This window comes from Bradyrhizobium zhengyangense, from assembly GCF_022012555.1.
Classification (GTDB): Bacteria; Pseudomonadota; Alphaproteobacteria; order Rhizobiales; family Xanthobacteraceae; genus Bradyrhizobium; species Bradyrhizobium zhengyangense.
This window is the reverse complement of sequence record NZ_JAKLTZ010000004.1, coordinates 908,198-965,868: the sequence shown is the minus strand read 5'-3', so window position 1 is coordinate 965,868 and position 57,671 is coordinate 908,198. Positions and strand designations below refer to the sequence as shown.

General features: G+C 61.4%; 47 protein-coding genes and 3 pseudogenes (1 of these 50 cut by a window edge). 40 read left to right on the top strand and 10 right to left on the bottom strand.

Annotated elements, in window-relative coordinates; translation table 11 throughout:
- Positions 1 to 392: 392 nt before the first annotated feature.
- Positions 393 to 728: a GYD domain-containing protein gene (locus tag L6639_RS20040; RefSeq protein WP_237863315.1), complete on the bottom strand. Its 336-nt coding sequence runs from the start codon at positions 726 to 728 to the stop codon at positions 393 to 395.
- A 498-nt stretch (positions 729 to 1,226) separates the two neighbouring features.
- Between L6639_RS20040 and L6639_RS20035 the strand changes: the two genes are divergently transcribed.
- Positions 1,227 to 1,577 (top strand): hypothetical protein, encoded by a 351-nt coding sequence (locus L6639_RS20035; RefSeq protein WP_237863314.1) that lies wholly within the window; start codon positions 1,227 to 1,229, stop codon positions 1,575 to 1,577.
- A gap of 74 nt (positions 1,578 to 1,651) precedes the next feature.
- Here L6639_RS20035 and L6639_RS20030 read toward each other — a convergent pair whose 3' ends face one another.
- Positions 1,652 to 2,038 (bottom strand): c-type cytochrome, encoded by a 387-nt coding sequence (locus L6639_RS20030; protein WP_237863313.1) that lies wholly within the window; start codon positions 2,036 to 2,038, stop codon positions 1,652 to 1,654.
- Between the two features lie 664 nt (positions 2,039 to 2,702).
- On the opposite strand from L6639_RS20030, the gene L6639_RS20025 reads away from it, so the two are divergent.
- The 6 genes and pseudogenes from L6639_RS20025 (at position 2,703) to L6639_RS20000 (ending at position 7,274) form a co-directional block, all read left to right on the top strand.
- A complete protein-coding gene (locus tag L6639_RS20025) occupies positions 2,703 to 3,008 on the top strand; it encodes a hypothetical protein (RefSeq protein WP_237863312.1) in 306 nt (101 codons plus the stop codon).
- Between the two features lie 114 nt (positions 3,009 to 3,122).
- Complete coding sequence (locus tag L6639_RS20020) at positions 3,123 to 3,287, top strand: hypothetical protein (RefSeq protein ID WP_237863311.1); 165 nt, start codon at positions 3,123 to 3,125, stop codon at positions 3,285 to 3,287.
- A 226-nt stretch (positions 3,288 to 3,513) separates the two neighbouring features.
- Positions 3,514 to 4,763 (top strand): annotated as a pseudogene (locus tag L6639_RS20015) (IS91 family transposase).
- Between the two features lie 212 nt (positions 4,764 to 4,975).
- Positions 4,976 to 5,785: an alpha/beta fold hydrolase gene (locus L6639_RS20010; RefSeq protein ID WP_237863310.1), complete on the top strand. Its 810-nt coding sequence runs from the start codon at positions 4,976 to 4,978 to the stop codon at positions 5,783 to 5,785.
- 703 nt (positions 5,786 to 6,488) lie between these two features.
- A complete protein-coding gene (locus L6639_RS20005) occupies positions 6,489 to 6,887 on the top strand; it encodes a response regulator (protein ID WP_237863309.1) in 399 nt (132 codons plus the stop codon).
- A 12-nt stretch (positions 6,888 to 6,899) separates the two neighbouring features.
- Complete coding sequence (locus L6639_RS20000) at positions 6,900 to 7,274, top strand: response regulator (RefSeq protein WP_237863308.1); 375 nt, start codon at positions 6,900 to 6,902, stop codon at positions 7,272 to 7,274.
- A gap of 272 nt (positions 7,275 to 7,546) precedes the next feature.
- On the opposite strand, the pseudogene L6639_RS43480 reads toward L6639_RS20000, so the two are convergent.
- Positions 7,547 to 7,906: pseudogene (locus L6639_RS43480) on the bottom strand (IS5/IS1182 family transposase); the annotation flags it as partial.
- Positions 7,907 to 8,044: 138 nt separating this feature from the next.
- Here L6639_RS43480 and L6639_RS19990 point away from each other — a divergent pair.
- Positions 8,045 to 8,587, top strand: coding sequence for an ABC transporter substrate binding protein (locus tag L6639_RS19990; protein ID WP_276576242.1), 543 nt, complete (start codon positions 8,045 to 8,047; stop codon positions 8,585 to 8,587).
- 880 nt (positions 8,588 to 9,467) lie between these two features.
- Here L6639_RS19990 and L6639_RS19985 read toward each other — a convergent pair.
- From L6639_RS19985 to L6639_RS19975, 3 genes are read right to left on the bottom strand one after another with little or no spacing between them, the layout of a single operon-like run.
- Entirely contained in the window at positions 9,468 to 10,370 is a 903-nt protein-coding gene (locus tag L6639_RS19985) for an efflux RND transporter periplasmic adaptor subunit (protein ID WP_237863306.1), read from the bottom strand.
- On the bottom strand, positions 10,367 to 10,585 hold the full coding sequence (locus L6639_RS19980; RefSeq protein WP_237863305.1) for a DUF1656 domain-containing protein: 219 nt from the start codon (positions 10,583 to 10,585) through the stop codon (positions 10,367 to 10,369). Before L6639_RS19980 ends, L6639_RS19985 begins: the two co-directional genes overlap by 4 nt.
- On the bottom strand, positions 10,582 to 12,651 hold the full coding sequence (locus L6639_RS19975) for an FUSC family protein (RefSeq protein WP_237863304.1): 2,070 nt from the start codon (positions 12,649 to 12,651) through the stop codon (positions 10,582 to 10,584). The genes L6639_RS19980 and L6639_RS19975 overlap by 4 nt, the downstream gene beginning before the upstream one ends.
- Positions 12,652 to 12,741: 90 nt before the next feature.
- On the opposite strand from L6639_RS19975, the gene L6639_RS19970 reads away from it, so the two are divergent.
- Complete coding sequence (locus L6639_RS19970) at positions 12,742 to 13,680, top strand: AraC family transcriptional regulator (protein WP_237863303.1); 939 nt, start codon at positions 12,742 to 12,744, stop codon at positions 13,678 to 13,680.
- Here the strand turns inward: L6639_RS19970 and ribB are convergent.
- Positions 13,639 to 14,715: a 3,4-dihydroxy-2-butanone-4-phosphate synthase gene (ribB, locus tag L6639_RS19965; protein WP_195787495.1), complete on the bottom strand. Its 1,077-nt coding sequence runs from the start codon at positions 14,713 to 14,715 to the stop codon at positions 13,639 to 13,641. The genes L6639_RS19970 and ribB overlap by 42 nt on opposite strands.
- A gap of 142 nt (positions 14,716 to 14,857) precedes the next feature.
- Positions 14,858 to 15,481 (bottom strand): Lrp/AsnC family transcriptional regulator, encoded by a 624-nt coding sequence (locus tag L6639_RS19960; RefSeq protein ID WP_195787496.1) that lies wholly within the window; start codon positions 15,479 to 15,481, stop codon positions 14,858 to 14,860.
- Between the two features lie 608 nt (positions 15,482 to 16,089).
- On the opposite strand from L6639_RS19960, the gene L6639_RS19955 reads away from it, so the two are divergent.
- From L6639_RS19955 to L6639_RS19900, 12 genes are all read left to right on the top strand, one after another.
- Entirely contained in the window at positions 16,090 to 16,443 is a 354-nt protein-coding gene (locus tag L6639_RS19955) for a VOC family protein (RefSeq protein WP_183233617.1), read from the top strand.
- A 27-nt stretch (positions 16,444 to 16,470) separates the two neighbouring features.
- On the top strand, positions 16,471 to 17,058 hold the full coding sequence (locus L6639_RS19950; RefSeq protein WP_237863301.1) for a flavin reductase family protein: 588 nt from the start codon (positions 16,471 to 16,473) through the stop codon (positions 17,056 to 17,058).
- 114 nt (positions 17,059 to 17,172) lie between these two features.
- Positions 17,173 to 18,042 (top strand): branched-chain amino acid ABC transporter permease, encoded by an 870-nt coding sequence (locus L6639_RS19945; protein ID WP_092215465.1) that lies wholly within the window; start codon positions 17,173 to 17,175, stop codon positions 18,040 to 18,042.
- Positions 18,026 to 19,057: a branched-chain amino acid ABC transporter permease gene (locus L6639_RS19940; protein ID WP_237863300.1), complete on the top strand. Its 1,032-nt coding sequence runs from the start codon at positions 18,026 to 18,028 to the stop codon at positions 19,055 to 19,057. Before L6639_RS19945 ends, L6639_RS19940 begins: the two co-directional genes overlap by 17 nt.
- On the top strand, positions 19,054 to 19,779 hold the full coding sequence (locus L6639_RS19935) for an ABC transporter ATP-binding protein (protein WP_028140599.1): 726 nt from the start codon (positions 19,054 to 19,056) through the stop codon (positions 19,777 to 19,779). Before L6639_RS19940 ends, L6639_RS19935 begins: the two co-directional genes overlap by 4 nt.
- Positions 19,772 to 20,491 (top strand): ABC transporter ATP-binding protein, encoded by a 720-nt coding sequence (locus L6639_RS19930; RefSeq protein ID WP_061881451.1) that lies wholly within the window; start codon positions 19,772 to 19,774, stop codon positions 20,489 to 20,491. Before L6639_RS19935 ends, L6639_RS19930 begins: the two co-directional genes overlap by 8 nt.
- Before the next feature lie 105 nt (positions 20,492 to 20,596).
- On the top strand, positions 20,597 to 21,361 hold the full coding sequence (locus tag L6639_RS19925) for an enoyl-CoA hydratase/isomerase family protein (RefSeq protein WP_338076548.1): 765 nt from the start codon (positions 20,597 to 20,599) through the stop codon (positions 21,359 to 21,361).
- Between the two features lie 4 nt (positions 21,362 to 21,365).
- On the top strand, positions 21,366 to 22,157 hold the full coding sequence (locus L6639_RS19920; protein WP_195787498.1) for a creatininase family protein: 792 nt from the start codon (positions 21,366 to 21,368) through the stop codon (positions 22,155 to 22,157).
- A gap of 167 nt (positions 22,158 to 22,324) precedes the next feature.
- Positions 22,325 to 23,458, top strand: a complete 1,134-nt coding sequence (locus tag L6639_RS19915) for an LLM class flavin-dependent oxidoreductase (RefSeq protein WP_007594451.1) — start codon at positions 22,325 to 22,327, stop codon at positions 23,456 to 23,458.
- Positions 23,459 to 23,474: 16 nt separating this feature from the next.
- Positions 23,475 to 24,254, top strand: a complete 780-nt coding sequence (locus L6639_RS19910; RefSeq protein WP_007594449.1) for an enoyl-CoA hydratase/isomerase family protein — start codon at positions 23,475 to 23,477, stop codon at positions 24,252 to 24,254.
- A 1-nt stretch (position 24,255) separates the two neighbouring features.
- A complete protein-coding gene (locus L6639_RS19905; protein ID WP_237863299.1) occupies positions 24,256 to 26,121 on the top strand; it encodes an AMP-dependent synthetase/ligase in 1,866 nt (621 codons plus the stop codon).
- Positions 26,122 to 26,198: 77 nt separating this feature from the next.
- Positions 26,199 to 27,422 (top strand): ABC transporter substrate-binding protein, encoded by a 1,224-nt coding sequence (locus L6639_RS19900; RefSeq protein WP_195787501.1) that lies wholly within the window; start codon positions 26,199 to 26,201, stop codon positions 27,420 to 27,422.
- 72 nt (positions 27,423 to 27,494) lie between these two features.
- Here the strand turns inward: L6639_RS19900 and L6639_RS19895 are convergent, their stop codons facing one another.
- Positions 27,495 to 28,355, bottom strand: coding sequence for an AraC family transcriptional regulator (locus L6639_RS19895; protein WP_195787502.1), 861 nt, complete (start codon positions 28,353 to 28,355; stop codon positions 27,495 to 27,497).
- Positions 28,356 to 28,725: 370 nt separating this feature from the next.
- On the opposite strand from L6639_RS19895, the gene mdeB reads away from it, so the two are divergent.
- The 8 genes from mdeB (at position 28,726) to L6639_RS19855 (ending at position 42,890) form a co-directional block, all read left to right on the top strand.
- Positions 28,726 to 31,404 carry an alpha-ketoglutarate dehydrogenase gene (mdeB, locus tag L6639_RS19890; RefSeq protein WP_237863297.1) on the top strand — a complete coding sequence of 893 codons (2,679 nt, stop codon included), beginning with the start codon at positions 28,726 to 28,728 and terminating at the stop codon, positions 31,402 to 31,404.
- Between the two features lie 17 nt (positions 31,405 to 31,421).
- Positions 31,422 to 32,702, top strand: coding sequence for a 2-oxo acid dehydrogenase subunit E2 (locus tag L6639_RS19885; protein WP_237863296.1), 1,281 nt, complete (start codon positions 31,422 to 31,424; stop codon positions 32,700 to 32,702).
- Between the two features lie 8 nt (positions 32,703 to 32,710).
- A complete protein-coding gene (gene lpdA / locus L6639_RS19880) occupies positions 32,711 to 34,423 on the top strand; it encodes a dihydrolipoyl dehydrogenase (protein ID WP_237863295.1) in 1,713 nt (570 codons plus the stop codon).
- Between the two features lie 17 nt (positions 34,424 to 34,440).
- A complete protein-coding gene (locus tag L6639_RS19875; RefSeq protein WP_237863294.1) occupies positions 34,441 to 35,970 on the top strand; it encodes an acyl-CoA carboxylase subunit beta in 1,530 nt (509 codons plus the stop codon).
- A gap of 8 nt (positions 35,971 to 35,978) precedes the next feature.
- Positions 35,979 to 37,994 (top strand): acetyl-CoA carboxylase biotin carboxylase subunit, encoded by a 2,016-nt coding sequence (locus L6639_RS19870; protein ID WP_237863293.1) that lies wholly within the window; start codon positions 35,979 to 35,981, stop codon positions 37,992 to 37,994.
- A 110-nt stretch (positions 37,995 to 38,104) separates the two neighbouring features.
- Complete coding sequence (locus L6639_RS19865; RefSeq protein WP_237863292.1) at positions 38,105 to 39,982, top strand: methylmalonyl-CoA mutase family protein; 1,878 nt, start codon at positions 38,105 to 38,107, stop codon at positions 39,980 to 39,982.
- A gap of 34 nt (positions 39,983 to 40,016) precedes the next feature.
- Entirely contained in the window at positions 40,017 to 42,191 is a 2,175-nt protein-coding gene (gene scpA / locus L6639_RS19860) for a methylmalonyl-CoA mutase (protein WP_237863365.1), read from the top strand.
- A gap of 159 nt (positions 42,192 to 42,350) precedes the next feature.
- Complete coding sequence (locus L6639_RS19855; RefSeq protein ID WP_338076547.1) at positions 42,351 to 42,890, top strand: hypothetical protein; 540 nt, start codon at positions 42,351 to 42,353, stop codon at positions 42,888 to 42,890.
- 879 nt (positions 42,891 to 43,769) lie between these two features.
- Here L6639_RS19855 and L6639_RS19850 read toward each other — a convergent pair.
- On the bottom strand, positions 43,770 to 44,240 hold the full coding sequence (locus L6639_RS19850) for a MarR family winged helix-turn-helix transcriptional regulator (protein WP_038944656.1): 471 nt from the start codon (positions 44,238 to 44,240) through the stop codon (positions 43,770 to 43,772).
- Between the two features lie 419 nt (positions 44,241 to 44,659).
- On the opposite strand from L6639_RS19850, the gene L6639_RS19845 reads away from it, so the two are divergent.
- The 11 genes and pseudogenes from L6639_RS19845 to L6639_RS43070 all read left to right on the top strand — a co-directional run.
- Positions 44,660 to 46,918, top strand: coding sequence for a xanthine dehydrogenase family protein molybdopterin-binding subunit (locus L6639_RS19845; protein ID WP_237863291.1), 2,259 nt, complete (start codon positions 44,660 to 44,662; stop codon positions 46,916 to 46,918).
- Between the two features lie 4 nt (positions 46,919 to 46,922).
- Positions 46,923 to 47,372, top strand: coding sequence for an SRPBCC family protein (locus L6639_RS19840; protein ID WP_195787510.1), 450 nt, complete (start codon positions 46,923 to 46,925; stop codon positions 47,370 to 47,372).
- A 2-nt stretch (positions 47,373 to 47,374) separates the two neighbouring features.
- Complete coding sequence (locus L6639_RS19835; protein WP_237863290.1) at positions 47,375 to 48,244, top strand: FAD binding domain-containing protein; 870 nt, start codon at positions 47,375 to 47,377, stop codon at positions 48,242 to 48,244.
- Position 48,245: 1 nt separating this feature from the next.
- Positions 48,246 to 48,734 carry a (2Fe-2S)-binding protein gene (locus L6639_RS19830; RefSeq protein WP_092215498.1) on the top strand — a complete coding sequence of 163 codons (489 nt, stop codon included), beginning with the start codon at positions 48,246 to 48,248 and terminating at the stop codon, positions 48,732 to 48,734.
- 37 nt (positions 48,735 to 48,771) lie between these two features.
- Complete coding sequence (locus L6639_RS19825) at positions 48,772 to 49,983, top strand: FAD-dependent monooxygenase (RefSeq protein WP_237863289.1); 1,212 nt, start codon at positions 48,772 to 48,774, stop codon at positions 49,981 to 49,983.
- A 63-nt stretch (positions 49,984 to 50,046) separates the two neighbouring features.
- Positions 50,047 to 50,733 carry an isochorismatase family protein gene (locus L6639_RS19820; protein ID WP_237863288.1) on the top strand — a complete coding sequence of 229 codons (687 nt, stop codon included), beginning with the start codon at positions 50,047 to 50,049 and terminating at the stop codon, positions 50,731 to 50,733.
- Positions 50,730 to 51,620, top strand: coding sequence for an alpha/beta fold hydrolase (locus L6639_RS19815; RefSeq protein ID WP_237863287.1), 891 nt, complete (start codon positions 50,730 to 50,732; stop codon positions 51,618 to 51,620). The genes L6639_RS19820 and L6639_RS19815 overlap by 4 nt, the downstream gene beginning before the upstream one ends.
- The gene (locus L6639_RS19810) at positions 51,601 to 52,653 is read left to right on the top strand and encodes a 2,5-dihydroxypyridine 5,6-dioxygenase NicX family protein (protein ID WP_237863286.1); all 1,053 of its coding nucleotides are present in this window, start codon (positions 51,601 to 51,603) and stop codon (positions 52,651 to 52,653) included. Before L6639_RS19815 ends, L6639_RS19810 begins: the two co-directional genes overlap by 20 nt.
- A 114-nt stretch (positions 52,654 to 52,767) precedes the next feature.
- Entirely contained in the window at positions 52,768 to 54,117 is a 1,350-nt protein-coding gene (locus tag L6639_RS19805) for an MFS transporter (RefSeq protein WP_237863285.1), read from the top strand.
- 285 nt (positions 54,118 to 54,402) lie between these two features.
- On the top strand, positions 54,403 to 56,031 hold the full coding sequence (locus tag L6639_RS19800) for a methyl-accepting chemotaxis protein (protein WP_237863364.1): 1,629 nt from the start codon (positions 54,403 to 54,405) through the stop codon (positions 56,029 to 56,031).
- Between the two features lie 475 nt (positions 56,032 to 56,506).
- Positions 56,507 to 57,671: pseudogene (locus L6639_RS43070) on the top strand (methyl-accepting chemotaxis protein); its annotated part runs 6 nt beyond the window's last position; the annotation flags it as partial.

Sequence of the window (57,671 nt, the reverse complement as noted above, 5' to 3'; positions counted from 1 at the left end):
GCAACCACAGTCTATACTCACAACACATCATCAGCGCAGACAACAAGAGATTACGACGGATGGATCATTGCCGGCTATTGCGTCTTGGGAGCGATCGCGCTTGCTGCGATCTATTTTGCGGCAGGTGGACCGGGAAATGGGGGGGCTGCTCTCGCTACTATGGCTGCTATGCCTTGATTTGACGCCTCATGATGCGATTGCTTTTTCGAAACGGCATCGACGATTCCGATCATGGAATTCACGGAAAATTCGTCGCATCCGGTTTTCTACACATCAGAAGCTTTAACAGGAGCGACCTGACCCCAGTAAACGGCCATGGCTCGTCCTCTAAGGATAATGATTCAAATATACGAGGCGCGGTAGCCGCGCCTCGGTCGGCTTTCAAATCATGATTAGCTTCCCGGAGGACTATACGAGGAGCGCAGCTTGGCAGCGTTCTGCCGAACCTGCTTGATTTCGTCCTGTGTGAACAGCCGAGTGAGTTTTACGTTCTGTAGCGTGCCCGCAGTGACGGTCAGACCAGAAATGGCCGGAGCCGCACTTGGATCAGGTACGTCGAAAATTACCATGACGCTCGGGCCTTCAGATGCAAAGCTGTAGAACGACAGAAGCTTTCCTCCAGCAGCTTCGATGAGCTTTTTCGCTGCTTCCTGTCGATCAGTTGTCGGCTTCTCCAGAATGGCGTTAAGCGCGCGTGGCGTATATTGTCCGGTAAGGCAAAAATGCATGAACGCCTCCTTTTGAGGTTGTGGCAGTAACCATCCATCCCGATCCGAGCTAGTTGTCACGGGCCGCCGCGTTCAAAATGTCGCAAGTAGAGTGCCCGCCGCGGGCATAAACGCCGCCAATAATTTCCGAGATTTCGGCACATCCCGGTAGCGACTCTGCCGCTAAGATACATCAACTGCCAAGTTAGCGAAAGTGAGTAGCGAAACATCGGCACGACTGGCGCGCCCAAACCGCACGCCCGGCCTTACTATTCAGCGTCGCGGAGCCTCGAAACGCAGCAAATGGTTTTCCGCCAGTTCAACCTGAAGTCAGTTCGGCGCGGCTACGGGCCTTCTGTGGAGGTGCAACGACGCTGACCTTTCCCGAGGCAATTGAACCTTTGCGCAAGGCCTCGGACCAACAGTGAAGCGGTTCACACGGTTTCAAGTGGACCAAGAGTAGGATGAGTGCGGAATTTGTGGTGGGAATATCTTCTAATCCAAGAGAGGGGAAATCCCATGAAGAGAATGTTTCTGATGGTGACCGCCATTTCCAGCATTGGAAACGTGGCCGTCAATCACGCCAACGCATGCGCACTGCAGCGCCCAACTTTTGAAGTTACAGGCTTCCCGATCTCAGGGCATCAAGTAGCGGTGCTTGGCTCGGCCCAGGTGGAGGAGAGCGCGGCTGCACCGACGCTCATGTTAGCTGGGATGCCGGCTTCTCCCAGTCAGATTGAACTTCTGACGCCACGCCCGAAAGCAAAGAAAATAGTCGAGGCTTCAGCAGATGCCAGCCTGCTCACCGTTGGTGTGGCGAGACCGAGCTCGCGCAGAAGCACGGGAGAGACATCGTGCAGCTCAGAGTGATCTAGGGATCACGCAGTATCTTGCGCCCCGCCTCCGGGCGGGCCTTTTTTTGCGTTTGCACGTGAGCGGCAGCCTTACTGGGATCGCATCGATTGCAGAAAATGCACGATCTTCTTTCGATCCTCAACGGACGCAAGACCTCCGTAGGGAGCCATTTTATTCCCGGGAACGACCTCATCTGGATTGGCTATGAAGCGCGCAAGTTTTGCTTCATCCCAAATGAAATCACTGTCCCTCATCGCTGCCGAGTAATTGCACTCCGACAGCGATCCCGCTCTCCTTCCAATAATCTGGTGCAAGTTAGGACCAAGACGATTGTCGTCCTTTTGGATCGAATGGCAAGTTCGACAAGCGTTGTTGAATAACTGTTGCTCTGCGAGAACGTCCTGAGCCGAAAGCGAAGACGACGATAGCAGGATTGCGCTCGATATCACGAGGCCCAGCCGGCCGATGCGCTTCATGCCAACCTCCGGTCGTCCGCGAAGGACGACTGAAACCGCCGCCTGAGTCACTCCAGCTTATAACGGAAGGCCGTCATCAACCGGCCATCTGCCTCCTGTCGGCCCCGGGTCAAGACGGCGGTCGGCCGAATCGAGACCGACGGCTGGTTGACCGCCAACAGCGGACCTATGGGGCGGACCCAGGGGCCTCATCGCCTGCGAAATAGGACAGTAAGACGTTCAGTATTTTCCCGGATTATCGAGTCTGTGTGAACGTCTGAGCTGGCTCTTGCCGGGGCTGGATTTCCACCGAACAAGCATTCGACCGGCAAGGAGTCGTTCTCCAAGCGCCCCTTTCGCTATCCCACGATCCGATAGCGCTTAGGCCGCTTCTTCCTCGGCTCCGCCGTCGGCCTGCCGGCGTTGATCGCCCGCATCACGCCGATCCGCGCCAACAGGGAGCCCTTTTGAAGTTTGAGGCTGGTCATCCCGAAGGCCGGATTTTCCTATGAACAAGTCGACATTGGTCTCGATGCTCCCTTTCCAAGCTGGCGATGCACTAGCGTCGTTCGAGGATTATCGCTCGCAGGCGCGAGCCTGCGATCTAACATCGCGTTGTCGGAGTTTAGAAAAACTGCTACATTTCGACTGATTTGCAGAAGCTGTTTCCAGTCGGAGTATTTCCATGGCTAGGCGAGCAGTATCCCGCGATGATTTTAGAGGCTTGTTCGCGCTCTTTGCATTCGCCGCACGACATAATGAAAATCACAAAGGTGCGTCTCGGCTGCTTCACCTGTTCATGTCCAGCCGACAGATTCCTGATGACCTTCTCGATCTGTGGTCAGAGCGCGCCGAAGCCGTTGGCTTTGAAGCTGTAGGCGACCAACTCTGCCGATGCGCTCACGCGGTGGCCGATGGAAATTCAACATACGACCATGCGAGCGCATTCTTGCACGCGTTGCTCAAAGCGCTTGATCAAACACAGCATTGAACCCTCTCCGATCTGCAACTTTGCTCACCCTTCAGTTGGCGAAACCTGTCGATTGAAAAAAGCCACTTCGGGGTGCATGTTAAACAGATGCAAGTGCAATGCTCCAAATGTACAGTGATCGTCTCCATTGGTGCCACCAAGTGGTTCTTTGACGGCGGCGAATGCCGGGAGCTTCGTGGTACTGAGGCGGGCGATGCCAAGGCATATGAAAACTGCCCCTTCCTGATAGAAGCGGTGTCCAAAGCCGAGAAGAATTTCGTTAGCCGCCCTCAAAAATAGATCCCAAGTGGCGGCCTTGGCCAGTGCTCACCAAACGCACCATCGGCGTCCGCGACTACTCGATGCAACCTCGATGTCTGATGCCGCCCGCCGAGCGATTGCCAACATCGAAAATGCTCAAGTCATGCGCACTGGTCGAGCTTTCTACGAAAACATCATCATAGAGCGGCCCAATCACGCCGCCCGCGCTAGCTAGAGGGTGCGTACTCATAAAATCTGCTGCTAAGTGTCGCGCCCGGCTCTGGAGGTTGCGGATATCTTCCGCGACCGTGGTCCGGCATGGCGGCACGCCCCATGCCGGCCACGTCAGCCTCGACCGGTCGAAGGTGATGTGGGCGATCGAGAACTGCCGCACGACAGCGCTCGGCGGCCATGTCGCGCGCTGCGAGGACTGCGCCTACACGTCCATCGCCTACAACTCCTGCCGCAACCGGCACTGCCCGAAGTGTCAGGGCGCCGCGGCCAAGCAGTGGCTCGCCGATCGCGAAGCCGAGTTGCTGCCGGTGCCGTATTATCACGTCGTGGTCACGCTGCCGGCTCGGATCGCCGACATCGCCTACGACAACAGGGCCGTCGTCTACGATCTGCTGTTCAAGGTCTCGGCCGAGACGATGCTGACGTCGCCGCAGACCCGAAGCATCTGGGCGCCAGGATCGGCATCACGTCCGTGCTGCATACCTGGGGCTCGGCCATGACCCATCACCCGCATGTGCACATGATCGTGCCGGGCGGCTGCATCTCGCCTGATGGCCAGAGCTGGGTGTCATGCCGGCCGGGGTTTCTTCCTGCCGGTGCGAGTGCTCTCACGCCTGTTCCGGCGCTGTTCCTGGAGCGGCCTTGCAGCTCTCCACCAGGCCGGGCGCCTTAGCTTCTTCGGCAACTCATCTCGCCGGAGCACAATCATTCACCGCATTGCTTGCAGCGGCGCGCAAGACGGAATGGGTCGTCTATGCCAAGCGTCGGCGGGCCACATGCCGTGCTAGCTTATCTGTCGCGCTATACCCACCGCGTCGCCATCCGCCAACAGCCGCCTGATCGCCCTCGACCAGCACGGTGTCGCCTTCAGATGGAAGGATTACCGCATCTGTTCGTGAGAATGAGCCGATCGAGACCGTCAGCGACACCGACAAGCCACCCTGTCCATGCTGCGGCGGCCGCATGATCGTCATCGAGGTGTTTGAGCGAGGCGCAATGCCTCGCCACCGACCGACCGCGCCAACCAACCAGCGTCATCAGGATCGACACCTCATGACGCCACATCTGCCATTCTGCAAAGCTGCTCGTCATGCCCGCCGCTCATCGAACGGCAACGGCGGAGCGCACCAAAACGCTCATAGCTCGTCGCCGATCCGTCGATCATCGATCGCGTTCGAGGCCGCCCACCGCCCATTCAATGATCCCGACAGCGTCGTGCCGCTCGCTGCACCGGTTCGAGCTCCATCAGCCGGCTCGCCTGCAGCGCTAAAATCCCCATAGAGCTTGGCGCACCATCCCCGCCCACCATGCGCGGTTTCCTCCCTTGGAGGCTTTCGGACGCCGGCCGCCCCAATACGCCGCGCCGTCAATCATGCGACCGGCATCCGAAACCCTTCACATAAGCGGGCTGGTTGTATCCCGACATTCACGTATACTCGTGGCCGCTTCCAGGCTGATGGTCGGAGTTTCCTTGAATCAAAGGAGCTTTTGTCATGACGAAAAGCGATATTACCCGCCGCCACATACTTCGCAGTGCCACGAGCGCTGGTTTCGTGGCTGCATCGCCCACCGTTACGGTGCATGCGCAATCGGCACCAAAGACCTTCGTCTTTATTAGCGGAGCTTTTTGTGGAGGTTGGATATGGCGCCGTGTCACCGACCGGCTTGAACAAGAGGGGCACAAAGTCTTCGCTCCGTCGCTCACGGGTTTGGCCGAGCGTTCGCATTTACTGAGCAGGGACGTCAATCTGGACACCCACATCGCCGACGTCGTCAACCTGATCACATGGGAAAGTCTCGAGAACTTCTGCCTCGTGTCGTGGTCACCTTGCAGGCTATGTAGGTTCGGGCGCACTCGAAAGCATCGCGATCGCGTTTCAGCGATCGTATGGCTCGATGCCTTCATTCCAGCCGACGGAGAGAAGGCGGCGGACACTGCAGCCGAGGCGGTCCGCAAAGGTACCCAAGCCGCCACCGACAAGGGCGAACCTGGCGTTCGCGGATTGGTGAAGATTTCGTCCGACGCCGTCGTTGCCGAGCGAGATCGGGCATTCGAATCCAAAGCTACACCGCATCCGGTTGGCGCTTATCTCCAGCCGATCAAACTTACCGGTGCTCTCCAAAAGGTGGCAAAGAAGACATACATCCGCCTCCCAAAATATCCCCTGCCATCCTTCGATAGAGCGCTGGCAGATTGTAAGAGCGACAAGTCTTGGACCACACTCGAACTGCCGGACGTTGGGCACATGGTTATGCTCGATGCACCTGATCGCTTGAGCGATTTAATACTGCAAGCTGCTTGAGATCGACCTCACGTGCGTGTGGCCGCGCTGAAGTACGTGGTGTGCGTTGGTTTCACGAGCCGCCCTCGGCAGGCTGCTTCAGCTTAGTCGGCCCATCTCCCGGAAGCAGACATCGCGGCTCTTCCAGCGAAGGTCAGCACCGTGCTGAAATCACCGAATAGATAAATAAAAAGGCCGCCCAGTGAGACGGCCTTAGTTCTTTATAATCAGCTTGGGGGAGTCCTCCGCCGTTGCCTCGACGTCAACAGGCGGGAGTTCCTCAGTGCGGTCTTGCAGGTCTGCCGCGCGCTGAACCAAGCCGGCCGCAACCATAGAATCTTTGGTTGTTTTTGCCATACGTCGCTGCGGCCTCACGGTCAAAATAGTGAAATCGCGGCACAGAACTCAACCGTTCGACGACAGGTTTGCCAATAAAGGATGATTCAGCAGCCGCGATTCCGTTCCGGCTACGTCAAAAAATGCTCTCGTGGCGCGCGACTAAACCCGCTCTCGTGACAAAAAGGCCCCAGCTCGCTTTAATTTGGGGGGCATGGAGCTGGGGCCATCGGGGTCGCCCTTGGGGGAGGGCACCAGGAAAACTTGGCAATTGTCAGAACGTTCCTGTCTCAGAGACGCGCCGCGGCGACGTGGCCCCCGTTCCCCCATCGGAACAAAAGCGCTGTGTGTACTTTGTAACACTCAGCGGGGCTAAAAGGGGGAAGATGTGCAACCGGAACTTCCGACCATCCTGGTGATCGAAGACGAGGATACAATCCAACTCGTCGTTGAAGACGCTCTCACGGAGGGCGGCTTTCAAATTGCGACAGTAAAGACAGGGGAGGAAGCCGTCACGCTTCTGAAGGGTGGTCTCACGCCCTACCGAGCGCTGGTCACGGACGTCAATTTGCTAGGGCGTCTCGATGGCTGGGAAGTCGCAAGAGCCGCACGTGAGATCGACCCGCATTTTCCCGTGGTTTACATGACAGGCGGCGCCGCTGATAAGTGGCCGGTACTCGGTGTCCCAAACAGCATTCTGCTCCAAAAACCCTTTGCCCCGGCGCAAGTGGTTTCGGCTGTTTCCCAGCTCCTAAACCAGGACTCGCAGCAGAGGGGTCCCGCCTGAGGAACCCAAACCGTGTCTGCTTCAATCCTCCTCATCGAAGATGAAGCGCTTATTCGAATGATGTTGGTCGAAATGATCGAAGAGGTAGGGCATTCAGTCGTTGCGGAAGCGGGCGATGCCAAGAAAGGTGCTATTCTTGCAGCGGATGCTGACTTCGATCTCGCGATCCTGGACATAAATATCGGCGGCAATACTGTCGAGCCGATCGCCTCCGCGATTGCTGGTCGAGGCAAGCCTTTTTTCTTTGTTAGTGGGTATGGATCGTCCGGAGTGCCTCACGCATTTAGAGGTACTCAAGTGGTGAGAAAGCCTTGCTTACTTTCAGAGTTGCAGGCCGCCATCGAGACAACACTGTCGCAGCAGAGCAACAAACTCGGACCGATCTAGCCGATACACTCTCGCTAATCGTGAATCGCTGGGCTTGTTGTGGTGGTTTGTTACGGGCCAGCAACGGGCATCGCGGCGCACTCCTACCTTGGTCCGCTCTCTCCCTTTCAAAGCCGACATCACGGCGCCTGAGCTGGTGGACAGCTAAAGGCCGATTTTGTTGCAGAAGTCGGCAGTGACCGGTGATGTGGTTCGGCCATTTCACTTGGGGTAACGGGGCTAGTCCCGCGACCCCGACGCTCTCTACGCAACTTTTACGCTACGAAGTACACGATCTTCTTGGGCTGATGCCGCGACCGTTCGAAGCCCTTGTTGCCTTCCAACGACCGGGCAACGTCTCGGGCATGCTCACGGATATCGCGTGGGATCTTGCGTGATGGCTCCTTTGGACAGCACTGCGGTTTGAGTGGGCATGCATTGCAGTCGAGCTTGCTTGCGCGATACAGTAGGGTCTTGCCCTCGTGCACGGTACCGCTCGTCCCAAGCCGCTTTCCGCCCGGGCAGTGGTAGACGTCGGTGGTCGGGCCATATCGAAAGTCGCAGCGCGAGAAGGTGCCATCATCCCGCTTCGACTTGTCGAACACGGGGATATGTGGCGCGATGCCCTTCTCCTCGACCAGCCAGTTCAGCAGTGACCGCCCGCGCAGCGAGGTCCGCCACGACCGCGATTCCGATCGTCTATGCGGTGGTCGTACACCCGGCCAGGGACGAACTCGCGGGTCCTTCGGGCGACCCCTTGGCGAATATGACAGGCGTTACGACCTTCGACGATGGCCAGGCCGCGGCCCAGATCGCGCTGGCTCCGCCAAATCAATCCCGACCTTGCGAGGATCGCGTTTTTGTCCGACGCAGCCGTCTCCGGCTGCCTTCGCAACGCAATCATGCGCGCCGCGCAGAAAGCCGGTCTGCACGCAATCGATGTACGCGTCAGCGGGCCTGAACCCGATCTTCAGACGGCCTTCGCCAGATTGCGGGAAGATGGCACGCAGGCTCTCTTGGGGCTGGAGAATCCGATCATCGGCGTTCATGCTGCCCAGATCGCGGAGCGTGCCCTGTCGCAGAACCTGCCGGCCTTGGTTGCGCTGGAGCAGGCCCGCGCCGGAGGCCTTCTGAGCTACGGAACAGCGCTTGGGCAAGCCACTCACCGCATGGCGGGCCAAGCCTGCCGCCTCCTCGAAGGCCGTGCCGCAACCGAGTTGCCGATCGAGACGTTGCGTTGCCCGGACTTGGTCGTGGACATGCGCGCTGCGCGCCGCCTGGGCCAAACGGTTCCGCCCCAAGTGCTGCGGCGTGCTGCCCGGATAATCCAGTAGCTGGAGTTTTCCAAAGGCTACAGTCGGCCAGCCGAACGGCGAAACCATTTCTCGGGGTCGCGACACATTCCTGAAACCGAACGGGAGCACCCTCTCCGCATTAGACCGGATGGGGATTTGGTCATGTGGACATTCATCGAAGTTCTTTATCGCGACTATTGCCTCGCCCGCCTGCAAGAGATGCGGAAGCTCGAAGCGTCGCGCTAGACTAGCCAGGGACAATACGAAATATCCCATCGCGTCGACCGTCCTGTCGGCGTTCGTGATCGGCGTCGCGATCTGGGCCGTCATGGGGCAGCCGCCGACTGACCATCCGAAGAAGCCCGTCTCTCGTCTTGTATCGAATCTCTAAGACGCTTCCCTCCGAACGGAGTAGGCAATGCAGGACCAAACCAATGATTTCAGGATCTCGACCGCATTATCCATGACGCGCGGCATCGCTGGACCGCCGACCTTCTCGGGTGGCTGACGCGGTTTCTTTCGGAACGCCGACGGGCGAAAGATGCGGGCCGAGCACGCCCTGCCGACCTCGCGCCGACAAGCCGATCCGCCGCAGGTCCCGTGCCCGGTTGATCGCCGCTCAAGCTGCGCGATCACAACACAGTACGGCAACGCGCTACCGTCGGCCCGGATTTGCGGGCAGCATTTCCGGGGCAGAAACGGAGAACGCGATATGAAACACCGTCGCCGATCAAGTCAGTGAGGGCGGGACCGGCGCCGCGATACGGTGCATGGACAATGTCGGTTACGCCGGACTCTAGCTTAGAAATTCCGCGAATTACGTCATAATTTCAATGACATATGAGTTCGTAGTTTTATTCTGGATGGTGCGCCATTCGGCTTTGTTTTCATTAGATTTTCTCGACGCCGGCTGAGCGCGTTACCGTAAAACGCCCATGGTGTTTGGCGGTGCGTTGCGGTTTCCAACATTGACTTGCACCGTCGCAGTCGTTCCGACGATCAGGCGATCGACATCTTTGCGCGGGATGCGGATCCGAACCGGAATGCGCTGGGCGAGCCTGACCCAGGAGAACGATGGATTGACGCTGGCGAGCAGGCTGGACCCCAAACTTCGATCGCGGTCCTCGATTCCGCCAGCGATACTCTCGACCCGACCGCTCAGCGTCGTTCCGCTCATCAGTTTCACGTCAACGGCGTCACCGAGGTGGATCCGCGGGATCTTGGTCTCCTCGAAATAGCCTTCGACACGCACGGTGTCGATGTCGATCAGCGCCATGATGCCGCGCCCCGCGGCGAGATAGGTGCCGGGCCGTAAATCGAAATTGGTCACGCGGCCGTTCGCGGGTGCCCGGATTTCGGATCGATCGAGATCGAGCCGCGCGATCTGAAGGTCGGCCACGGCCTGACCATAAAGCGCCTTGGCTTGCAAATCCGTAGCGCGGATCGTCTCGCGCTGTTGCTGCGACACGACACCTTCGCTCAGCTTCTCGTATCGTGCGCGGTCGCTCGCTGCCTTCTCCGCGGCGGCTTCGCGGTTGGCCAGAGACGCCTCTGCTTGTTGGACGGCGAGGCGGAAACGGTCGGGATTCAGCCGCAGCAAGATATCACCCTTGCGGACGACCTGATTGTCCCGGACCAGCACCTCGTCGATCAGCCCGGAGACATCGGCGGCAACGGCGATGATGTCGGCGCGGACGCGGCCGTCCCGTGTCCATGGCGCCGCCTCATAATGCTCCCACATGCCGATGCCGACCGGTGCCGCGACGCTCACCATCAGGACAGTGAGCATCATGCGGGGAAACATCGAACTCATCGTTGTCATAGCGGCAGCTTTCCCAGAACAGCGTAGAAGATCTTGGTCAGAATGACGAAGACGGCGAAGTCGAACAGCGCGGGGTGCCACGCATACCTTCGAATATGGACGCCGATGAATTTGCGGTTGGCCGCGGAGGCGATAAAGCAGGCCGCGAGCGCACAAGCACAGGCCAGCGCTAACGTCGGAACGTAGACGCCGACAATGGCGATTTCCTCGTTCATGGCATGGCCTTGATGGACAAAGCATGAGCATCCGGAAACATCGTCCGACGCAGGCCGATCAGCGCGAGCGTTCGCTGCTGGCGGGCGGTCGTGTCTTTGCGCGTGTCGCACAGCGCGTTGTCGATCGCGGCCAGAAGGGCGCGCGCATCGTCAGGCTTCAGTTTCGCGTTGCCGCGGGCCAGCCAGCGGAATGCCTGCGACAGCATCGGCAGAAGCTGCTGGAGGCCAGGGTCGCTGCGCGCGTCCTCATGCACTGCGGCTTGCCTGAGCGCGAGCAGATCGAGTCCGATTTGCAGCGCGGCCAAGGGACGGGCTTCCACCGCGATGTCCGTCGTCGCGCCAGCCAGCCGAGGGATCACCAGGCCGAATCGATCAAGCATGATGCTGGTCCATCTGGCGCGGCTCATCGGCCGCCGTGCAGCAGCCAGCCTCGCCAGATCGGACCAGCCGTGGCGCAGCAGACGCTGCGCCGCTCCCGATGCCGACAGTGAACGCAGCAATCGAATTGCGATGAACGCTGTGAGAAGTCCGATCATCGCAGCCGCATTGCTATTGATGAACAGAGCGAAGTCGGCGCTGAATTTGTTCTGGAGGTCGAGCGCGCTGATCAGTCCGAGACCGAGCGCCAGCGCCTTGATGAAATGCCGGGGATTGGCCTGCAGATAGCCGATCACCAGAAAGGTCGGCGCCAGCGAGAACACCAGCATCGGAAAGCCGGTGATGGCCGGGAAGATCACGAACAGGTAGATCGCGGCGATCGGTAGGCAGGCCAGCGTCCAGAGCGCGTAGGAAATCAGCGTTGGCGCGGGATCGTCGAGGCTGCTGTAGAGCGCCGCGGCGATGGCGGCGATTTGCGTGGCGACGCCGCCTTCCGGCCACGCCGTCGTGATCCAGACCGTGCAGCAGCCGAGCACGGCGACGCCAAGAGCCACGACCGACAGAACGGCAAGGCCGGGATCGCTGTGCAGGCGTCGCCTCACGTGTCGATCCCGCAGGCCAGCTTGGCTCCAAGTGGCAGGGTGAGCACCGCTGTGCAATGCGCGCGACAGGTTTCGCGCGGCAGCCAGCGCTTCGATCAGCGTGGCCAATCTGGCCGCGGTTCCGGCCTCGATCAGCCGATCCCATTCGCTGCGATCGTCGCAACAGGTCGCTTCGAACGATGTGCACTTTCTGATCAGTTCGTCGGAAGTGGCCGGTGATCGCTCCGGCGCACGTGTCCAGTCGGCGAGTTCAGACAGCAGTTGGTTCAACTCGGCCGAGCGCCGCTCTCCCAAGGCGGCGAGTCCGTCCTCCACCGACAGCAGCATCGGCAAGACCAATGCGAGCTGGTCCTGCACGGCACCGATGGCGCGCAGGTCCGGCTTGCTCGCGGCGGTGTCGTAGCGCAGGTGCGTCGACAGGATCTCGATTTGCGTGATGTCCGCAGCGAGCTTCCAGCGTCCCGTATTCGGTGCCTTGTCGACGCGCGCGCAGAGCACATCGGTGGTCCGGGCGAAGGCGTCCGACAATGCGGCGCAGAGGGATTTCAGCACAGGAGTAGTGACGTCGCTCGGGAACAGCAGGGTGTGCACCAGGGTCGCACAGCCGATGCCGAGCAGGATCTCCTCGACACGCGACAGCGCGGTCACAAATACCATCGCCGGAACGTTGACGCTCGAGAACGCGATTGTCGTCGCGGTGTAGCCTGCCAGCAGGAAAGCATAGCTGCGCGGCGTGCGGTCCTGCAAGGAGATATAGAGGCAGAGTCCGGCCCATGCGGTAACGGCAACCGACAATAACGCGGGTTGATCGACCAGGATCGGGACCAGCGCCAGCGCCACGCAGGCGCCCAGCAATGTCCCGACAAAGCGGTAGACGGCTCGTGACCGAACCGCGCCGGCGAACGGCTGTGCGGTCAGATAGACCGTGAGCATCGCCCAATACGGCCGCTCCAATCCGAGCCGGAAGGCAAAATAGATCGCGAGCATTGCCGCGATGAAGGAGTTCGCCGAGAACAGCGCCCATTTCGGATCGAGCCGGCCGGGTGCTGCTGTTGCGAGAAGCCGAGACAGAAATGGTGAAGGCATGATGTGATCGTCCGTGAGGCACGGAGACCATAGGCGTTGCTGCGTCGAGAGAATTTCGTTATTCTGCCAATTAATTGCTAAAGGATGACAATGCGCGGCACGCTCTATCAGCACTATCGGCGGTTCGATCCTGACATTTTGGACCGTCCGATCGTGGCCGGCATGGTGGATACCCGGGAGCAGGAGGACGAAGTGCCGGTTCACATCCATCGCAAGGGACAGCTCGTCCTCGCCCAGCGCGGCGGTGTGACGTGCGAAGTGCCGAGCGGCCTGTGGATGGTCCCGCCGCGCTGCGGCGTCTGGATTCCCGGCGGTATGCCCCACAGCAATCGCGTCAGCGGCAACGCCAGCCTGCTGTTTCTCTATGTGGACATGGATGCGGCGAGCGTGCCGCAGGAATGCTGCACGCTGTCGATCTCACCGCTGTTGCACGAGCTGATCCATCGGATGGCGACGCTGCCCCCGCTCTACGATCCCGACGGCCCGCCCGCGCAGATCGCCGCGGTGCTCCTCAACGAGTTGATCGCCATGCCGACCGAACGGCTGCATCTTCCGATCACGCGGAGTTCGAAACTGCGTATGATCGCCGATGCCTTGATGGACAATCCGGCCGACCGTAGGACCGTGGCGGAGTGGGCGCAAGCCGTCGCGCTCGGCGAGCGGACGCTGATGCGCATTGTGCTCGCCGAGACCGGCATGACCTTCAGTCGCTGGCGTCAGCAGCTTCAGATCATCGTCGCCATCCAGAAATTGTCTGCTGGCAACACGGTTCAGTCCGTGTCCGAGGCGCTCGGCTACGAGTCGGTGAGCGCGTTCATCACCATGTTCAAGAAGGCGCTTGGCAAATCGCCGGCGCGCTACTTCTCCGAGCGGGAGGCCGGCCAGACTGGCCCGGGGGAGACCTGCCGCGAGACGAACTGCAAGCTTCGCCGGATGCCTGAGGTGCGGGACGCGCTCAATGGACTTTCGAAACGCGGATGGCTGGAGTTAGAGCGCTTCGTTTCGGACGATCTCGATGCCGAAGCCTGACAGTCCCTTGAAGTGATGCGTCGACGACGTGAGGTGACGGATGGAGCTGATCTTGAGATCCCGCAGGATCTGGGCGCCGACGCCGATCTCGCGCCATTGCCGATTACGGTCGTCTTCGCGCGAACTGATCGGGCCTAGCGGCGCAGGCGGAACGCCCGCCGCGCCGTCGCGCAGATAGACGAGCACGCCGCTGCCATTATCCTTGAAGCGTTGCAGAATGACGTCCATCTTGGCCTGTTCCTGACCCGAGAACAAATCGCGCAGGATGTTGGGTTTGTAGAAGCGCGTGAGGACGTTGGTGCCGTCGCCCAGTTCTCCGTAGATATAGGCGACGTGATGAATGGGGTCGAACGGCGAGCGATACGAATAGCCCTGGAGCGGGCCGATCGAGCTCTCCGCCGTGACGCTCGAGACGCGCTCGATCAGCGTCTCGCGGGCCTGCCGGAAGCTGATGAGGTCTGCGATGGTGACCTGTTTCAGCTTGTGCTTGTCGGCGAACGCCGCGACTTGCGGACCCTTCATCACCGAGCCATCGTCGTTCATCAGTTCGCTGATGACACCGACCGGCTCGAGACCTGCCAGTCTGCACAGGTCGACGGCGGCCTCGGTGTGACCCGAGCGCATGAGTACGCCCCCTTCTTTTGCGATCAGCGGGAAAACGTGTCCCGGCCGGCAAAAATCGCCGGCGCCGACGTTGGGGTTGGCGAGTGCACGGCAGCACGAGGCCCGCTCTTCGGCCGAGATGCCCGTACCGTTATCCGGCCGGTAGTCCACTGACACGGTGAACGCCGTGGTGTGAGCCGAGTCGTTGTTGACAACCATCGGGTCAAGCCGCAGGCGTCTCGCGTCTTCAAGGGTAATCGGAGCGCAGACGATTCCCGATGTATGGCGAATGATGAAGGCCATCTTCTCAGCCGTACACCGCGAGGCGGCAACGACGAGGTCCCCTTCGCCCTCGCGATCGTCGTCGTCGGTGACCACGACGATTTCGCCGTCGGCGAGCGCCTGCAGGGCCGCTTCGATCGATCCCGTCATCTCGGTCGCTCTCCTCGCTGGAACCGACGGGTGCTCGCGTTGGGTCGTGTGCAGATTGTCAGGCTCGCAGCGCCGCTCGAGCACTCTGCCGATCTTAACTTCACCATTATTGCCAACTGGCCGGAGCCCATGGCGGGGCGCCTCATAGCCTTTCCACGCTGTAGCTGGGACGATTGGTGTCGAGCCCGATCGGCGCATCGGACAGCAAAGGACTGGTTGGGTCGTATCGGGGTCTTGGTGAGCGCTCCAGAGGGCGCGAGGGGGTGGCGCAAGCCTTGACGGTGACCGGCCGATTAGCGTCGATCGGCAGCACGGTCTTGTGCGAAATGCGCTTGAGGGCCAGATTTGATCGAATGCTGCTGACGCCGGGAATGCGGGATAGTTTGTTGACAATCAGGTCTTCGAGATCTTCGATGTCGGCCGCCATGACGCGGAGCATGTAGTCGCTCTCACCGGTCATGAGATAGCATTCCATTACCTGGGCCAACCGGTCGATGGATCGGGTGAAATTCTCGAGGGACGTCTGGACCTGCTTTTCCAGCTTGATCTGGATGAAAGCCGTTACACCAATGCCGAGCACGGCGGGATCGAGAAGGGCGATCCGTCGATCGATCACGCCGAGCTTTTCCAGTGTTCTGACGCGTGCCAGACACGGCGACGGCGAGAGATTGACGCGTGATGCGAGCTCGACATTGGTCAAGCTCGCATTCTGCTGGAGCTCGTTGAGGATCTTGATATCTATTCTGTCGAGAGAGGTTGTCGACATCGCGTATCTCCCAAGTATGGCAGTCTTCTGCGGCGCGTATCACCGTCGTTTGCGGGGTGATGACAATCGCGTGGTAAAAGCTAACCGCAATTGCGCTTGTGGGATTTCGACAAATCGTCGATTTGTATCGAAAAACCGTCAACCTTCGCGTTGTGCATTGCGATCAAAAGGTTAGTTGCCTACTTCCGATACATTTTTTGCCCATGCGATATGCAGGCCGACGTTGATCCACGGATTCGGTCAAGATGTAATGCCCGCCGCTCCATCGATTGGCTCCCCGTGTCACTTGACGGGACGTGCAGCAGAGCTGGATGTCGAGAGCTGCCCTATTTCGTACAACCGCCTGTCGTCGCTGTGGCTTCGGTCCCACGTCGCTGACCACGCCGCGGGCGTTGCGCGAGACAAAAGGTTCGGCAGCAACGACGCCCACCTCGTCAATCAGAAAATGGCAAAGATCGGCCGGATGCAGAGTTGGATCTAGCGACTCGACGAGTCGTTACAGCATAAAATGCTGATGAAGCTTCTGTGACAGGCGTTGTTCAAGCAGTAATGCTGAGAGGCTCGGGCGACTATCCACCCACGATCGCACTTGGGTAGCGACGGTTTGGATGTCGAGCGTGAAACTGAAGCAAGTCTATTTGACAGCGAACGATCCTGGACGCCTGGCCGAGTTCTACGAAGGCCTGGGTCTGAAGGTGCGCTTCGCTGATCCCGGCAAGTGGATCCAGTTCGTGAGCGATGCGGCTGCGTTCTGCGTCGCCGGACCGACGGAGTCGGTCTCGGACCAGCTGCAAGATGCTGTTCTTGTCTTCGATGTCGATGACCTCGATGCCGCCATGGAGCGTGCCGCAGCCATGGGGGCGCAAGTCGGCGCTGTCCGGGACATGGAAAGTCACGGCCGTGCGGTGAAGGTGCGGGATCCGGGCGGTAACGTCATCCAGTTCTATCAAGCAGCCGGATAGCTCAGACGTTCACCGGGGCAGCGCTGCATGCCCGGACTCACAACCAGACAAAGAGGGCGCATCCATCCCATGAATCCAAGGGTCGTAGCCATGCCGTCCGCAACACCGCCGCTGTCCGAAACGAGCCCACTCGATGCCGCAGCATTCCGTGCTGCGATGCGCAGCGTGCCGGGCACCGTGTCGATCGTCACGACAGGCCGGGCGCCGAACCGCCATGGTCTGACACTGACGGCGGGCTGCTCACTGTCGGCGGCTCCGCCCAGCGTGCTGGTTTGCGTCAATCGATCTGCCGGTGCGCACGACACCATTCTCAGCAGTGGGTCGTTCTGCTGGAATATTCTAGGGGTCGAGCATCGCGATCTGGCGCTCAAGTTTTCCGGGCAGGACGGCAGCAAGGGCGATATCCGCTTCGGTGACGGTGTGTGGTGCGATCTCAAAACCGGAGCACCAAGTCTGGTCGGTGCGGTCTGCAGCTTCGATTGCCGCGTGGTGAATGCTTACAGCGAGAGTAGTCACACCATTTTCACCGGAGAGGTGGTGGCTCAGACCACGAGGGCCGGATGTGAGTCGCTCGTCTACATCGACGGATGTTTCGCCGCGCCAAAGGCGGTCTGAAACACAGGACGACGTCAGGCGCCGCTACGTTTCCGCTACAGCCAAGATGGAACCGATCAGCATGCAAGGAAGACGAAGACTTTCTATCGCGCATCCATCGGCGGCCGGTCGCTGATGCTGTCGCTCTGGCTCAATGTCATCGCCGGCGGGGTGCTCATCGGGCTGGTTTACGGGCTCGTCGCGCTCGGTCTCACCATCATCTTCGGCGTCATGCGCGTGGTCAATTTCGCTCATGGCGAGATGGTCGTGTTCGGGATCTACATCGGATACTGGACCGTTCGAATCTGGGACATCCCGATCGTTTTAGCCGCCGCGATCGCCGCGGTCGTCATGTTCGTGTTCGGCTATCTGCTAGAGACGCTCGTCGTGAAGCGGTTCGTCAATCGGCCGCATCATTATCAGTTCATCGTCTTCATCGGCCTCTCACTGCTTTTCAGCGGCGTATTGCTGATGTCGTTCGGTCCGGATCCGCGGCCGACGGCGTCTCAGTTGTCCTTCCAGACCGTGAGCGTGGGACCGCTCACCTTGGATTGGGCCCGCATCCAGGCGGCCGCTACGGCCGGACTGCTGATCGCCGCACTGGGAGCCTATCTGAAGTACTCCGCATTCGGCCGATCGCTGCGGGGCGCCGCCAATAATCGACTGGGCGGACTGGTGGTCGGGCTGAATATCCCTCGGGTCTATGCGGTGACCTTCGGCATCGGAGCCGCCTGCGCTGGCGTCGCCGGCGCATTGATCTCGCCGCTGTTCGATGCGCAACCCTATCTCGCCGTCGACTTCACGCTGCTGGCCTTCGTGACGGTGATCGTCGGCGGTCTCGGCAGCTTCGGCGGCGCTCTTCTGGGCGGCCTGACGATCGGGGTCGCCGAAGCGATCGCGGCCTTGATGTTCACGCCGTCGATGAAAACAGCACTCCCTTACGCGCTCCTGATCATCATCCTGATTTTCCGTCCGAGGGGGTTTTTCGGTGCAAAGGACATCTGATCAAGCCAGCGACACCAAGCGTTGGGGTGCCGGCGCTCTGGTCTTCGCCGCCCTGGCCGTGGTGGGTGGCATATCCAACGCCTACGTCATCTCACTTCTGACGATCGTCCTGTTGTTCACCTTCATGGGACAATCGTGGAACCTGATGCTCGGGATCGGCGGGCAGCTATCCATCGGTCACGCGCTGTTCGTTGGAATCGGTGCGTATGCGGTGGCGATCCTAAACATCAAATACGGCGTCACCCCGTGGATCGGTCTGCTGCTGGGCGCGGTGATTGCGGGCTTCGTCGGCGCGGTGCTGGCGTGGCTGAGCTTCCGCTTCGAGGTCCGTGGCATCTATTTCGCGCTGCTCACGATCGCGGCCGCCGAATTCGCCCGGATCATGTTCGGCGGGTGGGACTATGTCGGCGGCATGCAGGGCCTGTTCTATCAGGCGCCGAGCGGCACGATGGACCTCGGGATGCTGCGCGGTGACGCGCGGTTCTACTACTTCGTCGCGCTCGCGCTTGCGGCCATCGGCGTCGCAGGAACGGAGCTGATCTCGCGATCCTATTGGGGCTATGTCTGGCGGGCGATGCGGGACGACGAAGAGGCCGCCCGCGCACTGGGGGTGCGGACGTTTCGCCACAAGGTGCTGGTGGTCTCGATATCGGCCGCGACGGCCGCGGTCGGCGGCGGCGTGCTGGGCTTGGTGCAGGGTGCGATCTTTCCGGATTCGATCATGGGCATGGCGATCTCGGTCGACGTACTGATCGGCCCTGTGGTCGGCGGATTGGGCACTGCGTTCGGCCCGCTGGTCGGCTCGATGGCCGCGATCCCGCTGCATCACGCCATGGGGGCGCTCGGCGACAGCCTGGGGCTCCCCGGACTGAACAGCGTCGCCTACGGGGCGGTGCTGATCCTGGTCGTGTGGTTTCTGCCCGACGGCATCTGGCCGGCGATCGTCCGGCTCTACGAGGCGATCCAACTGCCGGCGCGCGGCCGGATCTCACAATTGCGGAAGGTCGAGGAATGACCGCGCTGCTCGAAGTGAAGAACCTGACCAAAGCGTTCGTTGGATTGGTCGCGGTCAATGACGTCAGCTTCTCACTGCAGGCAGGCCGCATCACCGCCCTGATCGGGCCGAACGGCGCCGGCAAGACCACCTGCTTCAATCTCGTCGCCGGGGCGCTGAGACCGACCGCCGGGCGGGTGCTATTCGAGAGGCGTTCGCTCGAGCGCGAGCCGCCCGAAGCGGTGTGCCGCATGGGCATTGCGCGCACCTTCCAGATCGTCCGACCGATGAAAGATATGTCGGTGCTCGAGAATGCCATGGTGGGCGCCTTCAGCTGGACGACGAACGTCAAGGAGGCGCGGGACAAGGCGTATGAGTCGCTCGAAAATGTCGGGCTCGCCGGCAAGGCGAATGCCCGGACGGATCAGTTGACGTTGCCCGATCGCAAGATGCTCGAGATGGCGAAGGCGCTCTCGACTCGCCCCAAGTTGCTGCTGCTCGACGAAGTGATGGCGGGGCTGCGTCCGACCGAAGCGGCAGGCGTCGTCGGCGTGCTGCACCGGCTCGCCGAGGGTGGACTGACGATCCTACTGGTCGAGCACGTGATGCGGATCGTGATGGAAGTGGCGTCGACCGTGGTGGTGCTACACCACGGCGCCAAGATCGCCGAGGGCAAGCCGTCAGAGGTGGTAGCGGATCCTGCGGTGCTGGAAAGTTATCTGGGAGCCGGTTTCCATGCCTGACGACGCGCTTCTCGAAATCGACGACCTGTGCGTGGCCTATGACGGCTCCAATGCGCTGAACGGCGTGTCGCTCCGCATCGGCAAGGGTGAACTGATCTGCGTGGTCGGCGCCAACGGCGCCGGCAAGACCTCTCTGATCCGATCAATCGCGGGGATCGTGCCGTCGTCGCGCGGTTCCGTCAGGATCAACGGAGTCGAAATCTCGCGGCGACCGCCGTGGGACATATGCGAAATGGGCATCGCTCAGGTCGCCGAGGGCCGCCAGATCTTCAGTGCGCTCTCCGTCGAGGACAATCTGCTGATCGGCGGCTCGCTGAAGCGGGCCAGGCACGACCTGGCAAATACGCTTGATTCCGTCTATCAGCTGTTCGGGCGACTTCGCGAGCGCCGCGACCAACTCGCCGGCACGCTGTCCGGCGGCGAGCAACAGATGCTGGCGATCGGTCGGGCGATCATGTCGAAGCCAGAAATCGTGATGTTCGACGAGCCGTCGATCGGACTGTCGCCGGCGCTGACCGATGTGATGTTCGGCGTCGTCAAATCCCTCAACGAGCAGGGCATCACGGTCCTTCTCGTCGAGCAGAATGTCGCCAAGTCGCTCGCGCTGAGCAGCCGCGGCTATGTGCTCGAGAACGGCTCCGTGGTGTTGCATGGATCTAGCCGCGATCTGCTCGAGAACCCCGATGTCCAGCGCGCCTATCTGGGATTGTGAGGCGCGCCGTCTCGGCGAGGCGTCGGGCGTTGCGGCTCTCGTCGCGCCGCCGTTCGGTCCACCGCTCCCCGGCTGTTGCAGCCGCCTCTCGCTTGGGTCTCATTGATGAACACTGCCACTTCTCTCCTGATCGAGCGTGATCAAGACCTGGTCACCATCACGATGAACCGGCCGCCGGCCAATGCGCTGAATGCGCAACTCATCGTCGAGTTGCTGGAGGCGATCCGGCGCCTTGCCGACGACGAGAATCCGCCCGGCATCGTGCTCACCGGAAGCGGCGACCGCTTCTTCAGCGCAGGCGGCGACATCAAGGAAGTCGTCGGGATCGACGTCGCTAGGCCGCGCATTCGGTTCTTCCACGAACTCCTCGTGGCGATGGAGAACTATCCGGGCCCGATCGTCTGCGCCGTCCGCGGCTATGCGGTCGGAGGCGCCCTGGAGTTTCTGCTGCATGCGGACTATGTTGTGGCCGATGCGGCGTGCAAGATTGGATTTCCGGAAATCAACCATGGCTTGCTGCCGGTGACCAAAGGCATGCGCCGGGCCGTCGAAAAGCTCGGCGTGCGGGCGGCGCAAGAGCTGCTGTACTGGGGCGAGCTCGTCGGCGCGGAGCGCGCCGTGGCGATCGGCGCCGTGAACGAGATCGTCCCGACCGAGGAGGTCGCATCCCGTGCGCGAGACGTGTGCGGCGTGTTGCGGCAGAAAGACCGCAAGCTGTTCCATGCCATCAAGCGATCGCTCAATCTCACCGCGCAAATGAGCGATCAGGCGCTCGAAAAAATGACCGTGGCCGACCTCGACGCCTACGTCACAGCCGAGAGCTCAACCAAAGCGCGTGCGATATTTTTGTCAAAGAACAGTAAGGGCTGAGCCGATGACGCGCGGATATCCCGATCAGATCTATCTGGAGCAGATGAGCCACGAGGAAGTCGCCGCGGCGCTGGCCGATGGGTGCACGACGGTAGTGATCCCGCTGGGGGCCGTCGAGCAGCATGGGCCGCATTTGTCTTTGGGCATGGATGCGGATCATGCCGATGCTCTGGCCGAGCGGATCGCGCGCAGCCGCGGCAACACGCTGGTGGCGCCGACCATCACGGTCGGCTGCTCGTCTCACCATCTGCCATTCGCGGGTACGATCTCGCTGCGGCCGGAGACGCTGGAAGCGATTTGTGTCGATTATTGCACAAGCCTGGCGCGGCACGGCTTCAAGCGTATCCTGATTCACTCGGGTCACATCGGCAATTTTCCGGTCCTGAAGGACGTGCTCGGTCGCTTGCGCGAGGTCGTCCCCTCGGATGTCGAGATCCTGGCGTTCTTCGACTCGACGAAATGGATCGACACGTGGCGCGATGCGGTGCGCGAAGCCGGAGGAGACGTGTTGGCCGTCGGCGGCCACGCCGACATCGCCGAGACGTCGCTGATGATGGTCATTAGGCCCGACAGCGTCAGACCGGACCGCTTCGAGGTGGGCCATCTTGGCGGCTTGTCGGAGGCTGATCTCGAACTGATGTGGAAGAACGGCATCCGATCGGTTTCGCAGAACGGCGTGATCGGAAGTCCGATCGGCTCGAGCTACGCCATCGGCGAAGCGTGCCTCGCGGCGGTCGCCGAGTTGCTGATCAAGACCTTCGATAGCGAGGCCGGAGCCGCCAGCGCCCGCCGTTGACGGTCAGCCCGTCCGCTGCGTGGCGAAGCTTCCCGGGGCGTCTGCCATGTTGCGAATGCTGACAGCATAAAATTCGGAAAGCGTTACTACGCAACGCGGCTTTCGGGCGAAAATATCGCCACGCCTATGAAACCCTGTGCCATCTCGCAAGCTAAGAGGATTGAGACATGGCACTTACGTTTGGGTTCTGGTCTGAACAGGAAACCCAGGTCGGCCACAGTTACTCGCGCAGGCTTCACGAACTAGTCGACGAAGTCCGTCTGGCCGAGAAGGTCGGCTTCGACTGCGTCGCGCTCTCCGAGCAGCACGTGGCACTGGGCGGGATCTCGAGCTCGGCGCCCGAAGTGGTGTTCGGCTATCTGGCCGCGGTGACGTCGCGCGTCAAGCTGCGCGCGGCGGTGACGCTGATGCCGCAGCGCATCAACCACGCCTTGCGTTCGGCCGAGCGGCTTGCCGTGACCGACATCCTGTCCAACGGCCGCATGGAATTCTACGGCGGCCGCGCCAACACCACCATCGCGATGCGGGCGTTCAACGTCGATCCGAACGAAACGCTGGCGCAGATGGAGGAAGGGCTGGCGCTGCTGAAAACGGCGATGCGCCAGGACATTTTCACGTTTGACGGCAAGTACTACCAGATCCCTCCGCGCCAGCTGGTTCCGAAGCCGCTGCAGAAGCCGCATCCGGTGATCGGGATCGCGGCGACCAGCGAGCGCAGTCATCTCTGGGCGGCCTCGCAGGGCTTCGCCGTGATGAGCAGCAACATCTATCAGGGCTGGGAAGCTCAGCAGAAGCTGATCGACGCCTATCAAAAAAACTGGAAGTGCGACGCGGAGGGACCGCTGCAGCGTCCGCGTATCGGCATTCCGCTGTTCATCGGCATCGGGAAAACGGACGAGCAGGCCAAGGCGGATTATGCCGGCCCGCTAATGCACTATGCCAAGATCTCGACCGATGCCTATCCGCGTCTCGCGGCGATTGCCGACGACTACAAATACATGGGGGAGAGCGTGCCGTCGATGGAGCGCGCCGCCAACGACTGGGACTATCTGGTCAACGAGTCGGCCACGACGGTGTGCGGCAGCCCCGATACGGTCATTCGTCAGATCGAGAAGTTCGAGGCCATGGGTATCGACGAGGTGCTGCTGCACATGGACTCCGTCCCGCACGAAAAGATCATGGAGGCGATCGACATGGTCGGTCGCTACGTCATCCCGCATTTCAACGACGGAAACAACGTCGTGCGGCCGACCGAGGAGATCCTCGGGCAGATCCGGCTGATGCGGACCCAGAAGCAGTAATCGAACGGTGAAATCAATGTCGCAATACGGCTACAAGTACCTGATCGTCGAGCAGCGCGCCACTGGCGTCGCGATCGTCACGATGAACCGCCCGGAGATCCTCAACGCGATCAACTGGGAGATGCACGAGGAGCTCGAAGACGTCTTCGTCAAGCTGGATCACGACAGTTCTGTCAACGCGATCGTTCTCACCGGTGCGGGCCGCGGATTTTGCTCTGGTGGCGATCAGAAGTCGCTGGATAAGGGAACGCTGCCGTCCCCGACGCGCAGCGGTCGCCACCTCATCCGCAACATGCTGGAAGTCGAAGTGCCGATCGTCGCGGCCGTCAACGGTGTCGCGGTCGGCCTGGGTGCCACGCTCGCGCTGTTCTGCGACGTGATCTATGCGAGCTCGACAGCCCGTTTCGCCGACACGCATGTCAATGCCGGCGTCGTCGCGGGCGATGGCGGCGCGGTGATCTGGCCGCTGCTGATGGGGCCGGTACGCGCGAAGCACTATCTGATGACCGGCGAATTCATCTCCGCTGAGAAAGCGGCTGCTATCGGTATGATCAACGAGGTGGTCGCAGACGGCAACGTTCTCGATGCCGCGATCGAATACGCCGAACTGCTGGCAAGCGGGCCGAAGGAATCGATCGTGTGGACCAAGTACAGCGTCAACAAGATCATCAAGCAGTACGCCCACCTGCTGCTCGACACCTCTGCGGCGCTGGAGATGTTGACGTTCAAGTCGCCCGAGCGGGCCGAGGCGGTTGCCGCATTCGCGGCCAAGCGCAAGCGTTTCGCGGAGCGCTGAGATGAACGTCGCTGAGATGACATCCGGCGCCCAGTTGGCGGATACGACCGTCGTGCAGCTTTTGGCCGCGCGACTCGCGGAGCGGCCCGACAAGATCGCCTTGCAACAAAAGCGTCACGGCGCCTGGACCGCCATGACGTGGGGCGCCTATGCGCAGCGTGTCGTGAACCTGGCCAGCGCGCTGCGGCGTGCTGGTCTCGAGCGCGGCGATCGGGTCGCGATCATGGGCGATTCGTCCGAGGAATGGCTGATCGCCGACATGGCCACGATGTGCGCTGGCGGCGTCATGGTGGGCGTTTACTTCACCTCGTCACCCGAAGAAGTGGCTTACTGCTTCACGGATTCAGGCGCGAAGTTCGCGTTCGTCGGCGGGGAGCCGCAGCTTCGCATCGTGCTCGCCTCCGGTCGGGCCGAGCAGCTCCGCGGCATCATCGTGCTCGACCCGGATTGGACCGGCGAGGCCTCGGCGTCGATCAAGTCGCTGGCCGACTTTGTTGGAGCACACGATGTCGATGCGCATGACTATCTGCAGAACGAGAGCGCGACAGCAAAGGCGTCCAATGTCGTCAGCATCGGCTATACGTCCGGGACGACCGGAAACCCCAAAGGGGCCATGCTGACGCACCTTTCCATTCTCGCCGGCGTTCATTGCATCACCCTGTTCGGCCCCAGCATGCGCGAAGAGGAACACCGGGTGGTCGTGCATTTGCCGATGTCGCACACTGTGGCGCGCGGGCAGGCGACCACGTTGCCGCTGATCGCCGACGCAGTTCCATATTTCGGCGAGACGACCGCGGACTTCGCCCAGACGATCAAAGAGGTGAAGCCGACCTACTATATGGCGCCGCCGCGGTTCTACCAGCGCTTTGCGACACAGATCCTCAGCAAGGTGCATCCCGCCGGGGAAGCGGGAGATCAGAACTACACGCTTGCCGTGACGATCGCGCGCAGGGCGCTCGAAGACCGTCAGCGCGGCCACGAGGATGCCTTCGTCTCGAAACTGTTCGCGGCCTGCCGCGAGCAAGTGTTCCTGCCGCTGCTCGCGGAGGTCGGTTTCGACGAACTGAAGGTCGCGTTCACCTCGTCGGCGGCGATGCCGTCCGAGCTGATGTCGCTGTGGCAGTTGTGGGGCTTGCAGCTCAAGGAGTGCTACGGCCAGACCGAACTGGTCGGTGCCAATCTGGTGCAGATGGCGGAGTGGCCGAAGGCCGGCAACGTCGGGGTCCCGCTGCCGGATCCGGCCTGGGAAACCGCCGTGCTCCAGGACGGCGAGATGATCGTCCGTGGACCGGGATTGTTCGCGGGCTATTGGAACAAGCCGGACGAGACGAAAGCGGCGCTTCGCGACGGCTGGCTCTACACCGGCGACATCGTCGAAGTGTCGCCGGAAGGAACCTTCAAGCTTGTCGACCGGAAGAAGGAGATCATCAACACGTCGAACGGCAAATCGATCAGCCCGACTCAGATCGAAAACGAGCTGAGGCACAGCCCGTTCATCTCCGAGGCGGCTGTGATCGGCGAGGGGCGAAAATATCTCACCGCCCTGATCGAAGTGGATGCCACCGCCACAATGGACTGGGCGAAGTCGCGCGACGACAAGATCGCGAGTTACGCGGACCTGGCAGGCTCCGAGATCGTCAACCGGCTGATCGAGGCGGAGATCGGCAAGGCCAACGGAAGGCTGGCGCGAGCCGAGCAGATCAAGGCGTTCCGCATTCTGCCGGAGGAGCTGTCGCTCGAGAACGGCGTGATGACGCCGACGCGGAAGAAGCGGCGCAAGCAGATCAACGAGCGCTATCAGTCGCTGATCGCGTCGCTCTACGACGAAACCGAGGAAGAATTGATCAAGGCCGAGATGGGCCTTTGAGGTCGGCGGTCGGTCCCAAAACGTACGAAGCTACCAGTCGAGATAAGATTTCACTCCTTCAGCAACAGGACATCGAGATGACCAAGCGAAGCGGAATCACGCGGCGGACGATTGTCGGAAGCGGATTGGGAATTGCGGTAGGCCTGGTATCAAGGCCATCGTTTGCGGCGAACACGAAAGTGAAAGTCGGAGCGATCATGCCCAGCAGCGGCGTGCTGGCGTTTCCCGGTCAGGCCTGCGTGCGCGGCATCGATCTCGGCGCCAAATTCGCGCGTGAGAAGTTCGGCCTCGACATCGAGATCGTTCACGCCGATACGCAAAGCCGTCCGGAGAACGGTCGGATTGCCGCCGAGAGCCTGATCCGGCAGGGCTGCACCGTGCTGATCGGCGCGTGGGATTCCGGTGCCACCATTTCGGCGCTGCAGGCCTGCGAGGCCGCCAAGGTGCCGATGGTGGTCCACATCGCGAGCGCCACCCAGGTAACTTCACAGGGCTTCACCCAGGTGTTCCGCTATTACCCCACGTCGCTGACCATCGTGCGGCAATCGTTGGCCGAACTGAAGTCCGTGCTCGGCACGCTGAAGGATCCGCCGAGCAGCGCCGTCGTTCTCCATCTCAACAACACGATGGGGCAGTCGACGGCGGCCAGCATCGATCAGGCGTGGAAGGAAGTGGATGTTCCGCTCAAGATCGCGCAGCACGTTGCCTATGACGAGAAGGCCAAGGATCTGTCGGTGGAAGTTGCCAAGGCGAAAGCGTCGGGTGCCGATGCGTTGATCTCAGTCACGCGCGTCAATGACGCGATCATGATCGCGCGCGAATGCATCAAGCAGGGCTGGGACCCGAAGATGGTGTTTTCGCCCAACTCCAACGGCGTGTCCGACAAGGCGTATCACGACGCGCTCGGAAAGTATGGTGACGGTCCGGTTCTGTCGGCGTTGTGGCTCAATCCCAAGGGCGCCGAGACCGACAAGATCATGAAGATGTTCGCGGCCGACTACCCGAACGACTGGTTCGATGCCAATGCGGGCTGCGCGTTCGAGGCGGTGCAGATCGTCGCAGACGCCGTGACGCGGGCGGCTTCGCCGGAGTCCGCGGCGATTCACGGCGCGCTCAAGAAGACCGACATGAAGCCGATCCTGATGTACGGCGACAACACCTCGTTCGACGAGACCGGCCAGAACATCCACTGTTCGATGGTGATGCTGCAGGGTTTGAAAGGCAGGCCTCGGGTGGTGGCTCCAAAGGCCATTGCGGAAGCGTCGCTCGAGTATCCGCTTGCGCCTTACAGCAAACGCTGACGTCGTTACGGGCGGCCCCGCGAAAGCGTCGCGGGGTCGCGGTCGTCAAGTGCCCAGGCAGGGACGTGCGAGCTAGGGCAAACTGTCCGAATTAATCAGGCGCGACCGCTCGGCAAGGAAGCGGCGAGGGCTCTTTCCCATCGTCTTCTTGAACATCGTGATGAACGCGCTGGGGGTTTCGTACCCCAGTTCCAGCGACACGGCCTGGACCGAAGTGCCCGCCGTGAGGCGTTGCATGGCGATCAGAATGTGGAGACGCTGGCGCCAGCGCCCGAAGGTCATCCCCGTTTCCTTGGCTATGAAGCGTGCGAAGGTACTCTCGCTCATCGCGTAGCGCGAGGCGACTTCGTCCATCGTGCTGCGGTCGCCCGGATTATTCAACAAGGAGGTCGCGAGGTGTTGAAGACGGGCGTCGGGGGAGATCGGCAAATACATTTCATCCGTCGTCGGCATCTGCACGAGTTCGTCGAGCAAAACCCGGCCGAGACGGCTGGTCGGTCCTTCCAGCGGATAGAGCGGTGGGAACACCGAGAGGCGGTGGATTAATTCCCGCACCAGCGACGTGATCATCAGCGTGCAGCAGGTCCGCGGCAGCATGCTGACCTGCGGATCGATGAACACTGTGTAGAGTTTGCCGAAATCGGCCACGCAATTGCTGTGCTGCACGCCGGCCGGGATCCATACCGCGCCTTGCGGAGGCACGATCCACAAGCCGCCGGGCGCCCGGCACATCACCGAGCCGTGAGATGCGACGACCAATTGGCCTTTGCGGTGTGAGTGCAGCGGCAGGTCGTCGTTGTCTTTGCTGGTTTCGAGACAGAATGAAGTGACGGGACGATCGAACTGATCCGGATCGACAGGATCATAGTTGATCCGAAGATCGGGCAGATCCATTCGCGCAAAATCGCGATCGAACTCGGTCTCGGGCGGCATTTCAATCCTGCCAATTCGTCAAGTCAGTCAAGCCTTGATGCAGATCCTGCTGCTAGCCGAGGTTAGCTGTTTTGAAAGGTCAGGTCACTAGTCGCGGCGAGCCGTCGAGTTCGCTGATCTGCGACAAGATGCCCGCTACTGCGGCGTGAGCGCGAGCGATGCGGCATGCTGCGCCGTGACCAAGCGGGAGCACCTGTCAGGCGGCCGACGGCTCGATCACTCGCCCGATTAAACCAACAGCAGAGAATGCTGCGATGCGAGCCTCCGCGTCCCGCCGGAGCCGGGCAATCCGTCGGAACGCGGCCGAATTCAGCAGCACGTGCCATAGCACCCGATGCTACCAAGTGCGGGCTTTCTCGGAGCCCGACGCATGACTGCACACATCGATCCGCCACGCAAGGTCGTCAACGCCGATCAGGATGCGGTCGAAACCGCCGATTGGCTCGCCTCGCTTGGATCGCTCCACCACAGCGCCGGTGCCGAGCGCGTGCGTTACATCCTGGCTTCGCTCGATCGGCGCGCGAAGGAGCTCGGCGTTCTGCCGGAATCTCCGCCGTTTTCGCCCTATCGCAATTCTATTCCGCTCGAGCAGCAGAAGCCCTACCCCGGCGACATCGCGATCGAGACCCGCCTGACGGCGATCATTCGCTGGAACGCGCTCGCGATGGTGGTCCGCGCCAACAAGGCCTATGGGGAACTCGGCGGGCACGTTGCCAGTTACGCCTCGGCCGCGGAGATTTTCGAAGTCGGTTTCAATCATTTCTTTCGCGCGTCAAGCTCCGAGTCGGAGGGCGACTTGGTGTATTTCCAGCCGCATTCGTCCCCCGGAGTCTATGCACGAGCGTATCTCGAAGGCCGACTGTCGGACGAAAATCTGAAGCTGTATCGCCAGGAACTGAGCGGCCCCGGTCTGTCGTCCTATCCGCATCCCTGGCTGATGCCGGAGTTCTGGCAGGTGCCGTCGGCGTCGATGGGCCTTGGGCCAATCAGCGCGATCTACCAGGCGCGGTTCATGAAGTATCTGCAGCATCGCGGCCTGGTGCAGACGGCTGGTCGTCACGTCTGGGGTGTGTTCGGCGACGGCGAGATGGACGAGCCGGAATCTATCGCCGGGCTCACCCTGGCGGCGCGGGAAAATCTCGACAACCTCACCTTCGTCGTCAATTGCAACCTGCAGCGCCTGGATGGGCCGGTCCGCGGCAACGGGCAGGTGATTCAGGAACTCGAATCACTTTTCCGGGGCGCCGGCTGGAACGTAATCAAGGTGCTGTGGGGATCGGACTGGGACGATATCTTCGCGCGCGATAGCAAGCATGCGCTGCTGCGCAAATTCGCCGACACCGTCGATGGCAAATATCAGACGCTCGGCGCCAAGGATGGGGCCTACAACCTCGCCCACTTCTTCAGCGAGGATCCCGAGGTCCGGGCGCTAGTTGCGCACATGTCGGACGCGGATATCGACGGCCTGAAGCGCGGTGGCCACGACTTCAAGAAGCTGTTCGCGGCCTTTGCCGCCGCGAAAGACATTAAGGGTCGGCCGACCGTCATTCTGGCGAAGACCAAGAAGGGCTACGGCATGGGCGGCGCCGGCGAGTCGCGCATGACGTCGCACCAGGCCAAGAAGCTCGATGTCGACGCGCTGTATGCGTTCCGCGACCGGTTCGCCCTGCCGCTCAGCAACGAGCAAGTCGAGGATCTGGAATTCTTCAGGCCTGCGGAAGACAGCGCGGAAATTCAGTACCTGCGCGCCCGTCGCGCGGCACTCGGTGGCTACATGCCGGCGCGGCGACGCGCTTCGGCGGCGCTGCCGGTGCCGCCGCTGCAATCCTACGCGGAGTTCGCGCTGCGCGGCGACGGCAAGGAGACGTCGACCACGATGGCGATCGTGCGGCTGTTCACCAATTTGCTCAAGGACAAAACGCTCGGCCCGCGCATCGTCCCGATCGTCGCCGACGAAGCCCGCACCTTCGGAATGGCGAACCTGTTCAGACAGGTCGGCATCTACTCGCCGGCGGGACAGCTCTACGAGCCGGAAGATGCCGGTTCGATGCTGTACTACAAGGAAGCGATCGACGGTCAATTGCTGGAGGAGGGGATCACCGAGGCGGGGGCGATTTCGTCATGGACCGCGGCGGCGACCTCCTATAGCATCCATAACTTCCCGTTGCTGCCGTTCTATATCTACTATTCGATGTTCGGCTTTCAGCGGATCGGCGATCTGATCTGGGCGGCGGCGGACCAGCGCGCGCGTGGCTTTTTGATCGGGGCGACGGCCGGCCGGACGACGCTCGGCGGCGAAGGCTTGCAGCATCAGGACGGGTCCAGCCATCTGATGGCGGCGACCGTTCCGAACTGCCGGGCCTACGATCCGGCATTCTCCTACGAGGTGGCCGTCATCGTCGATCACGGCATGCGGTCGATGCTCGAGCAGGGCAACGACGAGTTCTATTACCTCACGGCGATGAACGAGAACTATGCGCAGCCCTCGATGCCCGACGATGCACGCGACGGCATCATCAAGGGTCTCTATCGGGTTCTGCCGAGCGCTGACGGGCCGGCGAAGATTAGGCTGGTCGGCTCGGGCGCTATTCTCCCGGAGGCGCTCGCCGCCGCAGCGATGCTGCAAAGCGAATGGAAAGTGGCCTGTGAAGTCTGGTCGGCAACGAGCTTTTCCGAGCTGGCGCGGGAGGCGCGCGATGTGGAGCGAACTAATCGGCTCTCGCCACTGTCGACCCCGGTCGAGAGCCACGTCGTACAATGCCTCGGCGGCAAGGTGCCGATCGTCGCGGCATCGGATTATGTCCGGGCGTATCCGCAACTGATCGGTTCTTACATCGAGGCGCCCTATACGGTGCTAGGCACCGACGGCTTCGGGCGCAGCGATACACGCGCCGCGCTGAGATCGTTCTTCGAGGTCGATCGCAAGCAGATCGTCGTTGCGGCGCTGTCGGCGCTGGCAAAATTGGGTCAAGTGGCGCGTGAGCAGGTCGCCGAAGCCATCGCCAGCTACGAATTGCCGACCGGCGTTGCATCGCCTTGGTCGCGCTAAGAGAGGGCGGAGCGCGCATGTCTCGTTCAATTGAAGTCGTTCTGCCAGATATTGGGGACTACAAGGATGTTCCGGTAGTCGAAATCAATGTGTCGGTCGGCGACGAGGTCACGATCGACATGCCGTTGCTGTCGATCGAGTCCGACAAGGCGACGATGGAGGTGCCATCCCCGGCCGCAGGCACGGTGGCCAAACTGATGATCGACGTCGGGGTGCGGGTTTCTCAAGGTTCGGTTCTGATGGTCCTCGAAGGGCGCGGCGAATCCACCGCGCCTCCGCCGGCGACTGCGTCGGCACCGCAGGTGGAGCAACGGATCTCGCAGCAGGAGACGCTGTTACGGCCGGCGCCCGTGGCTCCAGTCGATGACTCGCGAGCACGTGCACAGCAGCTGCAGCTTAGCGGGGCGGCGCATGCATCGCCGTCGGTCCGCGCTTTGGCGCGTGAGCTCGGCGTGACGCTGGACTCTGTCGTGCCCACAGGCCCCAAGGGCCGGATTTTGCGCGAGGATGTGGCGGCCTTCGTCAACGGACTGGTGCGATCGAGACCGGCGACGGCGCCTGAGCCCGGCGCCCCGGTCGATTGGCCCAAGGTGGATTTCGAGAGGTACGGCGCGGTCGAGCGCCTGCCGCTGACACGGATCCAGAAGCTGACCGGTACGAACCTCTCGCGCAACTGGAGCGTCATTCCCCATGTAACGAATTTCGACAGAGCGGATGTGACCGACGCCGAAGCCTTTCGTCAACTCGCCAATGCCGAGGCCGCGAAGGACACGGCGAAGCTCACCATGGTGTCGCTGCTGATCAAGGCCGCGGCCTTGGCGCTGCAGAAATACCCGCGCTTCAATTCGTCGCTCGATGGCGATGAGTTGATCCTCAAGCACTATGTCCACATCGGCGTCGCTGTCGACACGCCGAGAGGTCTGGTCGTGCCGGTGATCCGGGACTGCGATAAGAAGGGCTTTCGGCAAATTGCCGCGGAGATGCGCTCGCTCGCCGACAAGGCGCGCGCGGGGCAGCTCGCGTCGGGCGACATGCAGGGCGGCTGTTTCTCGGTGTCGTCTCTCGGAGGCATCGGCGGTCAGGGATTTACGCCCATCATCAACGCGCCCGAGGTGGCGATCCTCGGCGCCGGGCGGGCCGCCACCGAGGCGGTCTGGAACGGCCGCGAGTTTGAACCGCGCCTCATCCTTCCGATGAGTCTGTCGTGGGATCACCGGGTCGTCGACGGCGTGGCTGGGGCCCGGTTCCTGGGCTTCGTCGCGTCGGTGCTCTCCGATCTGCGGCGCTTCGCGTTGTGAGGACGCAGATGCGGACAGAGGAAATCCGGGTCCCCGACATCGGGGATTTTCGAGACGTCGAGGTCGTCGAGGTCCACGTCAGGGCGGGCGACGTCGTCGTGCGAGAGCAGGCGTTGATCACAGTGGAATCCGACAAGGCCACGCTGGAGATTCCGTCGCCGATCGCAGGGGTGATCACGAGCATGTCGCTGCGTGTTGGAGACAAGGTGTCTCAAGGCTCCATGATTGGCACGGCGTCGGCGTCGGACGAAGCGGGCGCGCAAGGCGAGACGATCTCAGCGGATCAGGATGTTGGCCAGCGCGCAACAGATTATACGCGCTACGATCTTGTCGTGATCGGAGGCGGGCCGGGCGGCTATTCAGCAGCGTTTCGGGCCGCAGACCTTGGACTGAACACCGCGATCATCGAACGCTACGGCACCTTGGGCGGAGTTTGCCTGAACGTTGGATGTATCCCGTCGAAGGCGCTGCTTCATGTTGCGGCCGTCAAGGAGGAAGCCGAACGGATCGCGGACAAGGGCATTCGCTTCGCCGCGCCGCAGATCGATCTGCAGGAGCTGCGCGCCTTCAAGCACGGCACTGTCAAGAAGCTGACGGATGGGCTGAGCCAGATGGCAGCAGCGCGCCGCGTCACGGTGATCCGCGGCATCGCGAAATTCGCCTCCGCCACGCGGCTCGAGATTGTCGGTGAGGGGGCAGGCTCGCAGCAAATTGAATTTGGTCAATGCATCATCGCCACGGGCTCGCGCGCGGTGCAGCTAGCGGTGCTTCCCAAGCATGAGCGGGTCGTGACCTCGACCGGCGCGCTCGCGCTGCGAAGCATTCCGGGCCGCATGCTCGTGATCGGAGCGGGGATCATCGGGTTGGAGATGGCGACCGTCTACAACTCGCTCGGCACCAAGATCGATCTTGTCGAAAGGCTTCCCGATATCCTGGCGGGCGTGGATGCCGACGCGGTGAAGATCTGGCGTTCGCGCAACGCGCATCGCTTCGAGCATATCGACGTCGTAAGCAGCGTATCAACCGCCGAAATCACGCCGGACGGCGTGAGGGTCGGTACCACAGGCGCATCGGTACGGACACGATCGTACGATTTGGTGTTGCAATCAGCCGGCCGTGTTCCTAACAGTAGCGAACTCGGCCTCGAACGGATCGACGTTGCCATCGATTCGAACGGCTTCATTCAGGTCGACGAGCAGATGAGAACGACGGCGCGCAACGTCTTCGCCATCGGCGACGTCGTCGGCGGTTCGATGCTGGCGCACAAGGCCGTTCACGAGGGGCACGTCGCCGCGGAAGTAGCTGCCGGGAAGCCGGCGGCCTTCACCGCGAAGATCGTCCCCAATGTCGCCTACACCGATCCTGAGATCGCCTGGGTCGGCAAGTCCGAGCGTGATGTCGCCGAATCCGGACGGAAGATCCGTTCGACAAAATTCCCATGGGCCGCGTCCGGCCGGGCCATCGCGTCGGGCGCATCCTATGGCATGACGAAGCTGCTGTTCGACGCCGAAACCGGTCGCATCGTCGGGGGCGTGATCGTCGGACCGCATGCCGGCGATATGATCGGGGAAATCTGTCTCGCTATCGAAATGGGGGCTGACGCGATCGATATCGGAAAGACCATTCACCCGCATCCGACCCTCGGCGAGACGATCGGCATGGCTGCCGAAGTCCATGAGGGCATTTGCACCGACCTGCCTCCAATCGCCAGAAAGCGGTAGATCAGTTGGCCCAATCGATGTCCGTTATCGAAGCCCTTGAACAACGTCGCGCCGGTGCCAAACTCGGCGGCGGCGAGAAGCGCATCGACGCGCAGCATGCGCGCGGCCGCCTCACCGCGCGGGAGCGGATCGACCTGCTGCTCGACAAGCATTCGTTCGAGGAGATGGACATGTTCGTCCAGCACCGCTCGACCGAATTCGGGATGGAGAAGACCAAGATTCCGGGAGACGGCGTGGTCACCGGCTGGGGTACCGTCAACGGCCGCAAAACGTTTGTCTTCGCCAAGGATTTTACGGTGTTCGGCGGCTCGCTGTCCGAGACCCACGCGCTGAAGATCACAAAGCTCCAGGACTTGGCGATGAAGGCGCGCGCGCCCATCATCGGCCTCTATGATGCCGGCGGCGCGCGCATCCAGGAGGGCGTCGCCGCGCTCGCCGGCTATTCCTACGTGTTCCGCCGCAACGTGCTTGCCTCCGGCGTGATCCCGCAGATCTCGGTCATCATGGGCCCCTGCGCCGGTGGCGACGTCTACTCGCCGGCCATGACCGACTTCATCTTCATGGTGAAGAACACCAGCTACATGTTCGTCACCGGCCCCGACGTCGTGAAGACGGTCACCAACGAGGTCGTCACCGCCGAAGAGCTCGGCGGCGCCTCGGTGCACGCCACGCGCTCCTCGATTGCGGACGGCGCCTTCGAGAACGATGTCGAGACGATTTTGCAGATGCGCCGTCTCATCGACTTCCTGCCGGCGAACAACACCGACGGCGTGCCGGAATGGCCGAGCTTCGATTCCATCGAGCGGGTCGACATGTCGCTGGACACGCTGATCCCCGACAATCCGAACAAGCCCTACGACATGAAGGAACTGATCCTGAAAGTCGTGGACGAGGGCGACTTCTTCGAGATCGCCGAGGGTTTTGCCAAGAACATCGTCACCGGCTTTGGCCGCATCGCCGGCCGCACCGTCGGTTTCGTCGCCAACCAGCCGATGGTGCTGGCGGGCGTGCTCGACTCTGACGCCTCGCGCAAGGCCGCGCGCTTCGTTCGCTTTTGTGATGCCTTCAACATCCCGATCGTCACCTTCGTCGACGTGCCGGGCTTCCTGCCGGGCACCGCGCAGGAATATGGCGGCCTGATCAAGCACGGCGCGAAACTGCTGTTCGCCTATTCGCAGTGCACCGTGTCGCTCGTCACCATCATCACCCGCAAGGCCTATGGCGGCGCCTTCGACGTCATGGCCTCCAAGGAGATCGGCGCCGACCTCAACTACGCCTGGCCGACCGCCCAGATCGCGGTGATGGGCGCCAAGGGCGCGGTCGAGATCATCTTCCGCTCCGACATCGGCGACCCCGACAAGATCGCGGCGCGCACCAAGGAATACGAAGACCGCTTCCTGTCGCCGTTCATCGCGGCGGAACGCGGCTACATCGACGACGTCATCATGCCGCACTCGACCCGCAAGCGCATCGCCCGCGCGCTGGAGATGCTTAGGGACAAGAAGGTCGAGATGCCGGCCAAGAAGCACGACAACATTCCGTTGTAGGAAGAGCTGTGTTCAGGAAGATTCTGATCGCCAATCGCGGCGAAATCGCCTGCCGGGTCATCAAGACTGCCCGCCGGATGGGAGTTGAAACGGTCGCGGTCTATTCCGAGGCCGACCGCGACGCCTTGCATGTCGAGATGGCCGACGAGGCCGTGCTGATCGGCCCGCCCGCCGCGGCCGAGAGCTATCTGGTGATCGAGAAGATCGTGGAGGCCTGCCGCAAGACCGGCGCCGAGGCCGTGCACCCCGGCTACGGCTTCCTCTCCGAGCGTGAGGCATTTCCGCGTGCGCTGGAAGCCGCCGGCATCGTCTTCATCGGCCCGAACCCGGGTGCGATCGCGGCGATGGGCGACAAGATCGAATCCAAGAAGGCAGCTGCGAAGGCCAAGGTCTCGACCGTGCCGGGCTATCTCGGCGTGATCGAGGACGACAAGCACGCGGTCAAGATTTCCGACGAGATCGGTTATCCCGTGATGATCAAGGCGTCCGCCGGCGGCGGCGGCAAGGGCATGCGCATCGCGCATTCGAAGGCGGAGGTCGCCGAAGGTTTCAACCTCGCCAAGGCCGAGGCCAAGGCGTCGTTCGGCGACGACCGCGTCTTCGTCGAAAAGTTCATCGTCGATCCCCGCCATATCGAGATCCAGGTGTTGGGCGACAAGCACGGCAACGTGATCTATCTCGGCGAGCGTGAATGCTCGATCCAGCGCCGCAACCAGAAGGTCATCGAGGAGGCGCCGTCGCCGCTGCTCGACGAAGCCACCCGCCGCAAGATGGGCGAGCAGGCGGTCGCGCTGGCCAAGGCCGTGAACTACGATTCCGCCGGCACCGTCGAATTCGTCGCGGGGCAGGACAAGAGCTTCTATTTCCTGGAGATGAACACGCGCCTGCAGGTCGAGCATCCCGTCACCGAGCTCGTGACCGGCGTGGACCTCGTCGAGCAGATGATCCGCGTCGCGGCCGGCGAGAAGCTCGCATTGGCGCAGAAGGACGTCACGCTGACCGGCTGGGCCGTGGAGTCGCGGCTCTACGCCGAAGACCCGTTCCGCAACTTCCTGCCGTCGATCGGTCGCCTGGTGAAGTACCGTCCGCCCGCCGAAGTCAGCAAGGACGGCATCACCGTGCGCAACGACACCGGTGTGCAGGAAGGCGGCGAGATCTCGATCCATTACGATCCGATGATCGCCAAGCTCGTCACCCACGCGCCCTCGCGCGCGGCGGCGATCGAGGCGCAGGCCACTGCGCTGGATTCGTTCTACGCCGACGGCATCCGTCACAACATTCCGTTCCTGTCCGCGCTGATGCATCATCCGCGCTGGCGCGAGGGCCGGCTGTCGACCGGCTTCATCGCCGAGGAATTCCCCAAGGGCTTCGCCGTGCGCGTGCCCGAAGGCGAGGTCGCGCGCCGCATCGCCGCGGTCGGCGCCGCCATCGATCACGTGCTCGGCGAGCGCAAGCGGCGGATCTCCGGCCAGATGGGCGGGCGCGTCGTGCAGCGCGAGCGCCGCCGCGCGGTGTGGCTCGATCGGCAGGAGATTTTGCTCGAGGTCGCACGCGAGGGAGCCGCCATCGCGATCCGCTTCGTCGACGCCGAGGGCAAGGCCGGCAATTCGCATCTGCTGGTCTCGTCGTGGAAGCCGGGCGATCCGGTCTGGCAAGGCACCATCGACGGCCATGTCGTCGCCGTGCAGGCCCGCCCGATCGCCAACGGCATCCGCCTCGCGCATCAGGGCGTCGAAGTCCCGGTCTATGTCTGGACCGAAGCGGAAGCGACCTCGGCGCGGCTGATGCCGGTGACGACGGCCGCCGATACCGGCAAGAAGCTGCTGTGTCCGATGCCCGGGCTGATCGTCTCGATCGCGGTAACGGAGGGGCAGGAGGTCAAGGCCGGCGAGACGCTCGCGGTCGTCGAAGCCATGAAGATGCAGAACGTGCTGCGCGCCGAGCAAGACGGCGCCGTGAAGAAGATCCACGCCAGTGCCGGTGCGACGCTCGCGGTCGACGCGCTGATTTTGGAGTTTTCCTGAACACCGCAAGAGGCGACCTGAGATGGGCAGCCTGTCTGCAGGAATTCCGGTTACTTCCAGGCAGAAGTCATGTTGGGCAACTCGGCGTCACTTGGGATTAGGTGGACTTGATGAAAACCGAACGGTTGGCATTGGCATCGGGCTTTGCGCCTGCTTCACGCCAGGACTGGCACAAGCTGGTTGATGGCGTGCTAAAGGGAGCGCCGTTCGAAAAGCTGATTGGTAGGACGTACGACGACTTGAGAATCGAGCCGATTTATCTCCGCGCGAAAGACATTGCACTAGTCGACGGGCGGGCACCCGCGGCGCCTTGGCAGATCATACAGCGCATCGATCATCCAGACGCGGTGACGGCCAATAGGCAGGCCCTTCACGATCTGGAGAATGGGGCGACGGGCCTGGCGCTCGTCTTTGCCGGCGCCAACTGCAGCCGCGGGTTCGGTCTCGATCAAACGGCAGGTGCCGTCGCCATAGCTTTAAAGGACGTCCACCTTGATGCCGGCATCGGGATTGAACTTCAAATTGGTACAGACGGGCGTAAGACCGCGATCCATGTTGCGGAATATGTGAAGTCGGTCGGTCTCGATCCTGCCGTCTGCGACATTCGATTTGGGCTCGATCCGCTGGGCGCGTGCGCCCTAAGCGGACGCAGTCCATACACTTGGGAAGAAATCGCACGGAACGTTGCCAGCACGATCAAAGGGCTTGTAACGCTGGGGTTCAAGGGGCCGTTTGCCGCGAGCGACGGGCGTATCGTTCATGACGCCGGCGGCTCAGAAGTGCAGGAGCTTGCCTTTGTGCTCGCCTGCGGCGTGGCATATCTGCACGCTATGGAGGCGGCGCGCATTCCGCTGGATCAAGCGCGAAGTATGATCTATGCGCGACTCACTGCTGACGCCGACCAGTTTTTGACTATGGCTAAATTCCGCGCGTTGCGGCTCCTCTGGGCGCGCATCGAATCGGCGTGCGGTGTGGCGCCGAGGCCGCTGTTCATTGCGGCTGACACGTCCTGGCGCATGTTGACCCGGCGCGATCCCTACGTAAACATGTTGCGCGCTACCTTGGCGACATTCTCTGCGGGAATCGCCGGTGCCAATGCGATCACAGTTCTGCCGCACACGTTGGCGCTCGGCCTTCCAGACTCGTTTGCCCGGCGCGTGGCCCGCAACACGCAGCTTCTGCTGCTGGAGGAAAGCAATCTTGCCAAGGTTAGCGATCCTGCCGCAGGTGCTGGCGGCATTGAGGCGCTAACAACGGAGCTTTGCGACGCGGCCTGGAGGAGTTTTCAAGAGACTGAAAATGCGGGCGGCATTTTTGCCGCTCTACAGCAAGGAACGCTTCAGGCGAAGATCACAGCTACACGCACAGCGCGCCGTGCAAATCTCGCGAAACGCAGCGACCCGCTGACCGGAGTGAGCGAGTTCGCAAACCTTGGCGAAGGCGCAGCGGAGGTACTAAGCGTAAGACCGATGGCTCTTCCGCCTAGCTTTGATCAGAAATTCGTATTCGACGCACTGCCGCCGATCCGGCTTGCGGAACCCTTCGAATCGCTCCGCGATAAGTCCGATGCGATATTGAAGCTACTCGGCGCGCGGCCGCGAGTGTTTCTTGCTAATCTCGGCACACCGACCGACTTTACGGCCCGCGCGACATTCGCCAAGAGCTTCTTCGAAGCGGGAGGAATTGAGGCTATCGACGGCGCCGGCTTCGCCGACCCAGCCGAGCTTGCCCTCGCATTCACGGGATCTGGTGCCGAACTTGCCTGCCTTTGCTCCAGCGATAAGATCTATGCGGAGCGCGCCGAAATCTCCGCCCACGCGCTTCAGCAAGTCGGAGCTAGGCACATCTATTTGGCGGGACTTCCCTCTCAATCCGAGGCCGCGTTTCGGCGGGCTGGCATCTGCAGCTTTATTCACGTCAGTTGCGACGCCTTGGCAACGCTAAATGCCGCTTACAACCGGATCCAAAACCCGAAGGTTTCCGGATAATCGACAATCGAACGCGAACACTCAGATGTCATCCATCAGCGTTATCCCGAATTTTGCAAGTATTGCTTTCGAAAGGTGCTTGGTCGCCGCTTCTTCTGTTTCCGTCGATCCGTGGGTGACTCCGGAGGGCATTCCGGTCAAGTCAGCATACGGAGAAGCAGATATCGCCGGGCTCGATTTCCTTGAGACCTGGCCAGGCATCGCGCCGTTCCTGCGCGGTCCCTACCCGACCATGTATGTCAACCAGCCCTGGACGGTCAGGCAATATGCCGGCTTCTCCACGGCGGAGGATTCCAACGCGTTCTACCGCCGCAACCTCGCCGCCGGGCAGAAGGGTCTCTCGGTCGCCTTCGACCTCGCCACCCATCGCGGCTATGACTCTGATCATCCGCGGGTCGGCGGCGATGTCGGCATGGCCGGCGTTGCGATCGATTCCATCTACGACATGCGCACGCTGTTCGCGGGCATCCCGCTCGACCAGATGAGCGTGTCCATGACCATGAACGGCGCGGTGCTGCCGATCCTGGCGCTCTATGTCGCGGCTGCCGAGGAACAGGGCGTTCCGCCGGAAAAACTCTCGGGCACCATTCAGAACGACATTCTGAAAGAGTTCATGGTGCGCAACACCTACATCTATCCGCCCGCGCCCTCGATGCGGATCATCTCGGACATCTTCGCCTACACCTCGCAGAGGATGCCGAAATACAACTCCATTTCCATCTCCGGCTATCACATGCAGGAGGCCGGCGCGACGCAGGACCTCGAACTCGCCTATACGCTTGCCGACGGCGTCGAATATCTGCGCGCCGGCCTGGCCGCCGGTCTCGATGTCGATCGTTTCGCGCCGCGGCTGTCGTTCTTCTGGGCGATCGGCATGAACTTCTTCATGGAAGTCGCCAAGCTGCGCGCCGCACGCCTGCTCTGGGCGAAGCTGCTCAAGCCGTTCAATCCGAAGGACCCGCGCTCGCTGTCGCTGCGCACGCATAGCCAGACCTCGGGCTGGTCGCTGACCGCGCAGGACGTCTTCAACAACGTGATGCGGACCACGGTCGAGGCGATGGCGGCGACGCAAGGCCACACCCAGTCGCTGCACACCAATGCGCTCGACGAGGCGCTGGCGCTTCCGACCGATTTCTCGGCGCGCATCGCCCGCAACACCCAGCTTTTCCTGCAACAGGAGAGCGGCACCACCCGCATCATCGATCCCTGGGGCGGCTCTTATTATGTCGAGCGGCTCACGCGTGACCTCGCCGCGAAGGCCTGGGGCCACATCCAGGAGGTCGAGGAGCTCGGCGGCATGGCCAAGGCTATCGAGGCCGGCGTGCCGAAATTGCGCATCGAGGAGGCCTCGGCCAAGACGCAAGCCCGCATCGATGCCGGCAAGCAGGCGGTGATCGGCGTCAACAAGTACAAGCCGACGGATGAGACTCCGATCGACATCTTGAAGGTCGACAACAGCAATGTCCGCCGCTTGCAGATCGACAAGCTGACGCGGCTGAAATCCGAGCGCAACCAGAAGGACGTCGACGCCGCGCTTGCCGCGATCACGCATTCGGCCGGCGAGGGCAACGGCAACCTGCTCGCGCTCGCCATTGATGCTGCGCGGGCCAAGGCGACCGTCGGCGAGATTTCGGACGCGATGGAGAAGGTGTTCGGCCGGCACCGCGCCGAGATCAAGTCGATCACCGGCGTCTACAAGCGGGAGGCGTCCAGCATGGGCAATCAGGTCGAGAAGGTTCAGGCGCTGATCGACGCCTTCGAGGAGGCGGAAGGCCGCCGCCCGCGCATCCTCGTCGCCAAGATCGGCCAGGACGGCCACGACCGCGGTCAGAAGGTGATTGCGTCCGCCTTCGCCGACATCGGCTTCGACGTCGACATCGGACCGCTGTTCGCCACCGCCGACGAAGCGGCGCGGCAGGCCGTCGAGAACGACGTGCACATTCTCGGCGTCTCCTCGCTCGCCGCCGCGCATCTGACCGCCGTGCCGGAGCTGAAAGCCGCGCTGAAGAAGCAGGGCCGCGACGACATCATGATCATTGTCGGTGGCGTGGTGCCGCCGCAGGATTACGATGCGCTCTACGCGGCCGGTGCCGAGGCGATCTTCCCGCCCGGGACGGTGATCGCCGATGCCGCGGATCAACTGATCCAGAAGCTCAATGCTCGGCTCGGGCACAGTGAGGCGGCAAATAGTAAGCGCCACGGCAGATAGTAACGGCGTATCGGTCCAGATTGAAAGCTCAAAGCCGGGGCGTCGAACTTACGAATTGATCCTGCAGTCCGCAGGCAGAGTGCCGAACAGCGCATATCTGGGCTTGGAGAAGATTGGTGTAAGATGCGACGCAAAGGTTTCGTTGCAGTCAATAGGCAAATGCGGACGAATTTGCCCCATATTTTCGCGATCGGCGATGTCGCGGGTAACCCGATGCTCGCCCGTAAGGCGGTTCACGAGGGGCATGTCGCGGCAGAAGCGGCTGCCGGGCTCAAGAGCTTATTTGACGCGAAAATCGTCCCGAACGTCGCCTACACTGATCCTGAGGTGGCCTGGGTTGGCATCATGGAACATGAAGCGGCCTCCTCAGGCAGGCACGTTAGATCCGCGAAGTTTCCGTGGGCTGCCTCGGGCAGAGCGATCGCCTCGGGCGCGTCTTATGGCATGACCAAGCTGATCATCGACCAAGAGACGCACCGCATCATCGGCGGTGTGATCGTTGGCCCGCACGCTGGCGACATGATTGGAGAAATCTGCCCGGCGATCGAGATGGGCGCCGATGCAATTGATCTCAGCAAGACCATCCATCCGCATCCGACGTTCGGAGAGACAATAGGCCTGGCTGGCGAATTGTATGAAGGTGTTTGCACGGATGTGTTGCCGGGTCCGAAGAGACCGACCAAGCGGGCGAGCCACTAGAAATCCAAAAACCTGAGCCGGCTCAGGTGCCTCGCTGCCGATTGTTCATAGGGGACCCGAATATGGCGGGAAGTTCTCGCAGGGAAGTAAAGGTACCTTTGAGCGTTCAAGAGGAGGAATTTGCCGCGGCATGTCGAGACTTCGTTCTGGAGAGGAAACCTGATCTCGCGGCATCCATCGTCATTGTACACAACCAGCTCAGGATTGTGAACGATCCGCATGTTCGGCTCGCGTTTGTAGAACTTGGTCTTGCCAGATTGGTACGAGTTCTACATCTCGCAATCGAGGGCAAGGCGATTGCGCTCAAAAGAGTGCCAAGACTCCTGTTCGACCTGGCGAGCTATAGAAGGAAGATACTCCGCGCGCTAGGTAGGGACGATTGAGGACGGCCCCTCGGGTTACTAGCACGATTCATTCAACGCGCAGATTAGAGGAATAGATACTCATCGACGCAACGAGGACCGGCAGTCATCCCTTGGCAGGAGATTCGGATCTCTGAATTGCAAAGGCGGGTACGGCGGTGCGGGCAATGCGAGATCGGAGCCGGGCGATGAAATGAACTACCGGACGCGCGGAGCCTGGTGATCGGGACCTTCCAAGTCTCGCGCGCGCTCTTTGTCGTGCTGTCGAAATCGTACGACCCGTCAAATGCCGGAAACGGTGCGGAGAGGTGCCGACTTCAGCACAAAATGCGGTCTGACATGTACGATAGTATTGCTGCTGGAGGTCGTTCGTTGGGTTTCTGCGATCGAATTCCGCATTCGGCGTCTGCGAAAGATTTGCGATCTTTCGTTTTCCTCCCTCTACTCGGCCCGGCGCGATCGCCGGGCCCTTTTTCTCGGCTGCTGACGATATCTAGTGCCGCTCGAAGCCGGTTGATCAGCGTCGTATGATCTTCTTCAAGATTTCGGTGAGCGCTCGAAATTCATCTTGGGTCAGCGGAGCGAATGTCTCGCCGGAAATCTCGCCAATAGTTTCAATCGCTGCGTCCGCTATCCGTCTTCCCTTCTCGGTCAAATCTATCTCGCGTCGCCGCGGATCCAGAGGGTCTTTGGAACTCTTGATGAGGCCGCGAGATTTCAGGCGATTGATAACGCCGGTGATGGTCGCCGAATCATAATGAATTAGCCGTCCTAAGTGGTTTTGCGAGCAAGGACCTACCTCCTTCAATTTCGCTAGCGTCGAGAATTGGGGCCCCGTTAATTCTTCAATCATCTTAGCGGCAAAGATGGACGTGTGAGTACGGAGCGCGACTCGCAACAAAAAGCCCGGTGCGTCATCCAGCCGGTACGAATCTATAGCTTCTTTCACTTTCCCGGCCGCGCGCGGCTTTGTCTTGGGTTGCACCACTTTTTGCTTCCTTGCCGTAGGTTGCCTCAGTTCAAGAAATCCAGGCTTTTAGCTCCGAAGGTCTTCGGTGCCGGCCGATTGTCTACATTTCCCGACCTGGGAAATCCATCTTTGTTCGACTTCGTCCTGTTTAATGCGATTTGCTTCGTTGAGAGCCCCGGCAGTGGCCGCCTTCGTTGCGTCCGTCGTTGGCATTTGGAAATCCGCTCCGCCTAAGAGGCAAACCATTCTCGCAAGCGCTCGGTTAGACCGATTCGCTCGGCTTGCCTCGGATCACGGGAAGAAATCAACTCAGCGCTTGTAGACGAGTGTAGCGCTTGCATACGAGTGGTAAATGTCGTAGTGTCCTGAGATTGCTCCCGGGGCCTTTTGCTTCTCGCCTTACGGAGCGGCGCACCAAAGTACTGTCGGATTTGCGTATGTCGGCGATTGACAACATGAGTTCCGTTCGACCCGACCTGATTGAAAAGGTCACGGGACGCGCTGAGTACGTTACCGACCTGACGGTTCCGGGGATGCTGCACGGCTTTGTGGTTCGCTCGCCGGCCATTCATGCCCGCATCGTTTCGATTGATACGAGCGCCGCACGATCGATGGGCGGCGTCGTGGACGTGCTCATCGGCGAAGATGTCGCTTCGTTCGGTTGCTGGGGTGTTGTGCTCAAGGACCGGCCGATTATCGCTACCGACCGTGTGCGATATGTGGGCGAACCCGTCGCCGTGGTGATCGCGGAGACAATCGAGATTGCGGAAAACGCCGCAGAACTAGTCGATGTCGAATACGACGAGCTTCCGCGCGCAACGACCATCCAGGAAGCCCTGGCGGAAGATGCGCCGCTCATCCACGAGCGCCACGAAAACCTCGAAGACTTTTACTTCAGGGGTGGGGCACGGCCGACCGAGAGCAGCAACGTATTCCATACTTACCGGAGCAACGTCGGGGACGTCGACGCTGCGGAGGCGGCCGCGGCTTTTATCCACGAAGACCATTTCACCTTCCCGGCCATTTCTCACTTCGCTATGGAGCCGCATGCGGTCATTGCTGATTTCCAGGGCGGTTCCCTCACGGTCTGGGCGGGCGCACAAACGCCGAGCGCTGTTCAGAAGGTGCTCTCGCGCCTCTTCGGACTGCAGTTGGCCAAGGTCCGGGTGATCGTTCCATTTGTCGGCGGAGGGTTTGGCGGCAAGGCCTCGGTGAAGATCGAGCCTTTGGTTGCCGCTGCTTCGTGGAAGGTGCAACGCCCAGTCCGCGTTGCCCAATCCATAGTTGAATCGATGCTCACGTGTCGAAGGTTGGGCGCCGACATTACGATTCGAACCGCCGTGGACGCTGAGGGACGGATTCTCGCCAACAGCGCCAAACTGCTGCTCGATGGCGGGGCATATTCCGACACAGGCTCGGCCGTCGCCACTAAAGCGGCAAATCGCATCATGGGCCCCTACGCGGTGCCCAATCTGCGTCTCGAGGCCTGCGCGGTCTACACGAACACCGTTCCAGGTGCGGCATTCCGCTCGATCGGGGGACCGCAAGCTGTTTGGGCCAAGGAATCGCACATGGATAATGTCGCCGCGGCAATCGGCATGGATCCGGCGGAGTTTCGGTTGCTGAATTTGGCGTCCCGCGGTGAGCGCATCCGCCCCGATTTGCGGGCGCTCGATATGGATATGAGCGAGCTGATAGGCCGGGTGACCCAGTCGTTCGCATCGGAGGTGAAGGCCTCCAACCGGCAGGCGTGCGGACTGGCAGTCGCCGCAACCGATCCGGCCAATACGCCGATCAGCAACGCGATCGTACGTCTTAAGATCGATGGGTCGATCCTAGTTTCGGTCTCCAGCATTGAAGTCGGCCAGGGCGCGCACGCGGCCATGGCGCGCATCGCGTCGCAGACCTTGAAGCAGCCGGCCTCCGCGGTAACCGTCTTGCGCACCGATACGGCCGTCGCCCCTTACGACTGGGGCACAGGCGCAAGCCGATCGACCGTGGTCGTCGGCCTTTCCGTCGAGAATGCCGCAATCGACGCAGCCGATCAGATCCTCGAAATGGTTGCTGATGTTTGGGAGCTTCCCCGGGAGAACCTGTCGTTTGTTGAGGGGGGTGTCTCTACCGGATCAGAGATTCTCACTTTCCATCAGATTTTTCACCGCACGCTGGGTGTCGACTCGGGAGAGGTCATCGGCCGCGGCGCGATTACGCCGCGCTCGAAGAAGGGCGCCCTGGCCGAGTCCCCTCTGTTCTGGGAGACTTCCGCGGGCCTTGCTGAAATCGTTGTCGATGAAGGCACCGGCGAGATCCGTGTCCCCCGATATGCCAGCGCCGCTGACGTCGGCCGCGTGATCAATCGCGTCGCCGCGGAAGGGCAGGATGAGGGGGCTGCCGTCATGGGTCTCGGACACGCGCTTTATGAAGTGTTGGAGTTCGAGGATGGGCAGCCGATCAACGCGACGCCTATCGATTATTGGATCCCGCGCATCTCTGACGTCCCCGCCGTGTTTGACACCATTCTTGTCGAAAACGGCGACGGTCCTGGCCCAGGCGGCGCCAAGGGTATGGGCGAGGGAGCAATCCTTCCCGTTGCGCCAGCAATCGCCAACGCACTGTTCTCCACCTACGGCATTCGGATCACCGATCTGCCGATGACGCCAGAAAAAGTGTGGCGAGCCCTGCAGAAGAGGAACTGAATTCATGGAATTCAATATGTCGATGGTAGTGCCAGCGACGCCGGCTGAGCTTTGGAGCACGCTGCTCGACGTCCCTCGCATATCGAGCTGCATCCCCGGCTGCGAAAACGTCGAGGAAATCGAGCGGCTTGCGACTTACAAAGCGACGGTCAAACAGAAGATCGGTCCTTTCAAGGTCGAAGTCCCGGCCGAGATCCTTGTCGAGGCGGTGACGGAGCCGTCTCACGTCCGCACCCGCGCCACGGGACGAGACAAACTCACCGGGACAAGGCTCGCCGTTATCCTCGACGTGTCTGTGACGCCGGAAGGCGCGGGGTCTACATTCGCTGTCGACGCGAAGGTCGACGTGCAAGGCCGCCTCGCAACTATGGGGTTCGGCGTCATCAAGCGTCGCGTCGATCAGAATTTCGAGGAGTTCGAGAGGCGGCTCAGAGAAATGTTGGGCGCGGCCTGATCATGTTGCCTTCACCTTTTGTATTCGCGAGACCTTCGACGATCGTCGACGCCGTGCGTGCGGTCGGGGAAACCGACGATGGCATGTTCTACTCCGGCGGAACCGAACTGTTGCTGGCAATGAAGATGCGTGTCATCCATACGGACCGGCTTATCGACATCAAGGGAATCCCCGGGCTTGACCGCATTGTCCTGAACGATGCGAATGACATCGAAATTGGTGCGCGCTGTACGCACAACAAGATCGCCAGTGATCCTGTTATCCGCGAGTACGTGCCAGCGCTGTCCTCGCTCAGTGCAAACGTCGCGAACATCAGGGTCCGCAGCGTCGGAACGATCGGAGGAAATCTGTGCTTCGGAGAGGCTCACGCCGATCCGCCGACTATGCTCGCGGCCTTGGGAGCACGGCTGGTGCTTAATTGCCCCAGCGGTACGCGTGTCGTAAACGCCGACGATTTCATCCGGAGCGAACTGGAAACGGTGCGGGCGCCGGACGAGCTACTAACGGTCATTGCGTTTCCCCGCCCTACCGGACCAGTGACCTATCGGCGGTTCAAGCATGGCGAGAGGCCCTCGGTGAACGTCGCGATGGCCTGGTCGCTGGGCGTCGGCGGAAGGACGATCACAAGCGCACGTGTGCGGGTCGGAGCGCTAGGTTCGCGACCTCAGCCCTTGAAGGCTGTTGAAGACGCCCTCAAGGGCATATGCGTCGCCGAAGTTCGCCCGGCTATTGAGGCGGTGCTCCCGACGGCGCTGGATGAGCTTGAAGTCAATGGAGATAGGCATGGTGGGGCCGACTATAAGCGCCACCTTGCAGGTGTTTTACTTCTGCGAAACGCCGAAGAGGCAATCGCAGCAGGCGGGAGCGCATGAAATGACACATGTGCTGCCGATTTCGTTCTCGCTGAACGGCCAAGCGATCGCGATCGACGTTCCTGCCCATACGCTATTGATCGACCTGATCCGGGATCGCCTTGGCCTGAAGGGGACAAAGCGCTCCTGTGACATGGAGGTGTGCGGCGCCTGCACCGTTCTGCTCGACGGTGAGCCGATATCAAGTTGCACCACGCTTGCCGTCGATGTCGATCAGCGGGAGGTCACGACGATCGAGGGCGTAACGCCGCCCGAGGGCCTATCGCGGATTCAGAAGGCGTTCGTGCTTCACGGCGGCCTTCAGTGCGGCTTCTGCACGCCGGGCTTCATTATGGCTGTCACAGCGTTGCTGAAGGCGACGCCGCACCCGACTGACGAAGAAATCCGTCACTACCTGTACGGCAACCTCTGCCGCTGCACCGGATACACCAAAATTTTCGAGGCCGTAAGGAGCCTTGCCGCCGAGCAAGTCTCCGAAGACGCCGCCTAGCCCGTCGCAAGATAGCGCAATGTCGTTTGGAGATATCATGACTCTTGAACAGGTCAGTAAATCGAGTGTCCTCATTGCCGGCGCCGGCATCGGCGGCTTGGCGATGGCGCTTTCGCTGCTTCGTCGCGGCATCGATTGTGACGTATTTGAGCAAGCGTCCGAGTTGCGCGAGGTCGGAGCCGGCCTTTGGATCTCCATGAACGGCGTGCGCGTTCTTCGGGATCTCGGCCTCACCGAACAGGTCGAGCAGAACTGCATCGCAGCCGAGCGACGCTCGATCCGGCTCTGGAACACCGGTGATAGGTGGCCCCTCTACAACCGCAGCTCCGACGCGGCGCGCAATCAGCCCTATCTGCTGCTCCGTGCTCACCTGCTGAAGATTCTCGTCGACGGCGTGCGCGAGTTGAAGCCGGGCGCCATTCATCTGAGCGCCCGCGTTGTCGGGTTCAGTCAAGACGACGAAGGGGTTCGGGCCAAGCTTGCTGACGGCTCCGAAGTCGAAGGGCGCGCGCTGATCGGCGCTGACGGTGCGCATTCGAAGGTCCGTCTTGGCCTCATCGGCAACATCGAGAGCGAGTACACGAAGGCCATCGCCTGGCGTGGTCTCGTGCCCGTCGACCGCCTTGCGCCGCATCAGCGCGAACCCGAGGTGGCAACCTGGATCGGACCCACCGCTCATGTCACTGCCTATCCGGTCCGTTGGCAGAACACCGTCATGATGACCTTTTCGGGCCAGGTCGATCATGACGACTGGCTCCTCGAATCCTGGTCGGAGAAGGGTTCTGTCGAGGAATGCCTGAAGGACTTCGAGGGCTGGCATCCGGACATCATCGAACTGGTCAAGAATGTGGATACCCTGAACAAGTGGGGACTGTTCGTGCGGCCGTCGCTGGGTACGTGGTCGAAGGGATGCGTCACCCTGCTCGGCGACGCCTGCCATTCGATGCTGCCGTACCTCGGGCAGGGCGTGAACATGGCCCTGGAGGATGCATCCGTCCTCGCCCGTTGCTTCGAGGAGAATCCCGATGACCTCGCGGCGGTATTCAAGACGTATCAGGGCCTGCGGCTCGATCGCACCACCAAGGTCGCAAAGTCGGCGGCCGGCATGCTGCCGATCTTTCATAACCAGGCGCTGTGCAAGCCGGAGACGGCGGGTGACTACATCAAGACCCAGTGGGCACCGGACGCGACGGCTGCGCGATACGATTGGATCTACCAGTACGACGCGGCCACCGCGCCGCTTCACTGACATGCTCACGATTGTGACCTCTGGAGCGCAACAGTGACTGACACCAGGCAACCCTGGGACGACGTGATACCGCTGGAGGAGCGCGAAACCTATGCCCTCGCAGGGCTGGGTGGTGCGGCGGGATTCGGCAGACGACCGGCATTGCTGGTCATCGACGTGCAGTATCGTTCGGTCGGCGACCGGCCGATGCCGATCCGCGACGCGATCAAGCAATACCCCACCAGTTGCGGCGAGGCCGGTTGGCATGCGATCGCACACATCGCCGAATTGGTGCGGTTGTTTCGCGAGAAAGAACGGCCGGTGATCTTCCCGCATGTCGCGCGGAAGGTAGGCCAGGACCAGGGCGCGTTCTCCGCGAAGATCCCGGGTATCATGCGGATCCCGTCCGAGGGCTACGACTTCGTCCGAGAGGTGGCTCCGCAGCCCGGCGAGTTGCTGCTGCCAAAAACTCAGGCAAGCGCGTTCTTCGGCACTCCGCTTGCGACCTATCTGATCGGTGCCGGCGTCGACTCGCTGGTGGTGACCGGCTGCACGACCAGCGGCTGCGTGCGGGCCTCCGTCGTGGATGCGTGCGCGCTGAACTTCAAATCAATTGTGCCGAGCGATGCGGTCTACGACCGCTCGCCCACGTCCCACGCCGTCAACCTGTTCGATATCGCCAGCAAATACGCGGATGTCATGCCGACGCAGGTCGCCATCGAGCGGCTTCGCGCGCTGTCGGATGACCACACAAAGGATCAGCAGACGTGAGCGGCGCCGCGGCATCCGGATTGCTTTACGGCGCCAATGTGCACGCCAACGGCATTCGGCAGCATTATTTGCGGTTCGGCGGGGCCGGGCCGGCGATCATCATTGTCCCTGGCATCTCGACGACTGCGGCGCAATGGGCCTTCATCGCAGAACGCCTGTGCTCCGGACACGACGTTTTCGTGCTCGATGTCCGCGGTCGCGGCCTTTCCGAAAGCGGCCCGCATCTCAATTATTCGCTCGACGCATACGCATCCGACCTCATCGGGTTCGCTGAAGCGCTTGGAATGGGCCTTTATACGCTGCTGGGCCACTCGATGGGCGGCCGCATCGGAATCCGCGCCGCGCGTTGGCGGCCATCGTCCATGGAGCAACTGATACTGGTCGATCCGCCGGTCTCCGGTCCCGGACGCCGCGCCTATCCGATTCCGGTCGAACCGCTTCTTAAATTGCTTCAAAGCGCGAAGCGCGGAGAAGCTGACGCGGCGCTGCGAAGCCCCTCTGCTCCGCGCTGGCCCGAGCAGCACATTCGCACCCGGGCCGAGTGGATGCATACCTGCGACGAGCGTGCGCTCGTCGAGAGCCACAAGGGCTTTCATCACGACGACATTCATCGCGACCTCGCCCATCTCGGCGTTCCCACCGCATTGATCGTCGCCGGGCGGGGAGGGGTCATTCGACCCGAAGATGAAGCGGAAATTCGCGGATTGCTGCCGTCGATCGCGATCAGGACGCTGGAAAGCGCGGGTCACCAAATGCAGATCGACGATACCGAGGGCTTCCTTTCGATCGTCGAAGAGCTTCTAGCGCGACCACGCGATCGGTTCGAAGGCCGCGTGTCTAAGTGCGGCAAACAGGAGATCAGTGAAGATGCCCCGACAAATCGTTGATGTTGAAATGCTCGAGCTCTTCAAGGCCGAGCTGACACTCTGCAAGGTGACGAAGGGCGAAGTCGTTGCGGTCCTGAGCGGCGGCGAGGATCAGCAGGAATACGCCCAGGCCTTCATGCTGGCCGCGCAGAGCCTCGGCGCAACGACATTTCATCTCAACGTGCCCAAATACGGCCAGGGCAAGGTCGCGGGCCTGCAGGGCCGGCATGCGCTCACGGGCAACCAGCCGGCGATTGATACGCTCAAGCGCGTGGACATGGTGATCGATCTCCTGGGGTTGCTGTTCTCTCGCGAGCAAGCCGAAATTCAGGAAGCGGGCACGCGCATCTTGCGCGTGATGGAGCCGTTCCACATCCTCAAGAAGATGTTCCCGACCGAAGATCTGCGCCGGCGAACGGAGCTTTCTCGAACCCTCCTCCAGTCGGCCAGCAAAATGCGGATCACGTCGCCCGGCGGAACGGACGTAACTTATGGCCTGAAGCAATACCCGGTCATTTCCGAATACGGATACACGGATGAGCCCGGGCGCTGGGATCATTTCCCGTCAGGCTTTGCCTTCACTCAGGCGACTGATGGCGAGGTCAACGGCACGGTCGTGCTGATGCCCGGTGACATCCTCTGCGCGTTCAAGCGTTACATCCAGTCGCCGGTCACGCTGACCGTGAAGGACGGTTATATCGTCGACCTCAAGGGCGAGGGCACCGACGCGCTCCTCATCAAAAGCTATATCGACAGTTTCGGCGATCCGCGCGGCTGGGCGATCTCGCATATCGGCTGGGGATCGAACGAGCGTGCCACCTGGCACCACATCGCCGCCTCCCAGGAGCTCGCGTCGGAGCACATCATGAATGCGCTTTCCTTCTACGGGAACGTCCTGTTCTCGACGGGGCCGAACACGGAGCTCGGCGGTACGAATGACACGCCGTGTCATTTGGATATCCCGCTTCGCGGCTGCAGCCTGTGGCTCGACGATATCCACATCCTCGACAAGGGCGACTTTGCTTATCCGGAATTGAGAGCGCCGGGCCGCTAGGCCCCCGCGCATCAAAATCGGTGCCCGGAGCCGCATTTGCGACTCCCAACGACGCAGAAAGCGTTTCGATAACGACCATCAATTGTCCAGTTCTCTCAACGGGAAGCGCACCACATGTCTACGGCGATCGGAACTTCGGAAGATTACACGGCGAGGCAACGGTATTCGATTATGATCTCGGCGATGCTGGGCTACATTCTCGACTTCTACGACGTTCTGATCTTTCCGTTTCTTTTGCCCGCGATCCAACGGTCGATGTCGCTATCGTTGGCCGAGGTCGGTTCACTGCAGGCTCTGACATTGTTTGGGTCGGCCATTGGCGGCGCGCTGTTTGGGATCGTTGGTGATCGACTTGGCCGAAAGACCTCGCTTCAACTCACAATCGCGCTGTTCTCGGTTGCCGCGATCATTTCGGCCTTCGCATGGAATTACTGGTCGCTTGCCGTGCTGCGGTTGATCACGGGCATCGGTCTTGGCGGCGAGTATGGCGTAGGCATGGTGCTCTTCAACGAGGCCTGGAAAAGGAGCAGCCGAGGTTTGGGCGCGGCCGCGCTCCAAGGCTGTGCCGTGATCGCGTCATCCACGGCTTCAATCGTTGGCATCTGGCTGATTGCGACGTTCAGCGACGAGTGGAGCTGGCGCATCGGCCTACTGAGTGGCGGTGTGCCCATCCTGCTGATCATCTTCATTCGTTTCTTTATGCCTGAATCCAAGATCTGGCTGGAGTATGAGGCGCAACGCAAGGCCGGTCAGGTCACCGCAGAAGCCCGCACACTTCCCCTTGCGGATCTCTTCCGCAATGGGCTGGCACGGCAGACCGTCATCGCCTTCGTATGGCTGATGAGCTACATGCTCTGCTACTACAGCGTAGTCTCCTTTATTCCGACACTGCTGCTGCGCGATATGCATACGCCAGGTGATGTCGTTCGCACGACAGCCGTTCTGCTCTCGGTGGTCAGCGGCATTTGCTACCTCGCGAACGGCTTTTTCAACGACAGGGCTGGCCGCCGCTTCGGAGCCCTCGTGCCCGCGCTGTTCTGGGTCGGGTCTTTGGTCGGTATGGCTGTGTGGGGGAGCCAGCTCTACGTAGGATCGAAGACTGAGTGGCCGATGTTCTGGCTCTACATCGGCTTCGGCATTGGCAACGTCGCGCTGGGTGTGACGGGCGTCTGGATCTCGGAACTCTATCCGGTCAACCTGCGTGCGACAGCGGTGTCTACATTCTATATGGGAGGTCGCGGGCTCGGCAGCATAGCCCCTGTGATCGTGCCACTTGCGGCCGCCCATTTCGGCGGAAGCCTTCTCAACGGCATGGTTGCGGTGGCCCTTCCCGCTGCGGCCGTCTTCATTCTCGCCTCTCTTTTGCTGCCCGAGACCCTCGGCCGGGATTTGTCCGCGAAGGGCTTCAAGGTCGACACGGAAACGGAGGCCACGATGAAGGCTGCGTCGGTGTCGAGCGTTTGACGCTGGTGGAAGGGCTTGACCGGCGAGATGAGGGTTGTCGACCTGCTCATCTCGTCGATGCATGCGCACTGGAAAGGAGCTGGCACTCCGTCATCCGATCCTGGTCAACTTGGCGCAAGTGTTGGCCGACTTGTAGCGGCTGTAACGAAACCTAAACAGATCACTTGTATACAAGCAATAATCTATGCGCCTGAGCCCGCCGGGCAGTTGCCTTGGAGACGTTCCTTGAAACCACTCAATAACCTGCCGATCACTCCCAAGATCAGCATTCTAGTTGCGATCTCAATGCTGGGCCTCTTCTCAGCTGGATTGCTTGCGGGCTATTTGATGCAGAAGGAAATGATCAATTCGCGTGTCGAACAGACCCGCGCCATCGTCGAGATCGCCAAGAACTTTGCATTAGGCTTGCAGAAGCAAGTCGAGGCAGGCCAACTCACCAAAGAGGCTGCAATTGCTGAATTCTCCCGCCGTGCTCAGACGATGACGTATGACAAGGGCGCGGGCTATATTTTCGCAAATACGATGGAAGGTGTCGCGGTCGCCTCTCAGGATCCAAAGACAATTGGGGTCAATCGTCTTGACGGCAAGACCAACGGACGTGCGCTGATCCGCGAACTGCGGGACGGCGTGGCGGCGAACGGCGATGTCGTGCTGCGTTACGAGTTTATGAGGCCCGGCGAAAAGGAGCCGATCAGGAAGCTGTCCTACGCGGTAGGCATTCCCGGATGGGACATGTTCGTCGGTTCCGGCGCGTATCTGGATGATCTTGATGCCAAGCTGCAACCGATCATGTGGTCGCTCGGGGGTGCCATCATCGTGATCGGACTGGTCTCGGGTGTCATCGCCTGGTTCCTCGGCCGCAGCATCACTAAACCGTTGGCAGTACTTGGCACGTGCATGAGGCGGCTCGCTGACGGCGAACTCGAACAGGACATTCCAGGTGTAGGTCGGAAAGATGAGATCGGCGCAATGGCCGCGACCGTCCAAGTGTTCAAGGAAAGCGCGATTCGCATTCGGGGGCTGGAGCAGATCGCGGCCGAAGCTCAACGACGCACGGCTGCCGAGCGCCGTGCCACCTTGGAGAGCATTGCGAATGATTTTGAGCTAAGCGTCGATGGCATCGTTCGTGCGGTCGCCGCTTCAGCCGCCGATATGCAGGGCACAGCGGATATTATGACGACGACCGCCAGCGATGCTAGTCTGCGCGCGTCCACCGTCGACGCTGCGTCAGAAAAAGCGTCCGGGAACGTCGAAATGGTAGCCGCCGCCGCCGAAGAATTATCTGCGTCGGTAAGGGAGATATCGCAACAGGTGTTGCAGTCGACCGAGGTCGCGCGCCAAGCTGTTGGTGACGCTGAGCGCACAAACGCTACGGTGCAGGTCTTGGCAAGCGGAGCCGAAAAGATCGGCGAAGTCGTCCAGCTCATCCATAGTATCGCCACGCAGACCAATCTCCTGGCCCTAAACGCGACGATCGAAGCGGCGCGTGCCGGCGACGCCGGACGCGGATTTGCTGTCGTGGCAGCCGAGGTTAAAGCGCTTGCCAATCAGACGGCAAAGGCAACGGAGGAGATCTCCGCGCAGATCGAGACTATGCAGGCAACCACAAACGACGCAGTTCTCGCCATTAACGGAATTACGCAAACGATCGCCAGGATGAGTGACATCACGCTGAGCATTTCCTCCGCGGTCGAGGAGCAGAGTGCTGCGACAAGCGAAATTGCGCGCAACATCCAGTCCGTTGCCGCGGGTTCCAGCGAAATCAGAGGCCATATAGGCAGCGTCAGCACCGCAGCGGCCGCCACCGGTACAGCAGCCGGCGACGTTCTCACTAACGCGCGCGGGTTGGAGAATCAGTCGGATATGCTGCGTACGGCGGTAGACCAATTTCTGACCAAAATGCGAGCCGCCTGACCGGACGTTCCTGCCAGCGGCGCATCGCTCGTAGGCACTTGAGACGTCCGCGCCCAACGCGAGGCAACTCCGCCTTTCACATGGCGGTTGGGTGGAAGTTCTTACGTGATGATCACGCGACCATTAGACGTTTTGATGCGTTGGGTCGCCATTTTTAAGAGATATGTTTCTTTTTCCCTGTCGAGGTTGACAGTTTTATCTCGTGCTCCACAGGAATGCCCGGTTGCAGGTGCCATCCCGCCCCAACGGGTCGCGGTCTCAAGAACGTCGCAACGAATTGGTGAAACGACCGTGAACAAAGCGTGACGGAAAGGCCTATTGCTACCAGTGAAATCAATAGCTTAGAGGATGGCCACCGCGTTCGAGAGGCGGGGGCTCGGTCAGATCGCAACTTGAACCGAATGTCGGTATCGGTGGTTGCGCCTCCTCGATTTGAACTACCATTCGACAAGTTTCTGAGTTTTGGTCGGAGATGTCGACCGACCAGCAGCGCATCGAGTTCGACACTGGTGCGGCGATCGAGGAAACCGAGCGGCTCATCCTGATGCTCGCGCTCGGCGGCATGGCACTTGGTATTGTGCTGGCGCTGACCTTGGGCAACGGCATTTCGCGCCCGATGATCGCGATGTGCAGGGCGATACGTGAGCTTGCCTCCGGCAATTTCGACGTCGTGCTGCCAGGTCTCGGCCGCAAGGATGAGATCGGCGAAATGGCCAGAGCGGTCGAGGAGTTCAAGCTGCAGGCAGTTGCGAAAGCCGAGCGCAATGCGGCCGCCGGCGAAGCCCAGAACAGAAGGGCCAGCGCAGCGCGCCGCGCCGAACTGATCCGTTTCGCCAACGATTTCGAGACCGTGGTCGGCGCCATCGTCGCCAATGTCTCGGCTTCCGCCATACAACTTGAATCCGCAGCGTCCACCCTGACTCGCACCGCGGAAACGGCGCAGATCTTGTCAAGCCAGGTCGCCGGCCTCTCCCAGCAGGCCTCCTCCACCATGCAATCGGTCGCGACTGCGACCGAGGAGTTGTCGGCCTCGGTCGACGAGATCGGCCGCCAAACCCGGATTCCAGCAGGATCGCGGAGGCTGCCGTCGTGCAGGCTAAGTAGACCGACGACCGCATCGGCAAATTGTCGCGCGCCGCCCAGCGGATCGGCGATGTCGTGAAACTGATCACCGCGATTGTCGAGCAGACCAATCTGCTCGCGCTTAACGCTACGATCGAGGCGGCGCGCGCGGGCGATACCGGCCGTGGCTTTGTGTTTGTTGCAAGCGAGGTGAAGTCGTTGGCGAGCCAGACCGAAGGCGACCGACGAGATATCGTCGCACATTGCCCACATGCAGGGCGCAACTCCGGAATCGGTCGCGGCGATTAAGGAGATCGGCCACCATTGAGCAGATCTCGACGATCGCGACCTCGATCGCGGTCGAGCAGCAGGGCGCCGCCACCCAGGAGATCGCTCGCAGCGTACAAAGCGTCGCGCAGGGCACGCTGACCGCGGCCACCGATATCGGCCAGGTCAACCAAGGTGCCGCCGAGACCGGCTCGGCTTCGGAAGAGGTGCTGAACTCGGCCAAGACACTGTCGAGCGAAAGCACCCGTCTGCGAACCGAACTCGACCGCTTAATGGCAAACATCCGCGAG

Bases quoted from the DNA above. Each gene is read 5' to 3' on its own strand.
- L6639_RS19845 (WP_237863291.1), top strand. From the start codon at position 44,660: ATGTCGGCGATTGACAACATGAGTTCCGTTCGACCCGACCTGATTGAA.
- L6639_RS19955 (WP_183233617.1), top strand. From the start codon at position 16,090: ATGTCGAGCGTGAAACTGAAGCAAGTCTATTTGACAGCGAACGATCCT.
- L6639_RS19980 (WP_237863305.1), bottom strand. From the start codon at position 10,585: ATGAACGAGGAAATCGCCATTGTCGGCGTCTACGTTCCGACGTTAGCG.
- L6639_RS19950 (WP_237863301.1), top strand. From the start codon at position 16,471: ATGCCCGGACTCACAACCAGACAAAGAGGGCGCATCCATCCCATGAAT.
- L6639_RS20035 (WP_237863314.1), top strand. From the start codon at position 1,227: ATGAAGAGAATGTTTCTGATGGTGACCGCCATTTCCAGCATTGGAAAC.
- L6639_RS19895 (WP_195787502.1), bottom strand. From the start codon at position 28,355: ATGCCGCCCGAGACCGAGTTCGATCGCGATTTTGCGCGAATGGATCTG.
- L6639_RS19910 (WP_007594449.1), top strand. From the start codon at position 23,475: ATGTCGCAATACGGCTACAAGTACCTGATCGTCGAGCAGCGCGCCACT.
- ribB (WP_195787495.1), bottom strand. From the start codon at position 14,715: ATGACGGGATCGATCGAAGCGGCCCTGCAGGCGCTCGCCGACGGCGAA.
- L6639_RS20030 (WP_237863313.1), bottom strand. From the start codon at position 2,038: ATGAAGCGCATCGGCCGGCTGGGCCTCGTGATATCGAGCGCAATCCTG.
- L6639_RS19875 (WP_237863294.1), top strand. From the start codon at position 34,441: ATGTCCGTTATCGAAGCCCTTGAACAACGTCGCGCCGGTGCCAAACTC.
- L6639_RS19920 (WP_195787498.1), top strand. From the start codon at position 21,366: ATGACGCGCGGATATCCCGATCAGATCTATCTGGAGCAGATGAGCCAC.
- L6639_RS19925 (WP_338076548.1), top strand. From the start codon at position 20,597: ATGAACACTGCCACTTCTCTCCTGATCGAGCGTGATCAAGACCTGGTC.
- L6639_RS19905 (WP_237863299.1), top strand. From the start codon at position 24,256: ATGAACGTCGCTGAGATGACATCCGGCGCCCAGTTGGCGGATACGACC.
- L6639_RS19945 (WP_092215465.1), top strand. From the start codon at position 17,173: ATGCTGTCGCTCTGGCTCAATGTCATCGCCGGCGGGGTGCTCATCGGG.
- L6639_RS19900 (WP_195787501.1), top strand. From the start codon at position 26,199: ATGACCAAGCGAAGCGGAATCACGCGGCGGACGATTGTCGGAAGCGGA.
- L6639_RS19830 (WP_092215498.1), top strand. From the start codon at position 48,246: ATGACACATGTGCTGCCGATTTCGTTCTCGCTGAACGGCCAAGCGATC.
- L6639_RS19865 (WP_237863292.1), top strand. From the start codon at position 38,105: ATGAAAACCGAACGGTTGGCATTGGCATCGGGCTTTGCGCCTGCTTCA.
- L6639_RS19960 (WP_195787496.1), bottom strand. From the start codon at position 15,481: ATGTCGACAACCTCTCTCGACAGAATAGATATCAAGATCCTCAACGAG.
- L6639_RS20025 (WP_237863312.1), top strand. From the start codon at position 2,703: ATGGCTAGGCGAGCAGTATCCCGCGATGATTTTAGAGGCTTGTTCGCG.
- L6639_RS20040 (WP_237863315.1), bottom strand. From the start codon at position 728: ATGCATTTTTGCCTTACCGGACAATATACGCCACGCGCGCTTAACGCC.
- L6639_RS19855 (WP_338076547.1), top strand. From the start codon at position 42,351: ATGCGGACGAATTTGCCCCATATTTTCGCGATCGGCGATGTCGCGGGT.
- L6639_RS19985 (WP_237863306.1), bottom strand. From the start codon at position 10,370: ATGACAACGATGAGTTCGATGTTTCCCCGCATGATGCTCACTGTCCTG.
- lpdA (WP_237863295.1), top strand. From the start codon at position 32,711: ATGCGGACAGAGGAAATCCGGGTCCCCGACATCGGGGATTTTCGAGAC.
- L6639_RS19805 (WP_237863285.1), top strand. From the start codon at position 52,768: ATGTCTACGGCGATCGGAACTTCGGAAGATTACACGGCGAGGCAACGG.
- L6639_RS19885 (WP_237863296.1), top strand. From the start codon at position 31,422: ATGTCTCGTTCAATTGAAGTCGTTCTGCCAGATATTGGGGACTACAAG.
- L6639_RS19930 (WP_061881451.1), top strand. From the start codon at position 19,772: ATGCCTGACGACGCGCTTCTCGAAATCGACGACCTGTGCGTGGCCTAT.
- L6639_RS19915 (WP_007594451.1), top strand. From the start codon at position 22,325: ATGGCACTTACGTTTGGGTTCTGGTCTGAACAGGAAACCCAGGTCGGC.
- L6639_RS20010 (WP_237863310.1), top strand. From the start codon at position 4,976: ATGACGAAAAGCGATATTACCCGCCGCCACATACTTCGCAGTGCCACG.
- L6639_RS19935 (WP_028140599.1), top strand. From the start codon at position 19,054: ATGACCGCGCTGCTCGAAGTGAAGAACCTGACCAAAGCGTTCGTTGGA.
- L6639_RS19840 (WP_195787510.1), top strand. From the start codon at position 46,923: ATGGAATTCAATATGTCGATGGTAGTGCCAGCGACGCCGGCTGAGCTT.
- L6639_RS19835 (WP_237863290.1), top strand. From the start codon at position 47,375: ATGTTGCCTTCACCTTTTGTATTCGCGAGACCTTCGACGATCGTCGAC.
- L6639_RS19970 (WP_237863303.1), top strand. From the start codon at position 12,742: ATGCGCGGCACGCTCTATCAGCACTATCGGCGGTTCGATCCTGACATT.
- L6639_RS19810 (WP_237863286.1), top strand. From the start codon at position 51,601: ATGCCCCGACAAATCGTTGATGTTGAAATGCTCGAGCTCTTCAAGGCC.
- L6639_RS19825 (WP_237863289.1), top strand. From the start codon at position 48,772: ATGACTCTTGAACAGGTCAGTAAATCGAGTGTCCTCATTGCCGGCGCC.
- mdeB (WP_237863297.1), top strand. From the start codon at position 28,726: ATGACTGCACACATCGATCCGCCACGCAAGGTCGTCAACGCCGATCAG.
- L6639_RS19990 (WP_276576242.1), top strand. From the start codon at position 8,045: ATGGCCAGGCCGCGGCCCAGATCGCGCTGGCTCCGCCAAATCAATCCC.
- L6639_RS19975 (WP_237863304.1), bottom strand. From the start codon at position 12,651: ATGCCTTCACCATTTCTGTCTCGGCTTCTCGCAACAGCAGCACCCGGC.
- L6639_RS19800 (WP_237863364.1), top strand. From the start codon at position 54,403: ATGCTGGGCCTCTTCTCAGCTGGATTGCTTGCGGGCTATTTGATGCAG.